This is a genomic window from Amycolatopsis sp. NBC_01286, assembly GCF_035982555.1.
Taxonomy (GTDB): Bacteria; Actinomycetota; Actinomycetes; order Mycobacteriales; family Pseudonocardiaceae; genus Amycolatopsis.
The window spans coordinates 173,015-229,556 of record NZ_CP108428.1; the positions used below are offsets into that span (position 1 = coordinate 173,015).

General features: G+C 71.8%; 54 protein-coding genes (2 of these 54 cut by a window edge). 18 read left to right on the forward strand and 36 right to left on the reverse strand.

The window, feature by feature from the left end; translation table 11 throughout:
* Nucleotides 1-2,719: the 5' portion of a Pls/PosA family non-ribosomal peptide synthetase gene (locus tag OG570_RS00775; RefSeq protein ID WP_326955213.1), read on the reverse strand. 1,184 nt of this gene lie to the left of the window's left edge; the window shows 2,719 of its 3,903 coding nt (coding positions 1-2,719); its start codon is at nt 2,717-2,719; its stop codon lies off the left edge, out of view.
* A gap of 427 nt (nt 2,720-3,146) precedes the next feature.
* On the opposite strand from OG570_RS00775, the gene OG570_RS00780 reads away from it, so the two are divergent.
* Nucleotides 3,147-5,315, forward strand: coding sequence for a hypothetical protein (locus tag OG570_RS00780; RefSeq protein ID WP_326955214.1), 2,169 nt, complete (start codon nt 3,147-3,149; stop codon nt 5,313-5,315).
* A gap of 98 nt (nt 5,316-5,413) precedes the next feature.
* On the forward strand, nt 5,414-6,628 hold the full coding sequence (locus OG570_RS00785) for a GNAT family N-acetyltransferase (protein WP_326955215.1): 1,215 nt from the start codon (nt 5,414-5,416) through the stop codon (nt 6,626-6,628).
* Nucleotides 6,629-6,922: 294 nt separating this feature from the next.
* Here OG570_RS00785 and OG570_RS00790 read toward each other — a convergent pair whose 3' ends face one another.
* Both OG570_RS00790 and rlmN read right to left on the reverse strand, forming a co-directional pair.
* Complete coding sequence (locus OG570_RS00790) at nt 6,923-7,198, reverse strand: hypothetical protein (protein WP_247062405.1); 276 nt, start codon at nt 7,196-7,198, stop codon at nt 6,923-6,925.
* Between the two features lie 37 nt (nt 7,199-7,235).
* Nucleotides 7,236-8,342: a 23S rRNA (adenine(2503)-C(2))-methyltransferase RlmN gene (gene rlmN / locus OG570_RS00795; protein ID WP_247062403.1), complete on the reverse strand. Its 1,107-nt coding sequence runs from the start codon at nt 8,340-8,342 to the stop codon at nt 7,236-7,238.
* Between the two features lie 10 nt (nt 8,343-8,352).
* Here rlmN and OG570_RS00800 point away from each other — a divergent pair, with 10 nt between their 5' ends.
* Entirely contained in the window at nt 8,353-9,657 is a 1,305-nt protein-coding gene (locus OG570_RS00800; protein WP_326955216.1) for a glycosyltransferase, read from the forward strand.
* A gap of 107 nt (nt 9,658-9,764) precedes the next feature.
* Complete coding sequence (locus OG570_RS00805; protein ID WP_326955217.1) at nt 9,765-10,373, forward strand: hypothetical protein; 609 nt, start codon at nt 9,765-9,767, stop codon at nt 10,371-10,373.
* Here OG570_RS00805 and OG570_RS00810 read toward each other — a convergent pair.
* Both OG570_RS00810 and OG570_RS00815 read right to left on the reverse strand, forming a co-directional pair.
* Entirely contained in the window at nt 10,370-12,679 is a 2,310-nt protein-coding gene (locus tag OG570_RS00810; protein WP_326955218.1) for a transketolase-like TK C-terminal-containing protein, read from the reverse strand. The two genes, OG570_RS00805 and OG570_RS00810, sit on opposite strands and share 4 nt — an antisense overlap.
* A gap of 105 nt (nt 12,680-12,784) precedes the next feature.
* Nucleotides 12,785-13,270: an Lrp/AsnC family transcriptional regulator gene (locus tag OG570_RS00815; protein ID WP_326947186.1), complete on the reverse strand. Its 486-nt coding sequence runs from the start codon at nt 13,268-13,270 to the stop codon at nt 12,785-12,787.
* Between the two features lie 111 nt (nt 13,271-13,381).
* On the opposite strand from OG570_RS00815, the gene OG570_RS00820 reads away from it, so the two are divergent.
* Nucleotides 13,382-14,026 carry a PadR family transcriptional regulator gene (locus OG570_RS00820; RefSeq protein WP_326947185.1) on the forward strand — a complete coding sequence of 215 codons (645 nt, stop codon included), beginning with the start codon at nt 13,382-13,384 and terminating at the stop codon, nt 14,024-14,026.
* Here the strand turns inward: OG570_RS00820 and OG570_RS00825 are convergent.
* Nucleotides 13,963-14,775 carry a class I SAM-dependent methyltransferase gene (locus tag OG570_RS00825; protein WP_326955219.1) on the reverse strand — a complete coding sequence of 271 codons (813 nt, stop codon included), beginning with the start codon at nt 14,773-14,775 and terminating at the stop codon, nt 13,963-13,965. The two genes, OG570_RS00820 and OG570_RS00825, sit on opposite strands and share 64 nt — an antisense overlap.
* Before the next feature lie 110 nt (nt 14,776-14,885).
* On the opposite strand from OG570_RS00825, the gene OG570_RS00830 reads away from it, so the two are divergent.
* Nucleotides 14,886-15,731: a VOC family protein gene (locus tag OG570_RS00830; protein ID WP_326947183.1), complete on the forward strand. Its 846-nt coding sequence runs from the start codon at nt 14,886-14,888 to the stop codon at nt 15,729-15,731.
* Here OG570_RS00830 and OG570_RS00835 read toward each other — a convergent pair.
* On the reverse strand, nt 15,719-17,044 hold the full coding sequence (locus tag OG570_RS00835) for an MFS transporter (RefSeq protein ID WP_326955220.1): 1,326 nt from the start codon (nt 17,042-17,044) through the stop codon (nt 15,719-15,721). The genes OG570_RS00830 and OG570_RS00835 overlap by 13 nt on opposite strands.
* Nucleotides 17,045-17,138: 94 nt before the next feature.
* On the opposite strand from OG570_RS00835, the gene OG570_RS00840 reads away from it, so the two are divergent.
* A complete protein-coding gene (locus tag OG570_RS00840) occupies nt 17,139-18,104 on the forward strand; it encodes a LysR family transcriptional regulator (protein WP_326955221.1) in 966 nt (321 codons plus the stop codon).
* On the opposite strand, the gene OG570_RS00845 is transcribed toward OG570_RS00840, so the two are convergent.
* From OG570_RS00845 to rpsB, 5 genes are all read right to left on the reverse strand, one after another.
* The gene (locus OG570_RS00845; RefSeq protein ID WP_326959820.1) at nt 18,054-18,893 is read right to left on the reverse strand and encodes a phosphatidate cytidylyltransferase; all 840 of its coding nucleotides are present in this window, start codon (nt 18,891-18,893) and stop codon (nt 18,054-18,056) included. The two genes, OG570_RS00840 and OG570_RS00845, sit on opposite strands and share 51 nt — an antisense overlap.
* Nucleotides 18,894-19,222: 329 nt before the next feature.
* Nucleotides 19,223-19,780 (reverse strand): ribosome recycling factor, encoded by a 558-nt coding sequence (frr, locus tag OG570_RS00850; protein ID WP_247062391.1) that lies wholly within the window; start codon nt 19,778-19,780, stop codon nt 19,223-19,225.
* Between the two features lie 50 nt (nt 19,781-19,830).
* Nucleotides 19,831-20,574: a UMP kinase gene (pyrH, locus tag OG570_RS00855; protein ID WP_247062389.1), complete on the reverse strand. Its 744-nt coding sequence runs from the start codon at nt 20,572-20,574 to the stop codon at nt 19,831-19,833.
* 118 nt (nt 20,575-20,692) lie between these two features.
* Nucleotides 20,693-21,508 carry a translation elongation factor Ts gene (gene tsf, locus OG570_RS00860; RefSeq protein WP_326947180.1) on the reverse strand — a complete coding sequence of 272 codons (816 nt, stop codon included), beginning with the start codon at nt 21,506-21,508 and terminating at the stop codon, nt 20,693-20,695.
* Between the two features lie 100 nt (nt 21,509-21,608).
* Entirely contained in the window at nt 21,609-22,499 is an 891-nt protein-coding gene (gene rpsB, locus OG570_RS00865; protein WP_326947179.1) for a 30S ribosomal protein S2, read from the reverse strand.
* A gap of 950 nt (nt 22,500-23,449) precedes the next feature.
* Here rpsB and OG570_RS00870 point away from each other — a divergent pair.
* Nucleotides 23,450-23,899 (forward strand): M23 family metallopeptidase, encoded by a 450-nt coding sequence (locus tag OG570_RS00870; RefSeq protein WP_326959822.1) that lies wholly within the window; start codon nt 23,450-23,452, stop codon nt 23,897-23,899.
* Here the strand turns inward: OG570_RS00870 and OG570_RS00875 are convergent, their stop codons facing one another.
* From OG570_RS00875 to ffh, 17 genes are all read right to left on the reverse strand, one after another.
* Nucleotides 23,900-24,748 carry a FliA/WhiG family RNA polymerase sigma factor gene (locus OG570_RS00875; RefSeq protein WP_247062382.1) on the reverse strand — a complete coding sequence of 283 codons (849 nt, stop codon included), beginning with the start codon at nt 24,746-24,748 and terminating at the stop codon, nt 23,900-23,902.
* Nucleotides 24,749-24,857: 109 nt separating this feature from the next.
* A complete protein-coding gene (locus OG570_RS00880) occupies nt 24,858-25,832 on the reverse strand; it encodes a tyrosine recombinase XerC (RefSeq protein WP_326955222.1) in 975 nt (324 codons plus the stop codon).
* A 103-nt stretch (nt 25,833-25,935) separates the two neighbouring features.
* A complete protein-coding gene (gene dprA, locus OG570_RS00885; protein WP_326955223.1) occupies nt 25,936-27,168 on the reverse strand; it encodes a DNA-processing protein DprA in 1,233 nt (410 codons plus the stop codon).
* On the reverse strand, nt 27,165-28,676 hold the full coding sequence (locus tag OG570_RS00890; RefSeq protein ID WP_326955224.1) for a YifB family Mg chelatase-like AAA ATPase: 1,512 nt from the start codon (nt 28,674-28,676) through the stop codon (nt 27,165-27,167). Before OG570_RS00890 ends, dprA begins: the two co-directional genes overlap by 4 nt.
* Nucleotides 28,676-29,053, reverse strand: coding sequence for a YraN family protein (locus OG570_RS00895; protein WP_326955225.1), 378 nt, complete (start codon nt 29,051-29,053; stop codon nt 28,676-28,678). The genes OG570_RS00890 and OG570_RS00895 overlap by 1 nt, the downstream gene beginning before the upstream one ends.
* Nucleotides 29,054-29,338: 285 nt before the next feature.
* The gene (locus OG570_RS00900; protein ID WP_003096226.1) at nt 29,339-29,662 is read right to left on the reverse strand and encodes a DUF2469 domain-containing protein; all 324 of its coding nucleotides are present in this window, start codon (nt 29,660-29,662) and stop codon (nt 29,339-29,341) included.
* Entirely contained in the window at nt 29,659-30,501 is an 843-nt protein-coding gene (locus OG570_RS00905; RefSeq protein ID WP_247064058.1) for a ribonuclease HII, read from the reverse strand. The genes OG570_RS00900 and OG570_RS00905 overlap by 4 nt, the downstream gene beginning before the upstream one ends.
* 90 nt (nt 30,502-30,591) lie before the next feature.
* On the reverse strand, nt 30,592-31,530 hold the full coding sequence (gene lepB / locus OG570_RS00910; RefSeq protein ID WP_326947173.1) for a signal peptidase I: 939 nt from the start codon (nt 31,528-31,530) through the stop codon (nt 30,592-30,594).
* A gap of 31 nt (nt 31,531-31,561) precedes the next feature.
* Complete coding sequence (rplS, locus tag OG570_RS00915) at nt 31,562-31,924, reverse strand: 50S ribosomal protein L19 (RefSeq protein ID WP_247062376.1); 363 nt, start codon at nt 31,922-31,924, stop codon at nt 31,562-31,564.
* 176 nt (nt 31,925-32,100) lie between these two features.
* Complete coding sequence (trmD, locus tag OG570_RS00920; RefSeq protein WP_247062375.1) at nt 32,101-32,856, reverse strand: tRNA (guanosine(37)-N1)-methyltransferase TrmD; 756 nt, start codon at nt 32,854-32,856, stop codon at nt 32,101-32,103.
* A 1-nt stretch (nt 32,857) separates the two neighbouring features.
* Nucleotides 32,858-33,370, reverse strand: a complete 513-nt coding sequence (gene rimM / locus OG570_RS00925) for a ribosome maturation factor RimM (protein WP_247062374.1) — start codon at nt 33,368-33,370, stop codon at nt 32,858-32,860.
* A gap of 22 nt (nt 33,371-33,392) precedes the next feature.
* Nucleotides 33,393-33,632: an RNA-binding protein gene (locus OG570_RS00930; protein WP_003103110.1), complete on the reverse strand. Its 240-nt coding sequence runs from the start codon at nt 33,630-33,632 to the stop codon at nt 33,393-33,395.
* On the reverse strand, nt 33,629-34,072 hold the full coding sequence (gene rpsP, locus OG570_RS00935) for a 30S ribosomal protein S16 (protein ID WP_247062372.1): 444 nt from the start codon (nt 34,070-34,072) through the stop codon (nt 33,629-33,631). Before rpsP ends, OG570_RS00930 begins: the two co-directional genes overlap by 4 nt.
* Before the next feature lie 184 nt (nt 34,073-34,256).
* Complete coding sequence (locus tag OG570_RS00940) at nt 34,257-35,072, reverse strand: CPBP family intramembrane glutamic endopeptidase (RefSeq protein ID WP_326955226.1); 816 nt, start codon at nt 35,070-35,072, stop codon at nt 34,257-34,259.
* A 100-nt stretch (nt 35,073-35,172) separates the two neighbouring features.
* On the reverse strand, nt 35,173-35,898 hold the full coding sequence (locus OG570_RS00945) for a CPBP family intramembrane glutamic endopeptidase (protein WP_326947170.1): 726 nt from the start codon (nt 35,896-35,898) through the stop codon (nt 35,173-35,175).
* Between the two features lie 46 nt (nt 35,899-35,944).
* Nucleotides 35,945-37,021, reverse strand: coding sequence for an amidohydrolase family protein (locus OG570_RS00950; protein ID WP_326955227.1), 1,077 nt, complete (start codon nt 37,019-37,021; stop codon nt 35,945-35,947).
* Entirely contained in the window at nt 37,018-38,565 is a 1,548-nt protein-coding gene (ffh, locus tag OG570_RS00955; RefSeq protein WP_326947168.1) for a signal recognition particle protein, read from the reverse strand. The genes OG570_RS00950 and ffh overlap by 4 nt, the downstream gene beginning before the upstream one ends.
* A 217-nt stretch (nt 38,566-38,782) precedes the next feature.
* Here ffh and OG570_RS00960 point away from each other — a divergent pair, with 217 nt between their 5' ends.
* Both OG570_RS00960 and OG570_RS00965 read left to right on the forward strand, forming a co-directional pair.
* The gene (locus OG570_RS00960; RefSeq protein WP_326955228.1) at nt 38,783-40,573 is read left to right on the forward strand and encodes an ABC transporter ATP-binding protein; all 1,791 of its coding nucleotides are present in this window, start codon (nt 38,783-38,785) and stop codon (nt 40,571-40,573) included.
* Nucleotides 40,574-40,583: 10 nt separating this feature from the next.
* Entirely contained in the window at nt 40,584-41,048 is a 465-nt protein-coding gene (locus OG570_RS00965; RefSeq protein WP_326955229.1) for a MarR family winged helix-turn-helix transcriptional regulator, read from the forward strand.
* A 271-nt stretch (nt 41,049-41,319) separates the two neighbouring features.
* Here the strand turns inward: OG570_RS00965 and ku are convergent, their stop codons facing one another.
* Together ku and OG570_RS00975 are read right to left on the reverse strand one after the other, a co-directional pair.
* Complete coding sequence (gene ku / locus OG570_RS00970; protein ID WP_326955230.1) at nt 41,320-42,198, reverse strand: non-homologous end joining protein Ku; 879 nt, start codon at nt 42,196-42,198, stop codon at nt 41,320-41,322.
* A gap of 52 nt (nt 42,199-42,250) precedes the next feature.
* Complete coding sequence (locus OG570_RS00975; protein ID WP_326951816.1) at nt 42,251-42,619, reverse strand: hypothetical protein; 369 nt, start codon at nt 42,617-42,619, stop codon at nt 42,251-42,253.
* A 121-nt stretch (nt 42,620-42,740) separates the two neighbouring features.
* Here OG570_RS00975 and OG570_RS00980 point away from each other — a divergent pair, with 121 nt between their 5' ends.
* The 6 genes from OG570_RS00980 (at nt 42,741) to OG570_RS01005 (ending at nt 48,627) form a co-directional block, all read left to right on the forward strand.
* Nucleotides 42,741-43,328 carry a TetR/AcrR family transcriptional regulator gene (locus OG570_RS00980; RefSeq protein ID WP_326955231.1) on the forward strand — a complete coding sequence of 196 codons (588 nt, stop codon included), beginning with the start codon at nt 42,741-42,743 and terminating at the stop codon, nt 43,326-43,328.
* Nucleotides 43,329-43,350: 22 nt separating this feature from the next.
* Nucleotides 43,351-44,103, forward strand: a complete 753-nt coding sequence (locus OG570_RS00985) for a glucose 1-dehydrogenase (RefSeq protein ID WP_326947163.1) — start codon at nt 43,351-43,353, stop codon at nt 44,101-44,103.
* 542 nt (nt 44,104-44,645) lie between these two features.
* Nucleotides 44,646-45,950, forward strand: coding sequence for a GGDEF domain-containing protein (locus OG570_RS00990; protein ID WP_326947162.1), 1,305 nt, complete (start codon nt 44,646-44,648; stop codon nt 45,948-45,950).
* A 70-nt stretch (nt 45,951-46,020) separates the two neighbouring features.
* Nucleotides 46,021-46,623 (forward strand): TetR/AcrR family transcriptional regulator, encoded by a 603-nt coding sequence (locus OG570_RS00995; RefSeq protein ID WP_326947161.1) that lies wholly within the window; start codon nt 46,021-46,023, stop codon nt 46,621-46,623.
* Nucleotides 46,620-47,291 carry a VC0807 family protein gene (locus OG570_RS01000; protein ID WP_326947160.1) on the forward strand — a complete coding sequence of 224 codons (672 nt, stop codon included), beginning with the start codon at nt 46,620-46,622 and terminating at the stop codon, nt 47,289-47,291. The genes OG570_RS00995 and OG570_RS01000 overlap by 4 nt, the downstream gene beginning before the upstream one ends.
* On the forward strand, nt 47,284-48,627 hold the full coding sequence (locus OG570_RS01005) for an FAD-dependent monooxygenase (RefSeq protein WP_326955232.1): 1,344 nt from the start codon (nt 47,284-47,286) through the stop codon (nt 48,625-48,627). Before OG570_RS01000 ends, OG570_RS01005 begins: the two co-directional genes overlap by 8 nt.
* Before the next feature lie 40 nt (nt 48,628-48,667).
* Here OG570_RS01005 and OG570_RS01010 read toward each other — a convergent pair whose 3' ends face one another.
* The 3 genes from OG570_RS01010 to OG570_RS01020 are packed head-to-tail and all read right to left on the reverse strand — an operon-like array spanning nt 48,668 to nt 52,710.
* Nucleotides 48,668-50,983, reverse strand: a complete 2,316-nt coding sequence (locus OG570_RS01010; RefSeq protein ID WP_247062351.1) for a [protein-PII] uridylyltransferase — start codon at nt 50,981-50,983, stop codon at nt 48,668-48,670.
* 9 nt (nt 50,984-50,992) lie between these two features.
* Nucleotides 50,993-51,331, reverse strand: coding sequence for a P-II family nitrogen regulator (locus OG570_RS01015; protein ID WP_003103060.1), 339 nt, complete (start codon nt 51,329-51,331; stop codon nt 50,993-50,995).
* The gene (locus OG570_RS01020) at nt 51,328-52,710 is read right to left on the reverse strand and encodes an ammonium transporter (protein WP_326947158.1); all 1,383 of its coding nucleotides are present in this window, start codon (nt 52,708-52,710) and stop codon (nt 51,328-51,330) included. The genes OG570_RS01015 and OG570_RS01020 overlap by 4 nt, the downstream gene beginning before the upstream one ends.
* A gap of 172 nt (nt 52,711-52,882) precedes the next feature.
* On the opposite strand from OG570_RS01020, the gene OG570_RS01025 reads away from it, so the two are divergent.
* Complete coding sequence (locus OG570_RS01025) at nt 52,883-53,734, forward strand: putative RNA methyltransferase (RefSeq protein WP_326955233.1); 852 nt, start codon at nt 52,883-52,885, stop codon at nt 53,732-53,734.
* A gap of 584 nt (nt 53,735-54,318) precedes the next feature.
* Nucleotides 54,319-54,945: a (2Fe-2S)-binding protein gene (locus OG570_RS01030; protein WP_326947156.1), complete on the forward strand. Its 627-nt coding sequence runs from the start codon at nt 54,319-54,321 to the stop codon at nt 54,943-54,945.
* 5 nt (nt 54,946-54,950) lie between these two features.
* Here the strand turns inward: OG570_RS01030 and OG570_RS01035 are convergent, their stop codons facing one another.
* Nucleotides 54,951-55,808 carry a sigma-70 family RNA polymerase sigma factor gene (locus tag OG570_RS01035; protein WP_326955234.1) on the reverse strand — a complete coding sequence of 286 codons (858 nt, stop codon included), beginning with the start codon at nt 55,806-55,808 and terminating at the stop codon, nt 54,951-54,953.
* A 134-nt stretch (nt 55,809-55,942) separates the two neighbouring features.
* On the reverse strand, nt 55,943-56,542 hold the 3' portion of the coding sequence (locus OG570_RS01040) for a LysR substrate-binding domain-containing protein (protein ID WP_326959824.1). It continues 327 nt past the right edge of the window; 600 of the gene's 927 nt are visible here — the last part of the coding sequence; its start codon lies beyond the right edge, outside the window — the gene reads right to left on this strand; its stop codon occupies nt 55,943-55,945.

Genomic DNA, 56,542 nt, shown 5'->3' on the forward strand with positions numbered 1-56,542 from the left:
CCGGCGTGGCCGGCAGCACAAGACGGCGTCCGACAGCGACGACCACGCAGACGGTCAGCACGAAGACCGGGCCGGCCAGCAGCGTGGCCACCACGCCGGCGAGCACGCCCCAGCCGAGCAGCGCCCACCACACCAGCGCCACGCTCGGCAGGATCAGGCAGATCGCGCCGACCTCGAGCGCGCCGAGCCCCAGCAGCGTCAGCAGGATCTGGTGGACGCGCCAGCCGCGCGCCACCGGCGTCTCGCCCAGCATGTCCTCGACGGCGGGGGAAAGCGCGTCGACGCGCTCCGGCGGCGAACCCGACCAGCGCTGGCCGTCGGGCACGGACTCGCCGCGCCCGAGCATCGACTGCTCGGCCAGCGCGGCGTCCGCCCCGACCGAGGAACCGGGCTCCAGCACGGCGTTCGCCCCGACGAACGCGCGGTCGCCGACGGTGATCTCGCCGACGGTGACCCAGCCGTCCTCGACCCGCCACGGCCGCAGCACGGCGCCGTAGCCGATCGCCGCGTCGTCCCCGATGTGCACGAGAGAAGGCAGCGAGACCGAGCTGGTGGCGATCACCGCGCGCTTGCCGACGCGCGCGCCGAGCAGCCTCAGATACAGCGGCATCAACCCGGACCCGCTCACCACCGGCAGCGGCCCGACGCTCAGCAGCAGGTCGAGCGTCCACAGCCGCAGGTACGTCGGGCCCCACAGCCGGTAGCGGCCGGGCCGGATGCCCGCGGACAGCGGCCGGACCACCAGCAGCGGCACCAGCCAGCGGACGCCGAGGTAGCTGACCAGGATCGCGACCAGCAGCTGGGCGAGGACCGGGACCGAGACGTCACCGTTGTTCCAGGTGTAGACGTAGGCGACCGGCAGCGTGATCACCAGCAGCAGCAGGTAGATCACCGCGGTCTGCGCCGCACCGGCGGCCGCGATCCGGCGCGCACCGTGGCGCAGCGGCTCGTACCGCGGCTCGCCGGCCGGCGCCGCCGCGGGTTTTCCGATGTGCGCGGCCAGATCCCGGACCTGCGGGTGGGCGTACAGGTCGCGGACGGCGATGCCGGCGCCCGCGTCGTGCTCGCGCAGCCGGGACACGACCGTCGCGGCGAGCAGCGAGTGGCCGCCCAGGTCCGTGAAGAAGTCCGCGGTGACCGAAAGGTCCTCCGGCGCCATGGCGAACGCTTCGGCCCACACCCGCGCGAGCAGCTCCTCGGCGTCGCCCTCCGGCGCGACGACCGGGCCGTCCGTCGTCCGCTTCCGGCCCTCGGGCACGGGCAGCTCACGGCGGTCGACCTTGCCGCTCGGCATCATCGGCAGCTGCGGCAGCGTCACGAAGAAACCCGGCACCATGTAGGCGGGCACCTGCTCGCGCAGGGTTTCCCGCAGCCGCCGGAACAACTCGGTCTCGTCTCCGGCCGAAGCTTCGTCCGAAGTGGACACGACGTAGCCGACCAGCTCGGGCGCGCCGGGCGTCACCTCGACCATCGCCGCGGCGGCCGCGGACACGTGCGCGTCGGCGAGCAGCACGCTCTCGATCTCGCCGAGGTCGACGCGGTGGCCGCGGATCTTGACCTCGGCGTCGGCGCGGCCCAGGTACTCGATTTCCCCGTTGTCCCAGCGCTTTCCGAGATCTCCGGTGCGGTAGACGCGCTCGCCGTCGTGCTGGAAGAACTTGTCCGCGGTCAGCTCCGGGCGCCCGACGTACCCCTTCGCGACGCCGGGGCCGCCGACGCAGATCTCGCCGACCTCGCCGTCCGGCACCGGACGGCGGTCGTCGTCGAGCAGGACCACGGTGTAGGTCGGCACGGGCACGCCGATGGTGACCGGGCGGCCCGGGAGCAGTTCGCACCAGGTGGCGGTGACGGTGGCTTCGGTGGGGCCGTAGGTGTTGAGGATGCGACGCCCGGGTCTCGCCCAGCGGTCGACCAGCTGCCGCGGGCAGGCTTCCCCGCCGACGAGCAGGTTGCGCAGCAACGGCAGCTCGTGCGGGATGGTCGCCAGCAGCGTCGGCACGCAGTAGAGGACGGTGATCCGCCGCTCGGTGAGGAAATCGGCCAGCTCGGCGCCGAGCCGCCGGGAGTCCTCGGGCCCGGCCACGAGCGTCGCCCCGACCGCCCAGGTCGGCCAGATCTCCTCGATCGAGAAGTCGAAGGAGATCGTCATGCCCTGGTAGACGCGGTCGTCCGGGCGCACGTCGTAGAGCTCCGGCACGACGTCGAGGAAGTTGCGGATGCTGCGCTGCGCGACCTCGACGCCCTTCGGCCGGCCGCTGGAGCCGGAGGTGTAGATGATGTAGGCGCTCGGGTCCGGGTCGAGCAGGTCGTCTTCACGCAGGTCCGGCCGGTCGTCGCGGCCGCCGCCGGGCACGTCGGCGAGGTCGAGCACCGGGCAGGCGGCGTCCCCGGTGCGCCCGGCGAGCGTGGCCGTCGTCAGGAGCAGGTCGGCCCGGGAGTCCTCGGTGATGTAGGCGATCCGGTCCGCGGGCGAGGCCGGGTCGATCGGCACGAAGACCCCGCCGGCCTTGCCGATGCCGAGCAGGCAGACGTAGGTGTGCGCGCTGCGTTCCACGAGGATCGCGACCCGGGACCCGCGCCGGACGCCGGAAGCACGCAGGTGGTGCGCGAGCCGGTTGGCCCGCCGGTCCAATTCCGCGTAACTCAGCGACTGGTCGCCGGCTTCGACGGCGATCGCGTCCGGAACGACGTCGGCGGTCCGTTCGAAAACGTGGTGCATCCGCCGGATCGGTTTCCGCACCCGCGTGGGCGTTGTGGTCCCGACCGCGAAATCGGACGTGAAGTCCGTGAACACCACCGAAGATCCTCCAAGTCCTGGTCTCACCCGAAAGGTGTCAACCACCTGGGACATTGGCGACGGACTGCGACATACGGCGCAGCTCGTTCACCCATTGGCATGGCGCCTATGTTTCACGGAGATCAACGGAGTTGGCAACTCACCAACAGTGACATATCCCACAGCACTTCGACCAATCCGCGGCGAAGGGTGTTCATTTCGGCCGGAGTGCGCTATTCGTCCTCGCGGAATTCGCCGCCGACCACCGGCCGTTCGCCCGCCATTCACTTGACGCCTCCCGCTCGCGAAATGGCCGGGGACGTCCCGAAACCCTTTTCACCCGCGTGGGGGAATAGCCGAAGATGGACCCATGGACGTGTCGACGATCATCCGGAAGACGCTGCGTGTGCCGCGGAGCGCCGCACCCGCCGGGGACGGTGCCGTCGTGGCCCGGCAGATGGACGCCGTCCTGGCCACCGCCGGGTACAAGGCCACGCGCGAGCTCCTGGAGCACGTCGCCGGCCTGGAACCGGGGGCGGCGACGGACCTGGCCGTCGACGTCGTCGGCGCCGCCCGCGCGCTGGTCGGCGACCACGTGCGGCACAACGCGTACTTCATCGACTTCCCGCGCGGCGTGCCGGACACCGTCGAGTTCTGGGTGAGCTGCCTGCGCTCGGCCTTCGTCCCGGACAAGAGGCGCAAGGCCACCGACAAGGAGCTGCTCGCGCTCCTCGGCGACGGCCTGGTCGGGCTGCTCGACCTGCCGCGCTACGGCCGCTACCAGCACACCTACGCCGAACTGCTGGCCGCCCACGACGAGCTGATCGCGTCCGTCAAGGACCGCGTCACCCTCCTGCGGCTCGGCGGCAGCCTCGAAGAGGAGACCCACGCGCTGTACCGGACGCTCGCCGAGTCGGCCACGCCGCTGGGCGAGGCGGACCTGGGGCTGCTCGCCGAACTGGCCGACGGCTGCGCCGACGTCGAGCTCACGGCCGTGCCGGTGCGGGAGAACCGGGCCGTGCTCAACGCCGCCCGGCTGGCCGCGGGCCGGCCGCTGGTCGCCGTCGACACCGTGCTCGACGTGCTGCGCACGGCGTGCCAGGCCAGCGGTGGCGACGTCACGCTGGCCGAACCGACGCGGTTCCGCAGCTTCTCCCGCCGTGAACGCCGGGTCCTGCTCGCCGCGCTGGACCACGTCGTCGCCGGCAACGAGGGCAAGCTCGGTGACGTCAACCGTTTCTCGCGCCGCTTCAAGCGCCTCGGCGAGTACCTGCACCCGCACGAGTACCCGCGGTTCCCGGACGCCCGTGACGTGTTCGCGGTCGCCCGCGGCGAGAAGACGGCGCAGTCGACGGCGGGCCGCGCGGAGGCGGCCTTCGCGGCCGACGACGTCGCCGGGGCCGCGGCGATCCTCACGGCCGCGCCGGGCATGCTGCTGCGCTCGCTGGATCGGTTGCTGCGCAACGCTTCCGAGGCCGAGCAGGACGACGTCCTCGACGCGGCGGCGAAGGTCCTCGGCTCGGTGTCCGGGCGCGTGCTGTGCTCGGTGCGCGAGCACCTCGGCAACCGCGCCGAGCCGGACGCCGCCCGGGTGTTCACCACCCGCGGCCGCCGCGCGTGGGTCACCGAGGACACGCGGCCGCCGCTGCCCGACGACGTCGTCGGCCGCGCCTGCGCGCTGATCGACGCCGAGCTGACCACCCGGCTCCCCCGCTACGAGCACTTGGTCGTCGACCCGGCCGTGCTGGACGTCGCGCTGCCGCTGTCGGGAAAGGCGAGCGAAGACGGCTTCGCCGTGCTGCCGCGCGGGTCCCGCAGTCACGTCGACGGAGAGGTGCTGCGGTTCTTCACGCACTGGCGCCAGACCAGCCACAGCACGGACTTCGACCTGTCCGCGCTGCTGCTGGACGCCGACTTCCACTACGCCGGGCACGTCTCGTGGACGAACCTCCGCGACGGCGGCGCGGTGTACTCGGGCGACGTGACCGACGCGCGGGACGGGGCGAGCGAGTTCATCGACATCCCGCGGGACTCGGTCTCCGCCGCGTACGTCGTGCCGCAGGTCAACATCTACTCCGGCGAAGGCTTCGACGAGGTCGCGGAGTCGATGTTCGGCTGGATGACGCGCGACCGAAAGCAGGCCGGGGCGCCGTTCGAGGCCCGTACCGTGCGGACCCGCTCGGACATGCGCGGCGGCGGCCGCGTCGCACTCCCGATCGTCTTCGCCCGCTGCCACGACGGATCGTGGACCGCGACGTGGCTGCACCTGTACCTGACCGGCTCGCCGAACTTCAACCGCGTCGAGGCCAACCAGGCCGGTACGGCTGGGCTGGTGCGCGGCATGCTGCGGCGCCGGTACCTGACGGTCGCGCACCTGGTCGGCCTGATGCGCGCGGCGGGCACGAAGGTCACCGAGTGGGAGCCCGGCGTCGAACTCGACGGGCCGGTCACGTTCCTCGGCGTGCACCAGCCCGACGGCCTGCCGGACGCGGCCGAGGTGATCACCCTCGACCGGCTAAACCGGTTGGTCCCGGACTGAGCTGACCGCTAGCCTGGTCGCGCGAGGCCATGAGAGGACTTCCTTCTACTCCTTGTAATGGTTCTTAGTCCCCTCCCTCTCCTCGTAAAGGTAGTTCGATGGCCGAGATCCGTTCCACGACCGACGAGGATCTCGACGTCTTCCTCGAGACGCTCCACGCGGCGTTCGCGCGTTTCCGCGAGACCCCGGCCGAAGGCACCGGGTTCTGGTGGTCGGCGCTCGAAATGGACCGCGGCCTGCTCGCCGTCACGGCGGACGGGCGGCCGGTCGGCACCGCCGCCGCGCACTCCTTCGAACTCACGCTGCCCGGCGGCACCCTCACCCCGGTCGCGGGCGTGACCGCCGTCGGCGTCGTCCCCACGCACCGGCGTCAGGGCGTGCTCACCGCGATGATGCGGCACCAGCTCGCCGAGGTGCGGGCCCGCGGGGAGTTCCTCTCGGTGCTGCTGTCCTCCGAAGCCGTGATCTACCGCCGGTTCGGTTACGGCCCGGCGACCTACACGGGCCGGCTGACGGTGCCGCGCCACCGGGCCGTCTTCGCCGTCCCCCGGGCGGGCGAACCGGCCGCGACCGGCTCGATCGAGCTGCGGCAGCGTGCCGAGTGCGGCGATCTCCTGGAGGAGATCTACGACCGCTACCGCCGCACCCAGCCGGGCGCGCTGTCCCGGCCGCACCACTGGTGGACGTCCGGCGCAGGGCAACCCCCGGTTTCCCTGGCACAGCGCCACATCGCCGTCCACCGCGACGCGGACGGCGTCCCGGACGGGTACGCCGCCTACTCACTCAGCGAACCCACGACGTTGACGGCGGACGAGATCATCACGTCCGACGACGCCGTGTTCACAACCCTGGCCCGGTTCCTGCTCAGCCACGACCTGGTCACCAAGGTGGTGCTCAAGCAGGTCCCGCCCGGACACCCGCTGCGCTGGCAGCTGACGGACTTCCGCGCCGCCGAGGCGAGCGACGAGGGCGACTGGCTCTGGGTGCGGCTACTGGACATCCCGCGCGCGCTAACCGCCCGAGGCTGGTCCACGGACGGCGAACTGGTCCTCGACGTCACCGACCCGTTCCGCACCGAGCAGGGCCGCTACCTGCTGAGCGTCAGGGACGGAACGGCAACGTGCACCCGGACGGACCGGGAGCCGGACCTGTCCCTGGACGTGAGCGACCTGGGCTCGATCTACCTGGGCGGCACGGCCCCGAGCACGCTGGTACGAGCCGGCCACATCCGAGCACACAACCCATCCGCGGCGACCCTGGCGGACAACCTCTTCCGAGGTGAGCGCGACCCGCACTGCCTGCAGTGGTTCTGACCGTCCACTATGGACAATCGCAGCGTCACAACCGGGCTCCGGCACGAAACGCGCGCACTTCGTCCATAGTGGTCCGCCACTCCGAAAGCCCTATCGAGTAGCTGGGCCAGCAAACCGGAAGCTGACTGCTTCCGGTTTCGTCACCGACGACACCAGGCACGTTCAACGCGCCCAGCCGCCTCGACGAGTGAGCTGAAGTCCATCGGGAACGTCTCGGCGAAGTCCCCCACCACGATGCGGCCGATGCCTTCCCGGCCATCGGACAGAATGCTCAGCACCCCAGCAGCGCCGGGATCAGCGTGCGGGCAGCCAGGGCGCCAGCAACGCCTCGAGGTCCGCGTCCGACAGGGCGCGCGGGCCGCCGTGGAACTCGTGCCAGCGCGACGCGTCCCGTGCCGCGTGGAACTCGACCTCGAACGCGCGCATCAGCACGTACATGAAGCTCATCGAACTGAACTGCTCGCCCAGCAGGGTCCGGGCCGTGCGGGCGACCTCGGTCGCGCTGCGACCGGTGACGTCGGTGAGCATGAGCTCCTCGGCGGCCGGGTCGAACAGGCTCGGGGCAGACATCACAACAAACTCTCCATCACAGAAACAGAACCGGAACTCAGCCTTCGGCCGCGAGCTGCCCGCAAGCAGCCGCGATCTCCTGGCCGCGCGTGTCACGCACCGTGCAGGCTACGCCGCCGGCATTCACCAGCCGCACGAACTCCCGCTCCACCGGCTTCGGCGACGCGTCCCACTTCGAACCTGGCGTCGGGTTCAGCGGAATCACGTTCACGTGCACCAGCTGGCCCAGGTGCTTGCGCAGCCGCTTGGCCAGCAGCTCCGCCCGCCACGGCTGGTCGTTGATGTCCCGGATCAACGCGTACTCAATGGACACCCGACGACCCGACGTGTCCGCGTAGTACCGAGCCGCGGTGAGCACCTCGTCCACCGACCACCGCTCGTTCACCGGCACGAGCGTGTCCCGCAGCTCGTCGTCCGGCGTGTGCAACGACACCGCCAGCCGCACCTGCATCTTCTCGTCCGCCAGCTTCCGGATCGCCGGCGCCAGACCCACCGTCGACACCGTCACCGAACGCTGACCGATCCCCAAACCACCCGGCGCCGGGTCCGTGATCCGCCGGACCGCGGCCACCACACGCTTGTAGTTGGCGAGGGGCTCGCCCATCCCCATGAAGACGATGTTCGACAGCCGCCCGGGACCGCCCGGCATCTTCCCGTCGCGCATGACCGCCGCCGCCGAGCGGACCTGGTCCACGATCTCCGCCGTCGACAGGTTGCGGTCGAGGCCGCCCTGGCCGGTCGCGCAGAAGGGGCACGCCATGCCGCAGCCGGCCTGGCTCGAGATGCACAGCGTGGCGCGGTCCGGGTAGCGCATCAGGACGCTCTCCAGCAGCGTGCCGTCGTGCGCTCGCCAGAGCGTCTTGCGGGTCGCGCCGTCGTCGGCCGACAGCGCGCGGACCTCCGTCAGCAGCGTCGGCATCAGCTCCTCGACCAAACGAGAGCGCGACGCCGCCGGGATGTCCGTCATCTCCGCCGGGTCGACCGTCAGGCGCGAGAAGTAGTGGTTCGACAGCTGCTTCGCGCGGAACGGCTTCTCCCCCAGCTCGGCCACCGCGGCGGCACGGTCGGCCACCGAAAGGTCGGCGAGGTGGCGCGGCGGCAGGCCGCGCTTGGGGGCGTCGAAGACGAGCGGAAGGGCAGTCATAACTCCCCCAGTGTCCCACGCGGCATCCGGCGCCACCCAGGCCACCCGGACGGCTGTTCCCCAGGTCACGGCGGAGCGGAAACCGGCTGCGGTGACCGGCGGGTTCTGCCAGGCTCGCCGGGTGAAGATCCTGTTCGCGACCGCCCCCGGCTACGGGCTGACGCTGCCGCTCATCCCCCTGGTCTGGGCCGCGCGGGCCGCCGGGCACGAGGTCCTGCTCGCGACGTCCGCCGAGATGGTCGACGCCGGCGCGCGGGCCGGGCTGCCCGCCTTCGACGTCTTCCCGCAGCGCGACGTCTGGGACGACCTGATGGGCACGGTCGCGGGAAAGCCCGAGGACGAATTCCCCGAGGAGTACCGGCTGGCGAGGCGGGCGGGCAACCCCTTCGGGTTGTTCACCGTGACCATGACCGAAGGCACGATCGAGGCCGGCCGGCTGTTCGGCGCCGACCTCGTCGTCCACACCTCCGACCACGCCGCCGGGATGCTCGCGGCCGTGGCCCTCGGCGTGCCCGCGCTCGAGGTCGGCAACCGGATCTCGTGGTCGGTGCGTGACGCGGACTGGCGGGCGGAGCACCACGTCTTCGGCGAGGACGAGGTCAGCGACCTGATGCGGGCCAAGCTCGGGATCGGCGACGCGAAACCGGCCGTGCTCGCCAGGGTCGACCCGCGCGCGCCCAGCATGGGCGGGCTGGCCGCCGGCGCGGAGCACCCCGACGAGCGCGACGGCGTCCCGTGGTGGGCGATGCGGTTCGTGCCCTTCAACGGCGGCGCCGTCGTCCCGGACTGGGCGTTGCGCCGCCCGGACCGCCCGCGGATCGCCGTCACGCTCGGCACGGTGGTGCCGGTGATGTCCGGCGTCAGCAGCCTGGCCGTCGTCCTGGAGGGGCTCGGTCCCTTGGACGTCGAGGTCGTGCTGGCCGCCGGGACCGCGGACCTGACGGAGCTGGGCGAGCTGCCGCCGAACGTCCGCTCGGTCGGCTACCTCGCGCTGTCGGCGTTCCTGCCGTCCTGCTCGGCGATCGTGCACCACGGCGGGTCGGGCACCACGGCCGCGCCGTTGTCCTACGGCGTCCCGCAGCTCGTGCTGCCGTCCTTCGCGGACAACCCGCTCTCGGCGCAGCGCGTCGCCGACCGCGGCGTCGGCCTCAGCCACGACCCGGCCACCGTGGACGCCGCCACCGTGCGGGCGCTGGTCGAGCGGTTGCTCACCGAAGACGGGTTCCGGACGGCGGCCCGGGAGGTCGCCGCGGAGATGGCGACGCAGCCCAGTCCGGCCGACGTCCTCGCCAGGGCGGTCGCCGCACTGGGCTGACCCGGGTGGGTGAACACACCTGAACGCACCGCCCTAATCTGACCGGGATTCACAGCGAACCGGACGGGCCGTTCGTGAGTCCAAGGGCGGACGAAAGAGGTGAGCCCGTGCGGAGCCGTTCCTTCCGGCGCAGCGTCCTGGCCGTTTCGGTAGTGCTGAGCGCCGCCGCCTGCACGACGTCGACGGACGGCCGGCCCCAGCCGGTGCCGACCGTGACCGCGGCCCCCGCGGGTGACCGGATCGACGTCGGGACCATGCACGTCACGCTGCCGGCGGGCGCGAAGTACACCGCGCACAGCCAGGACGGCCTGCTCGACGGCTGCATCACCGAAGGCACCGTCGTCTGCGAAGCGCGGCTCCTGGACCTGCGCGAAGCCACGTCGGACCCCAACGCGCCCATCAACCTGCCGAGCGCGAAGCGGCCCTTCGGCTGGTACACCGGCACCGACGTGCCGACGTGCATCACCGCCGCGTCGCCGCCCGGGGAGGCCGCGACGGCCACCGGCAGCACCCTCGTCGAGTCCGGGTTCAAGCCGGTCGGGACCAAGAACGCCGAGTACGGCCGCTGGCAGGTCAGCTGCGAGGACGCCACGCAGAACAACGAGGTCCGCATGTGGTGGCTGCCGACGAGCAAGATCCTCGTCGTCGAGTACGGCGCCTTCGCCGGCTGGGACGCCAAGATGGACACCCTGCTGACGGGCGCCACTTTCTCTTAGCCCACGACGTCCAGCGCCGCGCGGATGATCGCGTCGGTGTCGATGCCGTGGTAGCGGTAGACCTCCTCCAGCGACCCGGACTGGCCGAAGCCGGTGACGCCCAGCGTCGCCGCCGGCACGCGGTTGATCCCGGCGAGGAACGCCAGCGTGTGCGGGTGCCCGTCGAGGACCGTGACCAGCGGGCACGCCCGGGACGCCGGGAAGACCTGGTCGAGGATCCAGCTCTCGCCGCTCCCCTGCCCGGCCCGCGCGCGCGTCGCCTCGAACAGCAGGCCCGGGCTCGTCACGCAGACGACGTCCGCCTCGACGCCGACCTGCGCGAGCCGCTCGGCCGCCGCCAGGGTGTCGGGCACCAGCGCGCCCATCGCCGCGAGCGTGACCACCGGCGCGGACGCCCGGCGCAGCAGGTACGCGCCCGCCACGACCTGGCGGCGACGGCGTTCGCGCGCGGCCGGGTCGGCCGGGACGCCGGCCAGGGTCTGGTCGACCGGCCGGGTCGAGAGCCGGAAGTAGGACGACGTGCCGCCCGGCTTGCCCAGCCGGCCCAGCGCGGCCAGCAGCGTCCACTCGGTGTCGATCGCGAACGCCGGTTCGTAGCTGACGCAGCCGGGCTGCTCGATGCCGATCGACGGCGTGGTGATCGACTGGTGCGCGCCGCCTTCGGGAGCGAGCGTGACGCCCGACGGTGTGCCGATGAGGATCGACTGGCCGCCCGCGTAGATGCCGAACGACCACGGCTCCAGCGCGCGTTCGACGAACGGGTCGTACATCACGCCGATCGGCAGCAGCGGCTCGCCCCAACGGCTCCAGGTGGCGCCCAGCTCGCCGAGCAGGCCGACCAGGTTCGTCTCGGCGATGCCCAGCTCGACGTGCTGGCCGGTGGGCTTCTCGCGCCAGTGCATGATCGTCTCGGGGTCGTCGTCGAACCAGTCGCGGCGCTCGATCGCCGACCAGACGCCGACCTTGTTGACCCAGCCGCCGAGGTTGGTCGTCGAGCTGACGTCCGGGCTGACCGTCACCACGCGCTTCGCCGCTTCGGGCGCTTCGCGCGTCAGGTCGAGCAGGACGCGGCCCAGCGCCGCCTGCGTCGTCGCGGTCCCGGACGGCGTGCGCCCGATGTCGACCGGCAGGTCCACCGAAGGCACGGCAGGGACGTCCGGCCGGCGAAGGCGCGAAGCGACGTCGGCGCACAACGCGGCTTCGGACGTCCCGTCCGCGAAGCCCTGCCACGGCGTTGAAAGATCCGTGCCCAGCGAAGCGGCGAGCTCTTCCATCTGCCCGACGGTCAGCAGCGACGAGTGGTTCTGCGGGTGCCCCTGCGTCGGCAGGCCGCGGCCCTTGACGGTGTAGGCGAAGATCACCGTCGGCCGGCTGTCCGAAATGGACGTGAAGACCTCGTCGAGCGAGCCGAGGTCGTGCCCGCCCAGGTTGCGGATCGCGGCCAGCAGCGTCTCGTCGTCGAGCGAGGCCACCAGCGCGGCCAGCGCGTCGTTGCCCGCGGGCAGCCGGTCGCGCAGCTGAGCGGCGTCGCAACGCAGCAGCCGCTGGTACTCCGGGTTCGGCATCGCGTCGATCCGCGCGCGCAGCTCGGCACCGCCGGGCCGGGTGAACAGCTCTTCCAGCAGCCGGCCGTACTTGAGCGTCAGGACCTGCCAGCCGGCCGCGTCGAACATGCCCTGCAGCCGCCCGGCCGCGATGTTCGGCACCACGCGGTCCAGCGACTGGCGGTTGAGGTCGACGATCCAGACGATCTCGCCCAGCTCGGCCACCGCCGGGTCGAGGATCGCCTCCCAGATCGCGCCCTCGTCCAGCTCGGCGTCGCCGACCAGCGAGTACTGCCGGCCGGTGCCCGCGTCACGCCCGCGCGTCGTCAGGTAGCGGCGGGCCAGCGCGCCCCAGATCGGCGCGGTGGCGCCGATGCCGACCGAGCCGGTCGAGTAGTCCACCGGGTCGGGGTCCTTGGCGCGGCTCGGGTAGCTCTGCAGCCCGCCGAACTCGCGCAACGTCGGCAGCCAGGCCTCGTCCAGCTCGCCGAGCAGGTAGTTGATCGCGTGGAGCACGGGTGACGCGTGCGGCTTCACCGAGACGCGGTCTTCGGGACGCAGGTGCCGGAACCACAGCGACGTCATGATCGAGACCAGCGACGCGCAGGACGCCTGGTGCCCGCCGACCTTCAGCCCGGACGGGTTGGGCCGCACCCGGTTGGCCTGGTGCACGATCGCGGTGGCGAGCCACAGCACCCGCCGTTCGATCGCGGCGAGCTCGTCGGAGCCGGTCGCCGGAGCGGTCGGGGAGGTCTGGGTCATCGTCGACACCTTTCGTGCAGGAAGCGTCACCAGGACAGCACTGGTGGACGCATCGCACAACCGATGCCGCGCGAGCTGCGCAGAATGCACTGCCCCGAGGGGGACTCACGCCTCCGGCTGGGCAGAATGCACGCGCTCCAGCAGCGGCTTCAGCCGGTACGGGACGAGCTCCCGCATGACGAGCGAGATGTTCGTCCGCTCGACACCCGGCGAGGCCAGGATGTGCCCGGCGATGCGGTAGAGGTCGTCCGCGTCGACGGCGACGACCTGCACCATCAGGTCGCTCGCCCCGGTCAGCCCGCAGACCTCGGTCACCTCGGGGATGCCGGAGAGGGCGTCGGCGATCTCGGCGAGGCGCCGCTGGTCGACCTGCGCGTTGACGAACGCACGCAGCGGGTAGCCCAGCCGCGCCGGGTCGATGCGGCGCTCGAACGACTCGAGCACGCCGCGCTGCTCCAGCCGGGCGAGCCGGGCCTGCACCGTGTTGCGGGACAGGCCGAGGCGCTCGGCCAGCGCGACCGCCGTCGAGCGCGGGTCCGCGCCCAGGGCCAGCAGGAGCCGCGCGTCGATGTCGTCGATGGTGTCGGGCACGCCGCCGATCTTCGCAGGCCGTCGTGAGCGGTGTCACGACGAGGCGGTTGCCATTCGACTGTTTCCGATATATCGTGAACGTGTCGCAATAGTTCGAGAAAGGAACACGACATGCGTAGGCAACGACACCCCTTCACCCAGGAACACCCCTTCGCCCGTGAACGCGGGCGCACTCCCTTCGGCGGTCTTGGTGGCTTCGGCGACTTCCCCCCGGGCTTCGGTCCCGGTGGCGGACGCGGCCGGGGTCACGGTCCGGGCCGGCGAGGCCACGGCGGCCGTCGCAGCCGGCGCGGTGACGTCCGCGCCGCGATCCTGGCGCTGCTCGCCGAGCAGCCCCGGCACGGCTACGAGATCATCCGCGAAATCGGCGAACGCTCCGGCGGCTTCTGGCGGCCGAGCCCCGGCTCGGTCTACCCGACGCTGCAGCTGCTGGCCGACGAAGGCCTGGTCGTCAGCAAGGACGAGCACGGCAAGAAGCTGTTCGAGCTGACCGACGACGGCCGGACCGCCGCGGAGCAGCAGGACAGCACCCCGCCGTGGGAGCAGATCGCGCAGGACGTCGACCCGTCCGAGATCGGGCTGGCCAAGGCGGGCAAGAACCTGGCCGCCGCCGTCGTGCAGATCATGCGCGCGGGTTCCGAGAGCCAGCAGGCCCGCGCGGCCGAGGTGCTCAACGACGCCCGGCGCTCGCTCTACGGCATCCTCGGCGAGGACGAGGACGAATCCTCGGCTCCGTCCGAAGAGACCGCGGAGTGACCAGGCAGGACGAGGCCGGTGGGCTTGACCCGCGTGTGAACGCGGTAGCCCACCGGCAGCGTCAGGTCGGTCTCGCGATTCCCGTTACGCTGCAAGGACTTCGTGATCGCCTGTTCGGCGATCGGTTTGCTGAACTCGATCTTCAGCACGGCTTCGAGGTCCGCGGCGGTCGCGAAACGCCACTCGGTGACGACCCGGCGGCACGCGAACCCGGCGCGGGCGAAGAACCGTTCGACCGCGACCGGGTCGTAACGCGGTAGGTCGGCACGCATCCAGCCGCCGTAGGGCTCGCTGGTCGCGTCGAGGTCGACGATCAGCAGCACCCCACCCGGCCGCAGCACCCGCTCGGCCTCCGCCAGCCCGGGCTCGCACCCGGGCCCGAAGAAGTACGCGGTGCGCGCGTGCACGACGTCGACGCTCGCGCTGCGGACCGGCAGCCGCTGGGCCCGGCCCAGCCGGACATCCACGTTCGCCAGCTCCCGCACGCGCCCCAGCGCGTCCCGCACCAGCGGCTCGTGCGGCTCGATCCCCAGCACCGACCGCGCGTCGCGCGCGAACCGCGGCAGGTGATAGCCGTCACCGCAGCCGACGTCCAGCACGTCCCGGCCGGCCCAGTCGTACTCCTCCCGCAGCACGCGCCAGATCTCGCCGCCGCTGTCCTGCGCCCGGTTCTCCAGCTCGTAATCGGCCTGGTAGTACCAGATGTTCGGACTCGGCACGACCTCCGCGCGCCGGGACGACCACCGCACCGCTGCTCCTTCCGGGGCCCGCTCCGCCGGCAGTGATTCTTCCGGCGCGGATTCTTGCCGGAAACCTTACGGATCACGCTTAGAATTCGGTGGTCTCGGGAGGAGCACTCATGACGATCGGCCCGCCCAGTACCCCGTCCCCGGTTCCGGCCGGAATCCCGTGCTGGATCGAGCTCGCCTGCCGGGAGCAGGCCGTCGTGGAGAGATTCTACGGCGACCTCTTCGGCTGGATGTACGCCACTCAACGCGATCCCGCGACGTCCGACGGACGTTATGCGATCGCGACGCTGAACGAGCTCCCGGTCGGCGGGCTCTACCGCGCCGCCCAGGGCGCGCCGCTGGGCTGGATGCCGCACATCTCCGTGCCGCACACGGCGAGTGCGGCCGAATGGGTGGAGCACCTCGGCGGCCGGCTGACGCTCGGCCCGATGCCGATCCCGCAGCGGGGAACGATCCTGCACGCCTACGACGCGTGCGGCGCGCCGGTGGTGTTCTGGGAGGTCCCGCCGGACTGGGAGTTCGTCACCGGGATCCCCAACACCTTCAGCGGCGCCGACCTCAACACCCACGACGGCGTCGCGGCGGATCACTTCTACACCAAGCTGTTCAACTACTCGAGCCACCAGATCGGCGACGGCGAATCGCTCGACTACGCCGAATGGCTCATCGAGCACCAGCCGGTGCTGTACCGCTACGTGATGGGCTCGGAGTACAGCCTCGACACCCCGCCGCACTGGCTCGTGTACTTCGACATCGACCCGGCGCGCGGCGTGGACGCCGTCGCGGGCGAGTCGCTCATGCACGGCGGCACCGTCGTGATCCAGCCGTACGACACCCCGTTCGGCCGGATGGCGATCCTCGCCGACCCGGAAGGCGCGGTGTTCGCCGTGATCGACCACTCGCGCATCGCCGAAGGCTGGGGGCGCGCCGAGGTCGACGACCCCTACGACGACTGACGCCCGAGCAGCGCCAGCACCACCACCAGCGCGTAGCCGCCCGCCACCAGCCACATCCCGGTGGCGGGCAGCAACGCGCCGACGAGCGCGACCCCGATCGCGCCCCCGGTCTGACGGGACGCGTTGAGCACCCCGGCGGCCAGCCCGGCCTTGTCCGGCAAGGAGTTCATCGCCAGCGACGTCATCGCGGGCATCGCCAGCGAGCAGCAGCCGAAGACCACCGAGACCAGCACGAACGCCACGATGGCCCGGTCCGCGGGCAGCAGCGCGAAGCCGGCCGAACCGGCGAACCCGGCCAGCGCGCCCGCGATCATCGGGACGCGCGCGCCGAAGCGTCCGGTGAGGCGGCCGCTGAAGAACGCGTTGAGCCCCACCGCCATCGTCAGCGGCACCAGTGCGAGACCGGCCGCGAGCGCCCCCAGTGACCAGGCGCGTTGCAGGTACAGCGCGAGCGAGAACAGGGTGCCGTAGAGGCAGAAGTTGAACAGGCCGCCGATGCCGGTCGCCACCGCGAAGTTCCGGATCCGCAGGACCCCCAGCGGTAGCACGGGATCCGGCACCCGCCGTTCGACGGTCACGAACACCGCGCCGGCCGCCACTCCCCCGGCCAGCAACGTGAGGGTCAGCGGGGCGAGCCAACCGGCGTGGCCCGACTCGATGAACCCTGCGACGAGGCAGGCGAGTGACGCCGTGCCGGTCAGCTGCCCGGCCAGGTCCAGGCGGGTCGACGCGTGCCGCGGCGGTTCGGCGACCGCGCGGCGCGTCAGGACGATCGCGACGATCCCGACCGGCACGTTCACCGCGAACACCAGCCGCCAGTCGGCCAGGCCCACGGCCAGCCCGCCGAGCACCGGCCCGGCGGCGAGGCCGGCCCCGCTCATCCCGCCCCACACGCCGAGCGCGCGGGCCCGCTCCCGCGGGTCCGGGAACTGGTGCACGATCAGCGCCAGCGACGACGGCAGCAGCGCGGCGGCGCCCGCGCCCTGCACCGCCCGCGCGGCGATGAGCCAGGCGGCCGAGCCCGCGAGCGCGCAGGCGATGCTCGCGAGCACGAACACCGCGACCCCGACCTCGAAGACGCGGCGCGAACCCCACCGGTCGCCGGCGGCGCCCCAGGTGAGCAGGAACGCGGCGAGCGTCACGGTGTAGGCGTCGACCACCCACTGCAGCGCGGCGGTCGACGGCTCGCCGAAGTCGGCGCCGATCGCCGGGAGCGCGAGGTTCACGATGGTCGCGTCGAGGGTGATCATCAGGAAGCCCAGGCAGACGGCGGTGAGCGCGAGCTTGGCCGGGGCGCGGGTTTCGGCGGGCATGCCCCGAGTCAAACCCCTGGACGCTTCGGTGGTCCACGAACCATCGCCTACGTCTGGTAGGCGGAACCTCCCACCGCAGGTCTACCGTGCCGTCATGGAACTACGGCAGCTCCGGTACTTCCTGGCGGTCGCGGAGGAACTGCACTTCGGACGGGCGGCCGAGCGGCTGCACATCGCGAGCCCGTCGCTGTCACAGCAGATCAAGAAGCTCGAACGGGACCTGGGCGCGGCGCTGTTCGTCCGCGACCGGCGGCACGTCGAGCTGACCCGGGCCGGGGCCGCGCTGGTCGGCGACGCGCGGCAGATCCTGGAGCTGGCCGACGCGGCCGCGCGCCGGGTCCGCGGCACCGCGCGGACGAAGCTGCGCCTCGGGCACGTGAGCTGGCTGCCGGCCGAGCTGACGCGGCTGCTCGGCGACGTCGTCCGGCTCGACGAGTGGGTGCTGCCGTCGCACACCCAGGTCGTCCGGGTCGCCGAAGGCACCCTGGATCTCGCGCTGGCCTGGGTGGACACCGGGCGGCTGTCTTCCCTCGGCCTCGCGGCGCACCTGGTGCGGATCGAGACGCTGCCGGCGATCGTGCCCGGCGATCAGCCTGCGGCCCGGTTGGCCACGGTGCCCGCGCCGTCGGTGTCGGTGCTGGTCGACTCGGACCAGTCGTCGTGGCCGGCGTGGAACGAGTTCGCGCTGGACTACGCGGCGGCGAGCGGCGCCCGGGTCGTCCACATCGACGACGGCGGCGTCACCGGGCAGGCGTTCTTCGACCACGTGACGCGGCTGCGGGTACCGGTGCTGCAGTCACCGAAGCGGCACACGGCGCCGTTCCCGCCGAGCCTGGTGCGGCGCCCGATCGGCGCCCCGGGCCCGGGCTGGACGTGGTCCCTGGTGCACCGGCAAGACGACGACCGGCCGGAAGTCGCGCAGGTCGTCGAGCGGGTACTGGGCCTGCGGGCGACGATGCGCTGGGACGAGCCGGGCGCCTGGTTACCGGCGACCGACCCGCACCGCGCGTCAGCCCAGCGGCACGAACGCCGAGAGCAGCAGCCAGGACACCACGGCTGAGGGCAGCAGCGAGTCGAGGCGGTCCATGATCCCGCCGTGCCCGGGCAGCAGCGTGCCCATGTCCTTGACGCCCAGGTCGCGCTTGATCAGCGACTCGACGAGGTCGCCGAGGGTAGCGGTGAGCACGATCGCGACGCCGAAGATCACGCCCTGCCAGACGTGGCCGTCGAGCAGCAGGCTGAGCGTCAGTGCTCCGGCCACGACGCCACCGACCACCGAACCCGCGAAGCCTTCCCAGGTCTTCTTCGGGCTGATGCTGGGCGCCATCGGGTGCTTCCCGCCGAGAACGCCGGCGATGTACCCACCGGTGTCCGAGGCGACAACGCCGATCAGGAAGGTGAGAACGCGCCCGACGCCGTCCGAAGGTGGCACGAGCATCGCCGCGAACGCGCCGAACAGCGGCAGGTAGGCCGCGGCGAACGCCGACGCGCTGATGTCGCGCAGGTAGCCCTTCGCGCCGCCGGGCAGCCGCCAGAGCAGGCAGGCGAGCACGGTGAGGACGAACGCCGTCAGCGCGCCTTCCCGGCCGAACGGCCAGGCCAGCCAGATCATCGCCTGCCCGCCGACCAGCACCGGAATCACGGCGATCCGGGTGTCGGCCACGCGGCGCAGCACGCCGGCGAACTCGAAGGTGCCGACCGCGATGGCGACCGCGATGATCCCGATGAAGATGAAGCGCACGGTGAGCAGGGAAACGATGATCGCGGCCCCGAGCAGCAATCCGACACCGATGGCCGCGGGCAGATTACGCCCGGCCTTGGAGCCCTTCTTGGCTTCAGGCGCCACCACCGGCGGAGTCTCGGCTGCCCCAGCCTCGGCAGCACCGCCCGGCTGCGCCACTGTCGACGCAGTCGCTTCAGCCGACGCGGCGGTCTCGACAGCGCCAACCTCGGCAGTGCCGCCCGGCTGCGTCGAAGCCGGCGCAGCAGCGCCGTTCGTCCGAGCGGAACCCGGCGCGACGGCCTCTGTCGGCTGAGCCGAAGCCTCCCCAGCAGCGCCGTTCAGCCGGGCCGATGCCGGCTCGCCGGATGTGGCCGGTTCCGGTGTCCCGGGACCGGCCGCCGGTTCTTCGCCGGTGGCGTCCACCCGGTCTTCGCGTTCCTCGCTCACCTGTGCCATCAGACCTCGAGCAGCTCGGCTTCCTTGTGCTTGACCAGCTCGTCGACCTTGTGCGAGTACGTGTCGGTGAGGTTCTGCAGTTCCTTCTCCGCGCGCACGACCTCGTCTTCGCCCGCTTCGCCGTCCTTGCCGATGCGGTCGAGCTCTTCCTTGGCCTTGCGGCGGATGCTGCGGATGGTCACCCGCGCGTCCTCGCCCTTGCCCTTGGCGACCTTCACCATCTCCTTGCGCCGCTCCTCGGTGAGCTGCGGGATGACGATGCGGATGACCTGGCCGTCGTTGCTCGGGTTGACCCCGAGGTCGGACTCGCGGATGGCCTTCTCGATGGCGTTGAGCTGGGTCTGGTCGTAGGGCTTGATCAGCGCCATCCGGGCTTCCGGCACGTTCACGCTGGCCAGCTGGTTCAGCGGGGTCGGCGCACCGTAGTACTCGACCACGATGCGCGAGAACATCGACGAGGTGGCCCGGCCGGTGCGCACCGACGTCAGGTCGTCCTTCGCGACGGACACCGCTTTTTCCATCTTCTCCTCGGCATCGAGGAGGGTCTCGTCGATCACGGCTACTCCCGTTGTTGTGATGGTGTGGCGCCTGGCTGATCCCAGCAGGTCTAGGCAGGTACCCCGTCGGCGGGGGTACAGACCAGGGTCCCGATTCTTTCACCACTCACCGCGCGGGCGATGTTCCCCTCGGTGAGCAGGTTGAACACGATGATCGGCATGTTGTTGTCCATGCAGAGGCTGAACGCCGTCGCGTCGGCGACCTTGAGGTCCCGCTCCAGCACCTCGCGGTGGGTGATCTCGCGGAACATCTCGGCGGTCGGGTCGCTCTTCGGGTCCGCGGTGTAGACGCCGTCGACGGCCTTCGCCATCAGCACGGCCTCGCAGCCCAGCTCGAGCGCCCGCTGCGCGGCCGCGGTGTCCGTGGAGAAGTACGGCATGCCGACCCCGGCGCCGAAGATCACGACGCGGCCCTTCTCCAGGTGCCGCTCGGCGCGGCGCGGGATGTACGGCTCGGCGACCTGACCCATCGTGATCGCGGTCTGCACCCGGGTGGGCAGGCCCTCCTTCTCCAGGAAGTCCTGCAGCGCCAGGCAGTTCATCACGGTGCCCAGCATCGCCATGTAGTCGGCGCGGTCGCGGTCCATGCCACGCTGCGACAGCTCGGCGCCGCGGAAGTAGTTGCCACCGCCGATCACGACGGCGACCTGGACGCCGGTGCGGGCGACGTCGGCGATCTGCTGCGCGACCGAGTGGACGACATCCGGATCGACGCCGATCGAACCACCGCCGAACATCTCGCCGCCCAGCTTCAGCAGCACCCGGCGGTAGCCACCTTCGACCCGGTCACCCATCTATGTCGCCTCCTAGGCGCTTCGACCCTCGAAAAATCTTCTTCTGGACCCGGCAGTGCCCCGTCCCCGATGGACGGAGACGGGGCACTGGGGGTGAAACCTACGCCCGGACCTGGCCTCAGGCCTGGCCGACCTCGAAACGGGCGAACTTCGTGATCGTCACGCCCGCCGCGTCGAGCAGGGCCTTGACGGTCTTCTTGTTGTCCTTGACCGACGGCTGCTCGAGCAGCACGTTGTCCTTGTAGTACGCGTTGACCTTGCCTTCGACGATCTTCGTCATCGCCTGCTCCGGCTTGCCCTCTTCACGGGCGGTCTTCTCCGCGATGGAGCGCTCGTTCTCGACGATCTCGGCGGGCACCTCGTCGCGGGTCAGGTACTTCGCGCGCAGCGCGGCGACCTGCATGGCGGCGGCGCGGGCGGCCTCGGTGTCGTCACCGGTGAACTCGACGAGCACGCCGACGGCCGGCGGCAGGTCCGAGCCGCGGCGGTGCAGGTAGCTCGTGGTCTGGCCCTCGAAGGACACGACGCGGCGCAGCTCGAGCTTCTCGCCGATGCGGGCGGACAGCTCCTGCACGACCTCGTTGACCGTCTTGCCGTCCAGCTCGGCGCCCTTGAGGGCGTCCACGTCGCTGGTCTTGACGGTCTTCGCGACCTCGACGATCTTCGCGGCGAGCGCCTGGAACTCGGCGTTCTTCGCGACGAAGTCGGTCTCGGAGTCGAGCTCGATCAGGACGCCGCCGGCGCCGGCGACGAGGCCTTCGGCGGTGGCGCGCTCGGCGCGCTTGCCGACGTCCTTGGCGCCCTTGATGCGGAGGAACTCGACGGCCTTGTCGAAGTCGCCGTCGTTCTCCTCCATCGCCTTCTTGCAGTCCATGAAGCCGGCGCCGGTCATCTCGCGCAGGCGCTTCACGTCAGCGGCGGTGTAGTTCGCCATTCTGCTAAATCCGTCCTTTTCAGGTACGTGAAATCCTTGGGGGGAGCGACATCCGTGCGGCCGGGCCGGGATCCGGCCCGGCCGCACGGACAGCGGTGGATCAGGAGGAGGCGGTCGCCTGCTCGGCCTCGGCGGGGGCCTCGGCCGGCGTCTCGACCGGAGCGTCGACGGCCGCGGCCGCCTCGGTCGCGTCGGCGGCGGCGGTCTCGGAGCCGGCGAGCAGCTCCTTCTCCCACTCGGCCAGCGGCTCGTCGGTGGCGACACCCGGCTCCGGCTTGGAGTCGGCCGAAGCACCGTTGCGGCTGGAGCGCTGCATGAGACCGGCGGCAGCGGCCTCGGCGACGACCTTGGTCAGCAGCGCGGCCGACCGGATGGCGTCGTCGTTGCCCGGGATCGGGTAGTCGACCTCGTCCGGGTCGCAGTTGGTGTCCAGGATCGCGACGACCGGGATGTTCAGCTTGCGAGCCTCGCCGACGGCGATGTGCTCCTTCTTGGTGTCGACGATCCACACGATGCTCGGCACCTTGGCCATGTCGCGGATACCGCCGAGGGTCTTCTCGAGCTTGTCCTTCTCGCGGGTCAGCGTCAGGATCTCGCGCTTGGTGAGACCCTCGAAGCCGCCGGTCTGCTCCCGCGACTCGAGCTCCTTCAGGCGGAGAAGACGCTTGTGCACGGTCTGGAAGTTGGTCAGCATGCCGCCGAGCCAGCGCTGGTTCACGTAGGGCATGCCCACGCGCGAGGCTTCGGCCGCGATGGCTTCCTGAGCCTGCTTCTTCGTGCCGACGAACATGATCGTGCCGCCGTGCGCGACGGTTTCCTTGATGAACTCGTACGCACGGTCGATGTAGGTCAGCGTCTGCTGCAGGTCGATGATGTAGATGCCGTTGCGCTCGGTGAAGATGTAGCGCTTCATCTTCGGGTTCCACCGACGGGTCTGGTGCCCGAAGTGGACGCCGCTGTCGAGCAGCTGCTTCATGGTGACGACGGCCATTGCCGGAATCGACCTCTTCTGTGTCGTGCGCGCCGGAGCCCTTGAGGACCCTGCCGCGCTACTCGGTTTTGTCGCTCGCGGCCGGGAGGCCGCTCGCCCTGGTGCCCGTGCCGGTGTCCGGACCCTGAGGCGAAGGACCACAGGGACCGCCGAACACCGTGCGACTCGCCCCGGCAGGTGATCCAATGCCGGGGGAACGCGCACGTGCACGCGAAGTCAGTCCGCTCACACGGACCGCGGAAAAGATTCTACCCCCTGCCACCAGCCCCTCCCCCACCGGCGGCCACCGCCGGGCCGGGTTGTCCACAACGGGGTGAGTTGTCCACAGATCCGGGCATCGGACCCCAAGTGGTTCGCAGGTGCCGCAGGCTGGACGGGTGGAGTCGATCAAGGGGTTCAGAGGTGGGGTACCGGGTCGTGGCGCGGGGCTGATTGCCCTGGTCACGGCCGCTTTCGCGGGCGCTGTGGTGCTGGCGGCTTGGGCGTTCGGCCCGCCCGTCGCCGGGCCAGTGGCGGCCAGGGCACCCTCGGCAGACGCCGCGGCGCTCACCAGAGCGAGCGGCTCCGGCATCTCGGACGCTGCGGCGCCCGCAGCGGGTGTGCTCGGCCTCCGCCCCGCAGACGCTGCGGCGCTTGCGGCGGGCAGCCCCGGCCTCACAGATGCTGCGGCGCTCGCAGCGGCGACCCGCTTTCAGGTCGCGGACGCTGCGGCACTCGCAGGCCCCACCGGACCCGGCTTCGCGAACGCCACGGAGATTGCAGGGGCGACCAACTCTGCCTTCTCAGGCGCCGCAGGATCGGCAGGACTGGCGCGCACTGCATCGGTCCTCGCGGATCGGGATCGCATCCGGGCATGGTCCCCGGGCGCAGCGTCGTCCTGGGCTGCCGTGCGCGAGCTACCCGATCCGATTGTCCCGCCGTCACCCGGATTCGGGTGGGGCCTCCCCGCGGTGGCTGATGCGTGGGCTGTGCCTCAGCCGCGGCTTTCCTGGCCTCTGTCACCCGATCCGGTGGTTGCCAAGTACTTCGACGCGCCGGAAACGCCTTACGGGCCCGGGCATCGCGGGGTCGACCTGGCCGCGGTGCCCGGGCAGGACGTTCTGGCGGCCGATGCGGGGGTGGTCGTGTTCGCCGGGCTTGTGGCCGGGCGGCCGGTGATCTCCGTGGACCACGATGGCGGGCTGCGCACCACCTATGAGCCCGTCGCGCCGAAGGTGGCCGCCGGTGAGCAGGTGTTTCGCGGGCAGGTGCTCGGCACCGTTCTCGCCGGGCATCCCGGCTGCGCGGTCGCCGCGTGTCTGCACTGGGGGGTGCGCCGGGGTGAGGAGTACGTCGATCCGCTGTCCCTGACCGGTGAGGTGGGCGCGTACCGGCTCAAGCCGTGGGGCGGTGGTCCGTGATCAGCTGCCGGTCTGCTCGACCAGCTTGGCGCGCAGCCGCATGACGGCGCGGGTGTGCAGCTGGCTGACCCGCGACTCGGTGACGCCGAGGACCTTGCCGATCTCGGCGAGGGTCAGGCTCTCGAAGTAGTAGAGGCTGACCACGATCTTGTCGCGCTCGGACAGCTGCCCGATCGCCTGCGCGAGCTGGCGGCGGTTGTCCTGGTCGACCAGGACCGCGACCGGGTCCACCGCGTCGTCGTCGGGGATGGTGTCAACCAGGGACCCGCTGTCCTTGCCCGCGGCCACCAGGTCCTCCAGCGCGACGACGCTGGTGAGCTGCAGCTGGCCGTAGAAGTCGCGCAGGTCGTCGAGACCGATGCCGAGCTCGACGGCCAGCTCCGCGTCGGTCGGGGTGCGGTGCAGGCGGGCGCCCAGGCGCTCCATCGCGCGCTCGGCTTCCTTCGCCTTGCTCCGGACCGCGCGCGGGACCCAGTCCTGCGAGCGGAGGTCGTCGAGGATCGCGCCACGGATGCGCTGCATCGCGTAGGTCTCGAAGCGCAGGCCGCGTTCGGGGTCGAACTTCTCGATCGCGTCGACGAGCCCGAAGATGCCGGACTGCACGAGGTCACCGACGTCGACGTGGGTGGGCAAACCGGTGCCGACCCGGCCGGCGACGTACTTGACCAGCGGGGCGTAGTGCAGCACGAGCCGATCGCGCGACGCCTGGTCCGGGCTGTCGGCGAACTGCTGCCACAGCGCCGCGATACCGGCGTCGACGTCGTAGGCGGCCCGAGATTCCGCGGGCACGGCGGCGGCACCGCGAGTGTTCACTCCGGTGGCGTCGGTGACGTGCGGTCCTGCGGTCATTGCACCGTCGTTCTCGGCATGCGGCTCAGTGTCGTCTCCGTGCTCGTGCGAATGCGCGTGCGCCGCCAGGCCCGCTGGTGACGACCCCGGCGAGGCTCCCCGGGGCACTTCACGCCCTGGGATGCGCTCGGTCATGGATCGCTTTCAACCGGTCGACGGTCACATGAGTGTAGAGCTGCGTCGTGGCAAGCGTAGCGTGACCAAGCAGTTCCTGAACGCTCCTGAGATCGGCGCCCCCTTCCAGCAGATGTGTCGCCGCCGAATGGCGCAGGCCGTGCGGGCCCATGTCCTGTGCTCCGGGCACCGCCGTGACGGCGTCGTGGACCACGCGGCGCACCGCCCGCGGGTCGAGGCGTTTCCCCCGGACACCGAGGAAGAGCGCGGGCTCGACGCTCCCACCGGCGCTTTCGCCGAGGATCTTCGGACGCCCCTCCTCGATCCAGTCGCCCAGCGCCCCGGCCGCGGGGACGCCGAACGGGACCACCCGCTCCTTGCTGCCCTTGCCGAGCACGGTCACGACACGCCGGGAGAAGTCCGCGCCGCCGAGGTCCAAGCCGCACAACTCGGACACCCGGATGCCCGTGGCGTAGAGCAGCTCGACGATCGCGCGATCACGCAGGGCGATCGGATCACGTTCCGCCGCGCCGGCCGCCGACGCCCGCATGACCTCCCCCGCCTGAGCGGCCCGCAGCACCCCCGGCAGGGTGCGGTGCGCCCGCGGGGCGGCCAGCCGGCCCCCGGGGTCGGTGGCGAGCACCTCGGTGCGGTGCGCCCAGGCGGTGAACGTCCGGGCCGAGGCCGCCCGCCGGGCGAGCGTCGTGCGGCTGGCCCCGCCGGTCTGCTGCGCCGCGAGCCACGCCCGCAGTCGGGCGAGGTCCACATCCGCGAGCCCGCCCCCGGCCTCGGCGACGAAGCCCAGGAGCGACACCGCGTCACCGACGTACGCGCGGACGGTGTGCGCGGAAAGGCCTCGCTCGAGCCCGAGGTGCCGCTCGTAACCGGTGATCACGGCCCGGACCGGCTCGGGGAGGGTGTCCCGGAGCCCGCGCAGGTCCGGCCGGCGGGATCGAGGTGGCGGCGGCATGGATGTCACGCTGCGCGAACATCCGCCGCCGGTCAAGGATCGCCACGCGGGCCCACCGGTCCGGCCGAACATATTCGACGATTTCGCCGGGAATCCGTGGTCTTCACGCGCTTTCCTTCCGCCGTCGCCAGCCCGCCTCGCCGCGGACGGCGAATCCGTCGATCTCCAGCTCCGGCAGCAGGGCCCGCACGGTCCGCAGCGGAACCCCGGACTCGGCCGCGATCTCGGCGTCGGACCGGTCCGCGCGCACGGCCAGCGCCTCGTACGCCCGCAGCGCGTCGGGGCCCAGCCGGTCGGTGCGCCGTTTCGGCCGGGCCGCGGTGCCGGCTTCCACGACGCCGAAGAGGCCCACGGTCTCGAGGACCTCGTCGACCGTCGAGACCAGCGTGGCCCGGGCGTCCCGGATCAGCTCGTGGCAGCCGACCGACATGGCCGACGTGATCGGCCCGGGCACGGCCATCACCACCTTGCCCAGCACGCCGGCGGTGCTCGCGGTGTTGCGCGCGCCGCTGCGCCGCCCGGCCTCGACCACCACGGTGCCTTCGGTGAGGGCCGCGATGAGCCGGTTGCGGACCAGGAACCGGTGCCGCGCCGGCGGGGTGCCGGGCGGGTACTCGCTGACCACCGCGCCACCGCTGCCGGCGATGCGGGTGAGCAGCGCGACGTGCCCCGCGGGATAGCCCGCGTCGATGGCGCACCCCAGCACCGCGACGGTGACCCCCGCCGCGGCGAGCGCGGCGCGGTGGGCCACGCCGTCGATGCCGTAGGCCGCCCCGGAAAAGACCGGCACGCCTCGGGTGGCGAGCCCGAGGGAAATATCGGTGGCGTGCTGGTTGCCGTAGTCGGTCGAGGCCCGGGCGCCGACCACCGCCACGGCGCGATCGGCCGCGGTGCCGAGCGGGATGTCGCCGGCGACCCAGAGCGCCAGTGGTGGCACAGCTTCCGTGACCCCGCGCTGGGCGGCGAGGTCGAGGGAGAGGAGTGGCCAGGCCGGCCATTCGTCGTCCTCGGGCACGACCAGCCGGGCCCCGACAGCCGCGGCCCGTTCGAAGTCCTGGCCGACGAGGTTGTACGCCCGCCGGGCCTCGGTCGCCTTCAGCACGTCGGGCGGGCAGTCACCACGCCACACGCGAGCGGCGGCCTCCACGGGCCCGTGCTGGGCCACGAAGGCGACGAGCGCGGGGGCCGGTGGCTCGGCGACCCGCAGCAGGTAGGCGCGGGCCCGGTGCAGTTCGTCGGCGCGCTCTCCGACGGTGGGTGCGGAGCCGGCCGGTTCGGAGCCGGGCTCGGACTCACCGGGCAGGCATCCGGCGGGCGGACATTCGGGAGTGCTCATGCCGCGACCCGCTCTCGGAAGGCCAGCGCCGAGCCGACCTGTTCGGGACCCGGGCGGGGTTCGGCGTCCAGGTCGGCCAGGGTCCAGGCGATGCGCAGGCAGCGGTCCGCTCCCCGGCCGCTCAGGATTCCCCGGTCCATGGCCCGGTCCAGGAGGACCGTCGACGACGGCGGGAGGGCGAACTCGCGCCGCAGGGCCGGGCCGGGGACCTCCGAGTTCGCGCGCCAGCCGTAGTCCTGCCAGCGGTGGGCCGCGCGGGCGCGGGCTTCCAGCACCCGGGCGCGGACCGTCTCCGAGGACTCCGCCGTGTCCGTGTCGTGGACGCTGATCGCGCTCAGCGGACGCAGACGGACCCGGAGGTCCACCCGATCCAGCAACGGGCCCGACAAGCGGCCGAGGTAACGGCGGCGGGCCATCGGGGAACAAACGCAGTCCACGTCCTTCGGCGGGGCGCACGCGCACGGGTTCGACGCCAGCACGAGCTGGAACCGCGCCGGGTAGGTGATCGAGCCCTTGACGCGGGCGATGCGGACTTCGCCCTCCTCCAGGATCGTCCGCAGGGATTCCAGGCGCTGGCTGCCGAACTCGCAGACCTCGTCGAGGAACAGGACTCCGCGGTGGGCGCGGCTGATCGCGCCGGGGGACGCGAGGCCGCTGCCGCCGCCGATCAGGGCCGGCACCGAGATCGAGTGGTGCGGGGCGACGAACGGCGGGACCGTGACCAGTGGCGACGACTTCGACAGCGAACCGTCGACCGAGTGCACCGCCGTGACTTCCAGGGACTCCTCGGACGACAACGGCGGGAGCAGGCCGGGCAGCCGCTTCGCGAGCATCGTCTTGCCCACGCCCGGCGGCCCGGTGAGCAGCAGGTGGTGCCCACCCGCCGCGGCCACCTCCAGGGCCCAGCGCGCCTCCGGCTGGCCGACGACGTCGGCGAGGTCCGGGACCTGCGGTGGCACGACCGGGGCGGGCGGTTCCGGGGCGACCAGGCCGGCTTCGCCCTTCAGCCAGCCCACCAGGTCACGCAGGTGGGTCGCACCCGCCACCTCGATGCCGTCGACCAACGCCGCCTCGACGAGGGAATCCGCCGGGACGACGGCTCGCTCGTAGCCGGCCGCGCGCGCCGCGAGCAGGCCCGGGAGGACACCGCGGACCGAGCGGACCCGGCCGTCCAAGGCGAGTTCGCCGAGCAGGACCGTGCCGAGCAAGCGCGTCGCCGGGACGGCACCCGTCGCCGCGAGCACGGCCACCGCGATGCCGAGGTCGTAGGCCGAGCCGACCTTGGGCAGGTTCGCCGGGGACAGGCCGAGTGTCACCTTGCCGTCGGGCCAGGGCTGCCCGGAGTTGCGCACGGCGGAGCGGACGCGGTCCTTCGCCTCGCGCAGACCGGCGTCCGGCAGCCCGACGAGGGTGACGCGGCTCAGGCCGCCGCCGAGGTCGGCTTCGATCTCGATGACGCGGCCGTCGATGCCCAGCAGGGCGACCGACCAGGACTTGGCGATCGGCATCAGAACGCCGCCTCGATGTGCTGCAGCCGCGGGCAGGCGCCGGCTTCGGCGAGGATCGTGACGACGTCGTACCGGATGGGGCACCAGCCGATGCGGAACTCGCGCAGCCAGCGTTGCGCCGCGCGGCGGACCCGGCCGGCCTTCTCCTCGGTGACGGTCTCCGACGGCAGGCCGAACTCGGTTCCGGACCGGGTTTTGACCTCGCAGAAGACGACCCGGGTGCGGTCGGTGAGGACGAGGTCGAGCTCGCCCTCGCGGCAGCGCCAGTTGCGGGCGAGCAGGACCAGGCCGCGGTCCTGCAGGTGCCGCGCGGCCACGTCCTCGCCCCAGGTGCCGAAGTCGCGGCGGTGTCTCGCGAGCTGGTCGGTGCCCGTCATCGTGTTTCGTCCCCTCGCCGCGCCGCGGCGGTCACCGGGGCGGTCCCGGTGATCACGGTGCGTGCGTGAACGACGTTGCCAGGGCGCGTGGCGGGGAGACCAGACCCGGATCGCCGGGTTGTGGACAACCGGGGGGATGTGGACAACTGCCCGCCCAGAGCCGGCGTGGGACCGGAAATGTCGGTGCGGCGTGCTAGGGGCACGGACCCCGGCAAGGGGCCCGGAGACGACAAAACCGGCGAAACCGCGCCTGGTAGCGCGGTTTCGCCGGTGTGACGGGGAAGCTCAGCCCGAGAACGGGCCGTCTTCGGGAAGCCGGAGGTCCGGCTTGTCCAGCTCCTCGACGTTGACGTCCTTGAAGGTGATCACCCGCACGTGCTTGACGAACCGGGCGGGGCGGTACATGTCCCAGACCCACGCGTCGGACATGCGGACCTCGAAGTACACCTCGCCACCGCCGTCGCGGACCTGGACGTCCACCGCGTTGGCCAGGTAGAACCGCCGCTCGGTCTCCACCACGTACGAGAACTGGCCGACGATGTCGCGGTACTCGCGGTACAGCGAGAGCTCCATCTCGGTCTCGTACTTCTCGAGATCCTCTGCGCTCATGAAATCCGCGCCCCTCCTCGGGATCGTGCTCCTGCTCCGCCGGCGGAGCGTTCATTGTGACCTACGCCGGCGCTCGGGGCATGCAACGGCAGGCTGAGTTGTGGGTCCAAAGCTTCGTCGAGGACGGCGGCCAGGCTCGCACCGGCGTCCTTCTCCATGGCTTTCTCCAGTGCCGCGTAGGTCAGGACGACCGGGCGCTCGGGCCGCATGCCGTGCGCGATCGCCGCCGTGGCGACGTTCGTGTACGACCAGCGGTGGACGTCGCTGGGCCCGTGTTCGCGCAGCGCCGACAGGTGGTCTGCCGTGCTGTATCCCTTGTGCACGTCGAAACCGTAGTGCGGCAGGTCGTCGTGGTGACCGGCCATGATGCGGTCCCGGGTCACCTTCGCCAGCACCGACGCGGCCGCGATGGCGGCCACCGTCCGGTCGCCCTTGATCACCGCGGCGTTCGGGGCGGTGAGGCCCGGGACGCGGAACCCGTCGGTGAGGATGTAGCCCGGGGCCACGCGCAACGCCGCCGCGGCGCGGCGCATGCCTTCGAGGTTCATCACCCGGATGCCGTAGAGGTCGACCTCGGCGGTCGGGACGACGATCACCGAGTAGTCGACGGCCCGGGCGAGGACCAGGTCGTAGACCCGGTCACGCGCCTTGGCCGTCATCAGCTTGGAGTCCGTCAGCTCGGTGAGCCTCGCCGCGTCGCCTTGTTTGAGCACGCAGGCCGCGATCACGAGCGGGCCCGCGCACGCGCCGGCCCCGGCTTCGTCCACACCGGCGACCGGGCCGAGGCCGCGGCGGTCGAGTGCGCCCTGCAGACCCCAGAAGAGGTCGCCGCGCACCACGGCTCGCGGCGGCCGGATCGGCTCGGCCGCGGTGAGGGGAACGGGAAGTGTCAAGGCTGCATCACCCGTCTGCCGGCACGGTCCGGGTGGCTAGCTTTTCCGCCCGGCCGTCCGGCGCAGTCCGGACTTGAGCTTGCGCCCGAGGAACAGCGCCGGCCAGGCCGCCGCGATCCCGGCTCCGAGCGGGAGCCCGCTCTGCCACTCCGGCGCGCCGAGCGCCACCGGCTGAGCCGATTCCTGCGGGTTGTGGTCGGTGATCCCGCCCCACCGGCCCGGCGGCAGGACGATGATCCGCGCCTTGCCGATGATGTTGTCCACCGGGACCGCACCGTTCACGCCGCCGCCGCCCTGGAACCGCGAGTCGTCGGAGTTGTTGCGGTTGTCGCCCATCACCCAGACCATCCCCGCGGGAACCTTGACCGGTTCGAAGGGCTTCTCGTTCGGGTTGGACGGGTCTTCCCAGTAGACGTACGGCTCGTCGAGCGCCTTGCCGTCCACGATCACGCGGCCCTGCGGGTCGCAGCACTGGACGGTCTGGCCGCCGACCGCGATCACCCGCTTGACGAAGTCGCGCTCGTCCGGCGGGGCGAACCCGACCAGCGAGCCGAGGCCGCGGAGCCCGCGGACCACGATGTTGCTCGACTCCTGCGGCGGGATCTCGTTGTTGATCCACGCCTGCGGGCCCTTGAACACGACCACGTCACCCGGGCCGGGCTCGGTGAAGTCGTAAGTGACCCGGTCGACGAGGATCCGGTCACCGGTGCATCCGGGGCACCCGTGGAGGGTGGCCTCCATCGATCCCGACGGGATCATGAAGACCTTCGCCAGGAATGTCTGGATCAGGATCGTGAGCACCAAGGCGATCACGAGCAGGATCGGCAGTTCCTTCCAGAACGACCGTTTCTTGGCGGGCTTGGCTCGCCTGCGGCGGGCGCCCCCGCGCTCCTCGGAGCGAGACAGCCGGGGCTGGTTCTCCTCGGAGCGATCGGGGTCATCCTCAGGAGCGTTCTGGGACACGGGTTCGGCCACGTCGTCAGGCTACCGGTAACCGGGTTGTGACTCAGTTAGCCGTCTCGCGGTTCTCGCGACGCTCCTTGATCTTGGCCTTCTTGCCGCGCAGGTCGCGCAGGTAGTACAGCTTCGCGCGCCGCACGTCGCCGCGCTTGTGGACCTCGACCTCGGCCACGTTCGGCGAGTGCACCGGGAAGGTGCGCTCCACGCCGACACCGAAGGAGACCTTGCGAACGGTGAAGGTCTCCCGGATGCCGCCGCCCTGACGGCGGATCACGACGCCCTGGAAGACCTGGTTGCGCTCGCGGTTGCCCTCGATGACGCGGACGTGCACCTTGAGCGTGTCGCCCGGGCGGAAGGCCGGGATGTCGGAACGCAGTGACTGCTTGTCCAGCGCGTCCAGGGTGTTCATCGGTGGTCCGTCCTCGTCTTCGTATGGCTTGCGTACACATCCCGAAAGGCGCACCGCGCGCAACGATGCTGCTGCGGGCGACCCAAGGGGGCTGATGGCGGGCTCGTGAACGAGGAAGTCCACTCACGCCAACCTGTCAAGTATTACAGACCGGGGTTCCGGCGGGAGAACCGCCCCTAAGCCCGCTCGGGGTCGGCGGCGCTCAAGCCCTCCAGGACCCCGCGATCGTGCTTGTCCAGACTGCCTTCCGGCAGCGCGGCCAGGAGGTCGGGGCGGCGGCGGGCGGTGCGATCCAGGGCCTGGTCACGGCGCCAGCGGTCGATCAGGGCGTGGTTCCCGGACCGCAACACCTCGGGCACCGGCAGCTCCCGCCACACCTCGGGCCGCGTGTAGCTGGGCCCTTCGAGCAGGCCGTCGGAGAAGGAGTCCTCGGCGGCCGAGCGGGCGTTGCCGAGCACGCCGGGCAGCAGCCGGACGACGGCCTCGACCATGACGAGCACCGCCGCCTCGCCGCCGACCAGGACGTAGTCGCCGATCGACACCTCGTCGACCGGCATCCGGCGGGCGGCGTCGTCGACGACGCGCTGGTCGATGCCCTCGTAGCGGCCGCACGCGAAGACCAGGTGCTTCTCCTCGGCGTACGCGTGCGCGAGCTCCTGCGTGAAGGGGCGCCCGGCCGGCGTCGGCACGACCAGCCGGGTCTCCGGACGGCAGACGTCGTCCAGCGCCGGGCCCCAGATCTGCGGCTTCATGACCATGCCGGGACCGCCGCCGTACGGCGCGTCGTCGACCGCGCGGTGGACGTCGTGGGTCCATTCGCGCAGGTCGTGCACGCCGACTTCGATGAGCCCGCGGTCGATGGCCCGGCCCAGCAGCGCGGCGCGCAGCGGGTCGAGGTATTCGGGGAAAATGGTGACGACGTCGATCCGCATCTCAGGCGTCCAGCAGCCCTTCCGGCGGGTCGAGCACGACCCGGCCGCCGGCGACGTCCACGGTGGGGACGATCGCCCGCACGAAGGGCACCAGCACCTCGCGGCCCTCGACGTCGAGCTCCAGCAGCTCGCCCGCGGGCGAGTGGACGACCTCGACGACCTTGCCGAGGACGGTGCCGTCGAGCAGCTCGGCCCGCAGACCGGCCAGCTCGTGGTCGTAGAACTCGTCGGGGTCGGTGGTCGGCGGCAGCGCGTCGGTGTCGACGAGCAGCAGCGCGCCCCGCAGCGTCTCGGCGACGTCGCGGGTCAGGACCTCCTCGAAACGCACCAGCAGCCGCCCGCTGTGTTCGCGGGCGGCTGCGATGGTGAGTTCCCTTTTGCTGCCGTCACGCAGCTTCGTCGTGACGGCCGCACCGACCTTGAACCGCTCTTCCGGCGAATCCGTGCGCACGTCGACCGCGAGTTCCCCGCGGATTCCGTGCGCCTTGGCGATGCGGCCTGCTACGACGTCCATCTGACCGTTCTCTGTGCCTGGATCAGCGGTCGGTGTCGACGACGTCCACGCGGACGCCGCGGCCACCGATGCCGCCCATGACGGTGCGCAAGGCGGTCGCGGTGCGTCCGCCCCGGCCGATCACCTTGCCGAGGTCGTCGGGGTGCACGTGCACCTCGAGCGTGCGGCCACGGCGTGTGGTCAGCAGCTCGACCCGGACCTCGTCCGGGTTGTCGACGATCCCGCGCACCAGGTGCTCGAGGGAATCAGCCAGAAAGCTCACTCGGCCTTCTCACCCTCGGTGGCTTCGGCCTTCTCGGCCTCGGCCTTCTTGGGGGCCGACTTCTTCTTCGGCGTGGTGGCCTCGGTGGTGGGCTCTTCGCCCGCCGCGGCCAGGGCCGCGTTGAACAGGTCCTGCTTGGACGGCTTCGGCTCGGCCACCTTCAGGGTGCCCTCGGCGCCCGGCAGGCCCTTGAACTTCTGCCAGTCACCGGTGATCTCGAGGAGACGCTGGACCGGCTCGGTCGGCAGCGCGCCGACACCCAGCCAGTACTGGGCGCGCTCGGAGACGACCTCGATGAGGCTCGGCTCCTCCTTCGGGTGGTACTTGCCGATCGTCTCGATGGCCTTGCCATCCCGGCGGGTGCGCGCGTCGGCGACGATGATGCGGTAGTACGGCGCACGGATCTTGCCGAGGCGCTGCAGCTTGATCTTGACGGCCACGGGTGTGGGTACTCCTCAAATCTCTCTGGTGCTGGGGTGGGCGCACGCGGTCCGAGTGGGGACACGGACGCGGGCACCCGAAGGTCACAGCTTTCGCGCGGTGAGAGGGTCCGGCGGAAGCAGGCAGTGCACCATTCTGCCAGATGGGGTCGGAGGCCCCTGAAAGCGGCCTGGGAAAACGGCCTCAGAAAGAGGCCACGCCGAGCGCGCCGAGCAGGATGGTGAGCGCCGGGAGGAAGTTGTTCACCTGATGCGCGACGATGCTCGCGGGCAGCCGCCCGGTGACGAGCCGCGCCAGTCCGATCGGCACCGCGATGACCAGCAGCAACGTGGTCCGCAACGGCTCCAGGTGACTGGCCGCGAACACCGCCGTGCACAGCAGGAACGCGGCGAAGCGGCCCCAGCGTTCACTGCGCCACTGCAGCCGCTCGGCGGCGCCCCAGAGCAGGCCGCGGTAGATGATCTCCTCGCAGATCGGGCCGAGCAGCCAGAGGTAGACGAACATCACGACGGCCGCCGACACGGACATCCGCCGGTCCTCGACCAGCGAGCTGATCGCGGACGTCGCGTTGGCGTCGCCGACCAGCTGCGTCCAGAGGTACGCGGCGACGGTCGTGAAGACGAGGCCGATGCAGCCGTACTTGAACCCGACCCGCACGTCGGACCAGCGCCACTGCAGCCGCAGGTCGGTGAAGGGCCCGTTGCCGCGCACGTAGGTGACCAGCACGGCGACGCCGGCCGCGATCATCGTCGGCAGCATGGTGCCCAGCAGCACGACGCGGATCGGCAGCGGGCCGGGCCCGGTGTCGCCGACCAGCACGGACACGAACGCGGCCGAGGCGAGCAGGACGACCTCGACGAGCAGGAACGCCCCGAACCCCCAGCGGTGAGTGGGCGCGGGCTCCAGGAACGCCGCGGCGGCGGGCTCCGGGGGTACCGGCGGGTCTTCGGGGGGCGGTAGCGCGTCCGGAAGGGGTTCCCGAGGCTGGGAAGTGGTCACGCCTGCCCTCCGCGGTCGCTCGGCTCCTCCCCCGAGCCTAGCGGCCGGAAAGTGATCGCACAGTATCCGTCCAGCTACTGTCCACGATCTTCGCAAGCGCTCAGTGCGCGACGAACAGCAGCACGGCGGGCGGCAGGTTGTTGGCGGCATGCGCGATCACGCCGGCGCTCACCCGGCCGGACAGGTGCCGGGCCAGCCCGATCGCGATGCCCTGCCCGAAGAGCGCGATCGTGCGGGTGGGCTCCCCGTGCAGCTGGGCGAACACGAGCGCGGTGAGCACGAGCACCGCCCACGCCGGGATCCGGTGGAACGACAGCGCCTTCCAGAGCGTGCCGCGGACCAGCAGCTCCTCCGTGAGTGGGGCGCCGATGATGACGATCACCGCGGCCAGCACGAGCCAGACCGTGTCGCCGTCGAAGGTGTCGGCGAGGTCGGTGAGCGGGCTGTCGGAGACGTCGTCGGCGCCGTAGACCGCGATCAGCACCAGGTTGAGCAGGTAGCCGACGACCAGCGCGAGCGCGCCGCAGGCGAGGCCGATCCGGACGTCGCGCCAGGTCGGCGTGAGCCCGAAGTCGGCGCGCAGCCCCTGACCCCAGAGCCAGGAGCCGACGGCCGGGCCGAGGCCGAGCAGCAGGTTGGGCACGAACGCCAGCAGCAGGAGCGGGCCGATGTCACGCAGCTCGAGCGGGTCGAACCCGCCGACGTTGCGGTTGACCCCGGCGGCGATGGCGAGGTTGATCAGGTAGTAGCCGGCGATCCCGGCGAAGAACGCCACGAAACACCAGTGCGCCCCCAGTACGCGCCGTGCGCCGTCGTCGTCCGTCACGCGCCCAACGCTAAAGTGCCGGTCCCGCAAGGAAAACAGCGGGGGTCTACCCGTAGACGACACCGCCGAGCACGATCTGCGCCGGATGCCGCAGGACGCCGAGGTCGTCACGCGGGTCGCTCGCGTAGACGAGCAGGTCGGCGGGCGCGCCGTCGGTGATGCCGGGGTGGCCGAGCCAGTCGCGGGCGGCCCAGGACGCGCTCGCGAGGGCCTGCTCGCGGGTCATGCCCGCGCGGTGCAGTGCCTCGATCTCGTCGACGAGCCTGCCGTGCTCGACCAGACCGCCGGCGTCGCTCCCGGCGAAGACGCGTACGCCCGCTTCGATCGCCGTGGCGACCATCTCGCCGACACCGGCGTGCAGCGCGCGCATGTGAGCCGCGTACGCCGGGTACCGGCCCGCCTTGTCCGCGATGCCCGGGAAGTTCTCGATGTTGATCAGGGTCGGCACCAGCGCGACGTCATTTCGAGCCAGCTCCGTGAGCTGGTCGGCGCTCAGGCCGGTGCCGTGTTCGAGGCAGTCGATGCCGGCCGCGATCAGGCCGGGCAACGCGGCTTCGCCGAACACGTGCGCGGTGACGCGGGCGCCGTGGTCGTGCGCGACCCGCACGGCGTCGGCCAGGACGTCGTCCGGCCACAGCGGCGCGAGGTCGCCGACGCCGCGGTCGATCCAGTCCCCCACCAGCTTGACCCAGCCGTCGCCGTCCTTCGCCTGCTCGGCGACGGCGGCGGGCAGCTGGGCCGGGTCGTCCAGCTCGATGCCGAGACCCGGGATGTAGCGCTTGGTCAGGGCGAGGTGCTGCCCGGCGCGGATGATCGTCGGCAAGTCGGCCCGGCGCTGCAGCGGCCGGACGTCGATCGGGAGGCCGCAGTCGCGGATCAGCAGCGTGCCCGCGTCGCGGTCGGTGCGGGCCTGCTCGGCCGCCTCGTCGAGCGAGACAGGCCCGCCGATGCCGATGCCGGGGTGGCAGTGCGCGTCGACCAGCCCGGGCACCAGGAAGACGTCACGGCCCAGGGTCTCGGCGCCGGGGACCGGCTCGAGCGAGATCCGGCCGCCGGTGATCCAGAGCTCCCCGGACTCGCCGCCGGGCAGGATCACCCCGGCGGCGTGGAGCGCGGTGCTCACTTGTCCTTGGGGTTCTTCGGCAGCTTGAACTTCGTCGGGTCGAAGCCGGGGGCGTCGTTCAGGCCGCCGAGCTTGGACAGGTCGGGCATGCCACCCGGCATGCCGCCACCGCCACCCGGGGGCAGCATCGGCATGCCGCCACCGGGGAAGCCGCCGCGGACCTTGGGCTGCGTCGGGCCGCGGCCCTTCTTGCCCTTCTTGCCCTTGCGCGTCTTGGAGCCGCCGCCCCCGCCGCCGAAGCCGAACCGGCCGGCCATCTGGGCCATCATCTTGCGGGCCTCGAAGAACCGGTTGACCAGGTCGTTGACCTCGCGCACGGTGACGCCGGAGCCGTTGGCGATGCGCAGCCGGCGCGAGCCGTTGATCATCTTCGGGTCGTCACGCTCGGCCGGGGTCATGCCGCGGATGATCGCCTGCAGCTTGTCCAGGTGCTTGTCGTCGACCTGGGCCAGCTGGTCCTTCATCTGGCCGGCGCCGGGCAGCATGCCCAGCAGGTTGCCGATCGGGCCCATCTTGCGGACGGCGAGCATCTGCTCGAGGAAGTCCTCCAGCGTCAGCTGGCCGCTGGACAGCTTCGCCGCGGCCTTCTCGGCCTGGTCCTGGTCGAAGGCCTGCTCGGCGTGCTCGATCAGGGTCAGCACGTCGCCCATGCCGAGGATCCGCGACGCCATCCGGTCCGGGTGGAAGGTGTCGAAGTCCTCGAGCTTCTCGCCGTTGGAGGCGAAGAGGATCGGCTGACCGGTGACCTCGCGGACCGACAGCGCGGCACCACCGCGGGCGTCACCGTCGAGCTTGGTGAGCACGACGCCGGAGAAGCCGACGCCGTCGCGGAACGCCTCGGCCGTGGTCACGGCGTCCTGGCCGATCATCGCGTCGACGACGAACAGGGTCTCGTCCGGCTTGACGGCGTCGCGGATGTCCGCGGCCTGCTTCATCAGCTCTTCGTCGACACCGAGGCGGCCCGCGGTGTCGACGACGACGACGTCGTACTGCGCGTGCTTCGCCTCGGCGATGGCGCGGCGGGCGACGTCGACCGGGTCGCCGACGCCGTTGCCGGGCTCGGGCGCGAAGGTCGTGACGCCGGCGCGCTCGCCGACCACCTGCAGCTGCGTGACGGCGTTGGGGCGCTGGAGGTCGCAGGCGACCAGCAGCGGCGCGTGGCCCTGCTTCTTCAGCCACAGCGCGAGCTTGCCGGCCAGCGTCGTCTTACCGGCGCCCTGGAGGCCGGCGAGCATGATCACCGTCGGCGGGGTCTTCGCCAGGTTGAGCCGGCGGGTCTCGCCGCCGAGGATCCCGACGAGCTCCTCGTTGACGATCTTGACGACCTGCTGCGCGGGGTTGAGCGCCTGGGAGACCTCGGCGCCCTTCGCCCGTTCCTTGATCCGCGCGATGAAGGTCTTGACCACGCCGAGGGCGACGTCAGCCTCCAGCAGCGCGATGCGGATCTCGCGCGCGGTGGCGTCGATGTCGGCGTCGGACAGCCGGCCCTTGCGCGTGAGCGTCTGAAGGGCGGCGGTGAGCCGATCGGACAGGGTGTCGAACACGGGTGTGCACGCTCCAGCTGGGTCGAGAGTGGCGCGCCGGACCAGGCCGGCCTCTCCAGAGTAGTCGCTGCGGCTTCCCGGCCTCACGGGTACGCGAAAGTCGCCCACGCGATTAGTACACCTACATGTACTACTGTGCGCGCGAGCTCACCTCAAAGTTGGCTTTAAGTTGCGAAATTCACTGGTGAGCCGAGCAGGATTCGGTAAACATGTGCGTATGACTTCCGCGACCAGAGCCCGGCCGTCGCTCGCCGAACCGACGTCCGACACCGACGAACCGGTCCCGCTCCGGCGGATCGCCGGCCTGTTCCGCCCGCACCGCGGGCCCCTCGCCGCGCTGTTCGCGCTGATCGTCCTGCAGGCCGGGCTCGGCGTCGTCTCGCCGTTCCTGCTGCGCGAGATCCTCGACGACGCCCTCCCCCACCGCGACACGCTGCTGATCAGCGTCCTGGCGGCCGGGATGATCGCCTGCGCGGTCGGCAGCGCGTCGCTCGGCGTCGCGACCACCGGGCTGTCCAACACGATCGGCCAGCACGTGATGAACGAGCTGCGCGTGTCGGTCTACGGCCACCTGCAGCGGATGTCGCTCGGCTTCTTCACCCGGACGAAGAGCGGCGAAGTGCTCTCGCGGGTCTTCAACGACATCGGCGGCGTCGACAACGTCATCACCACGACCGCCGGGTCGATGGTGCAGAACGCCACCACGACGATCGCCATCACAGTGGCGCTGATCCTGCTCGACTGGCAGCTCGCGCTGCTGTCGCTGATCGTCGTCCCGCTGTTCCTCCTGTTCACGCTGCGGCTGGGCAAGAAGCGGCGGACGCTGGCCCGCGGCCGGACCCGGCGGATGGCGCGGCTGACGACGATGGTCGAGGAGTCCCTGTCGGTCACCGGCGTGCTGCTCGCCAAGACGATGGGCAACGAGCGGGTCATGCGGGAGCGCTTCGGCGCGGAGTCACGGGAGATCGCGTCGCTGGAGCGCGCCGCCGCGCTGGCCGGGCGCTGGCAGATCGCGTCGCGGGCGATGAGCCTGACGGTGATCCCGGCCCTGGTCTACTGGATCGCCGGGCTGGCGCTCGCGAACGGCGCGTCGCCGATTTCGCTCGGCACCGTCGTGGCGTTCACCAGCATGCTCAACCGGCTGGTCGCGCCGGCCAGCGCGATGCAGACGATCGGGCAGAACGTGGCGACGTCGAAGGCGCTGTTCGGCCGGATCTTCGAGGTGCTCGACCTGCGCGTGGAGATCAGCGACAAGCCCGGCGCCGGCACCCTGGAGGTGCGGCGCGGCGACGTCTCGATGCGCGGTGTCGCGTTCCGGTACGACGAAGACGGTCCGCTCACGCTCGCGGACATCGACCTCGACGTCCCGGCGGGGACGACCACGGCGCTCGTCGGGTCGACCGGCTCGGGCAAGACGACGCTCGCCTACCTGGTCGCGCGGCTGTACGAGGTGAGCGCCGGGTCCGTGGAGATCGACGGCACCGACGTCCGCGACGTCACCCTGGCCTCGCTCGCCGCGGGCGTCGGGATGGTGTCGCAGGAGACCTACCTGTTCCACGACACCGTGCGGGAGAACCTGCGCTTCGCCAAGCCGGGCGCGACCGACGAGGAGATCGAGGCGGCCGCGAAGGCCGCGCACATCCACGACACACTCGCCGGGCTGCCCGACGGGTACGACACGGTCGTCGGCCAGCGCGGCTACCGCTTCTCCGGCGGCGAGAAGCAGCGGATGGCGATCGCGCGGATCCTGCTGCGCAACCCGCCGGTGCTCGTCCTCGACGAGGCGACCAGCGCCCTCGACACCCGCACCGAGCGCTCGGTGCAGGCCGAGCTGGACCGCCTCGCCGCGGGCCGCACGACGCTGACGATCGCGCATCGGCTGTCCACTGTGGAGCACGCGGACCAGATCGTGGTGCTCCACGAAGGGCGGATCGTGGAACGCGGGACGCACGAAGAGCTGCTGGCGCTCGACGGGCGTTATGCCCGGCTGGTGCGCGGAACCGCCTAATGTGAGGCCCATGCACCCCGATTCCGACGTCACCTCGCGGGTCAGCGCGGATCCCGAGCTGGCCGACCTGGCGGGGCGGGTGCGCGAGGGCGTCGGGCGGCTGAACTGGCGGATGCGCTCCGAGCGCGACCCGAACGGCCCGGGCCCGGCGGTGCTGGCGGTGCTGAGCCGGCTCTACCGGGCGGGCACGCACACACCGTCGGAGCTGGCCGCTGCGGAACGGCTGCAGCCGCAGTCGCTGACCCGCATCCTGGCCGGGCTGACCGAGCGCGAGCTGGTGACACGCACGCCGGACCCCGACGACGGCCGCCGGTCGCTGATCCGCATCACCCCGGACGGGCTGGCGGTGCTGCGGGAGTACAGCATCCAGCGGGAACGCTGGCTGGCCACGGCTTTGGAGTCGACGTTGTCGCCGACCGAGCGGCAGCTGCTGAAGCTCGCGTCGGAGCTGCTGATGCGGGTGGCGGACGCCTGAAGGCTGCCGCGGAGACCCTCGCTCCTCCGCGGCAGCCTTCAGAACTCCCCCTCGTGCGCACCGCCTCCCCGCGATGCGCCGCGGGTTCCGGGAACGGACCGCTCCTCCGTCGGCCCGCCCCGGAACCCCGGTGTCTGGACGGCACACCTCCCCAGGGGCCGTCCCGACCCCCTCACCAGCGGTTCCGGCATCCGCTGGCAGGACGAAGTCTGCCGCGCCCCGGCGGCCACCAGCAGTGGGAGAACCCTCAATTACCCGTGGGTAGTACTACTCAGGACGTCTTCGTGCGTCCCGGGCTGCGCGACGCGGCCCGCTTCGCCGTCGTACGCGCCTTCGCCGCTCTCGCCGCGGCGGCCTTGGCCTTCGTGACGGCCGCGTTGCGCGCGTCCTCGGCTTCGGCCGCGCTCTCCTGCAGCGCCGCCAGCAGCCGTGTGACGCCCTCGGACTGCTCGGCCGCCGTCGGCTGGACGACTTCGGCGCCCTCGATCTTCGCCCGGATCAACGCGTCGAGGGCCTCGCGGTAACGGTCGGGATAGCGGCCGGGGTCGAACTCGCCGGTCAGCTCCTCGACGAGGGTCACCGCGCGGCGCAGCTCGCCGGGCCGGATGTCGACGTCGGCGTGCCGGAACGGGAAGTCCGGCGTGCGAACCTCGTCCGGCCACAGCATCGTCTCCAGGACGAGCACCTGATCGCGCACCCGCAGCGCGCCGAGCACCTCACGCCGGCGCAGCGCGACGGTGACCAGCGCGATCCGGCCGGACTGCTGCAGGGCCTCGCTGAACAGCACGTACGGCTTCGTCCCGGCCGGCTCGGGTTCGAGGAAGTAGCTCTTCACGAACCAGATCGGGTCGACGTCGGCCGACGGCGCGAAGCCGCGGATGTCGATCGTGCGGCCGGGCATCGGGAGCGACGCGAGCTCGTAGTCCGACAGCAGGACGACGTCGCCGCCGGGGACCGGGTAGCCGCGGACCATCTCCTCGGGCGGCACCTCTTCGCCGTCGACCTCGCAGACCCGCTTCACCCGGACGCGGCCGCCGTCGGCGCCGTGCACCTGGTGCAGCGGGATCTCGTGCTCCTCGGTCGCGCTGTACGCCTTCACCGGAATGGCGTAACTGCCGAACCCGATCGTGCCCGTCCACACAGCGCGCATACGAGTCACCTCCGCAGCTCCAGGCTAGGCGGGCGGGCTTGCGCGACGACAGCTACAAACGGGTGTCGGGCGCGACGGATTCGCTCACGCATTCGAACGACGGCGTGACCTCGTCGAGCGCCTCGGCCGCGCAGCGGGCCGCGATGGCCGCCTCGCGCAGCACCTCGGTGACCACCTCGACGTCCAGCGGCGGAGCGGCGGCGAGGGCGTCCGTGCCGGCCTCGACGCGGCGAGCGAGCCCGGCGAGCGCGTGGGAGATGGCCTCCTGGCCGGCGACCAGCTGGGCGACGACGTCGATGAGCTCGGTCGTGGTGGCGCCCGGGCCGCCGCCGCGCAGGCCCGCGGCGAGCTCCTCGGCGCACGAGCGCAAGTGGGTGGCGACGACCGTCGGCGGCAGCGTCAGCCGCGGCGAGTCCTGCATCACGCACCCCCTCAGGCCGGTCAGAGCAGCCATAGTGCCACCGCACCCGGCGTCACCGGACACGACACACCGCCGCTCGCATATTTGACCGATCGTTCTCGATGCGGCTAGAGTTTTGATCATGTCCCGGGTCAAGGAGTTCGACGTCGACGAGGCGTGTGACGCCGCGCTCGCGCTCTTCCGGCGTCAAGGCTACGAAGCGACGTCGGTCAGCGACCTCGTCGCACACCTCGGCGTCGCGAAGGCGAGCCTGTACGCGACCTTCGGCACGAAGCACGACCTGTACGTCGCCACCCTGAAGCGCTACGCGGAGCGGACGGACGCCCAGGTCGTGGCGAGCTTGTCGCGGCCGGGCTCCGGAGTGGCCGCGGTGCGCGGACTGCTGGAGGGCTACGTCGCCGACATCGCGGGCGACGCCGGACCCATCGGCTGCTTCGTGGTCAACGCGGCCATCGAGCTGCTCCCCCGCGATCCGGCGGTCGCGCGGCTGGTGGAACGCAGCTGGGACACCCTCGAAGTCGCGCTCACCATGACGCTGGAACGCGCGAAGGCGCAGGACGAGCTGCCCGAGGGCAGCGACCCGGCGACTCTCGCCCGGTTCCTGCTCACCGTCCTCCAGGGCCTGCGGGTCCTGGGCAAGGGCGCGGACGCGGCGGGCCGGCTGGACGCGGCCGTCTCGCAGGCGATGCGCGTCCTCGTTCGAGACTGATCAGACCAGAAAGAAGGCAAGCATGGGGGCACGGTTCGCGGGCAAGATCGTCCTGGTGACGGGCGGCAGCTCGGGCATCGGCCGGGCGACGGCGAAGGCGTTCGCCGCGGAAGGCGCGACGGTGGTCGTCGCCGGACGCGACGAGCGGCGGCTCGCCTCGGCGGTGCAGGAGATCGGCGGCTCGGCGAGCGCCGTCGTCGCGGACGTCACCGACTCCGCGGACGTCGCGCGCATGGTCGAGACGGTCGTGGAGCGGCACGGCGGCCTGGACGTCGCGTTCAACAACGCGGGCATCCTCGGCGAGCCGGCGCCCGCCGGGGACCTGCGCGAGGACGTCTTCGACGCCGTGATCGGCACCAACCTCACCGGCACCTGGCTGTGCATGAAGCACGAGATCGCGCACATGCGGGCGCACGGCGGCGGCGCCATCGTCAACATGGCGTCGAACATCGGCGCGCACGGCCGGATCCCGGGCATGGCCGCCTACGCGGCGTCGAAGGCCGCGGTGAGCGTGCTGACCCGCACAGCGGCGCGCGATCACGTCCGCGACGGCGTGCGCATCAACGCCGTCAGCCCGGGTCCGACCGACACCGAGATGTCGTTGCGGCCCGGCGAGACGGACGCCGACCGCGCCGCGCGGCTCGAGACCGCGATTCCGCTGGGCCGGGTGGGTGCCACCGCCGAAGTGGCCGCAGCGGTGCTGTGGCTGGCTTCGGCCGAGGCGGGGTTCACGGTCGGCCACGACCTGGTGGTCGACGGCGGCGCGACCGCCTGAGCGGCCCCACCCGGGCCCGCGTCGCTTCAGGATTCACGGTTGCGCATGGTGACGATCCCCTTTCGTGCCAGGACGGACGGTGGACGGACGGGTTCAGGACTCGCGGTTGCGCACAGCGGCTCTCCTCTCGCGCGGGGCGGACGACTGGCTCGGCTTCAGGACTCGCGGTTACGCACAGCAGCTCTCCCTTCGAGCGCGGTGACGGACGAAAGCGGGGGTTCAGGACTCGCGGTTACGCACGACGGCTCTCCTCTCGCGCGGGGCGGACGGCGGACCCGGCATCAGGACTCGCGGTTACGCACAGCGGCACTCCTTCCTGCGCGATGACGGACGGGAGCGGGGTTCAGGACTCGCGATTGCGCACGACGGCTCTCCTCTCGCGCGGCACGGACTGCGGGCGGAGGGTCAGGATTCGCGGTTGCGCATGACGGCGGCCTCCCTTCACTGGTCCGATCGTGTGGCACCCATCGATCGCGGCCGCCCGGTGTGATGGGGTGGACGCTGATCGTCGGATCACCCACGGGAGTTGCACCGCCTTGAGTATGGACGGCGCCCATCCGGCCCAGCCCCGCGCGGGCCGTGATCGTGGCGTGCTCCATCCGGGTCAATGGACCCTCTGGCGGCAACGCGGGTCGCTGATCCGCTACGTCTTCCTGGTCGAGTCGGTGGCCCTCGTCGCCACCGTCTGGACCGCCGTGAGCGTGCCCGTGCGGCTCTGGGACCTGATCGTCTTCGCGGTCCTGGGCGTCCTCGGCGTGCTGCAGGCGGAGCTGGGCCGGCAGATCGAGCGCGTCCGGCGGCTGGTGTCGGACACCCCGCACATCAACCTGACGTCGGTCTGGACGTTCGCCGGGGTCCTGCTCCTGCCGCCCGCGCTCGTCGCCGCCCTGGTCGTCGTCCTCTACGTGCACCTGGCGACGCGCAGCCTCACGCGGATGAAGCGCGTCCCGCCGTTCCGGACCGCGCTGAACGCGACGCTGGTCGTCATCACCTGCTACTCGGCCGAGTTCGCGCTGAACCGGCTCGGTGTCCCCGACATGTACGCGGCGCTGACGTCGGGCTGGCGCGGCGTCACGGCGATCACGCTGGCCGCCGTGACGTACTTCCTGTTCGCGGCGATCACGATCGTCCCGGCGCTGACGATCACCAAGCGCTCGGTGAAGGCGTTCTTCGGCGGCCTCGGCGACAACCTCCTCGAGGTCGCGACGCTCTGCCTCGGCCTGCTCACGGCGTTGACGCTGGCGACATTGCCCGCGCTGGCCATCGCGATCGTGCCGCCGCTGCTGGTGCTGCACCGCGCGGTGCTGATCAAGCAGCTCGAGATCGCGGCGACCACCGACGAGAAGACGGGCCTGTTCAACACGACCGGCTGGCACCTGCTCGCGTCGCGCGAGCTGGCCCGGGCGCAGCGGAGCACGCAGAGCAGCTTCGGCGTGCTGATGATCGACCTGGACCACTTCAAGCTGATCAACGACGCGCACGGGCACCTCGCGGGCGACGCGGTGCTGCGGTCGATCGCGACGACGATCAAGAACGCCGTCCGCGACTACGACTCGGTCGGCCGTTTCGGCGGCGAGGAGTTCGTCGTCCTGCTCCCGGACATCGGCCCGGCGGCGGTGCTCGCGGTGGCCGAGCGCATCCGCGCGGCGATCGCGGCCCTCGAGGTCGAGTACGAGGACGGCACCCACGTCCGCGTCATCGACGCCCTGTCGGCGTCGATCGGCGTGGCGACCTACCCCGACGGCGGCACGGCCGTCGAGCGCCTGCTGCAGGCCGCGGACAAGGCCCTCTACCGAGCCAAGGACGCGGGCCGCAACAAAGTCGTCGACGGCACCGCGACCGCCTGACCCACTCCCCTCTTTCCCGGCCCTGACCAGGTGACTTGTCAAATTTGCTCGGCTGAGCTAAATTTTGCTCATGCGAGCAAGAACGTTCACCGAATCCGGCCGGCGGGCCCAGATCGTGCAAGCGGCGATCGAAGTGATCGCCGCGGAAGGCTTCGCCAAGGCGTCGTTCAGCCGGATCGCGAAGCACGCGGGTCTGTCGAGCACCGGCATGATCAGCTACCACTTCGCGGGCAAGGACGACCTGCTCACGGTGTGCGTCGCCGAGATCGAACGGGTCACCGGGGCGTTCATGCAGCCGCGCATCGACGCCGCCGTCGGGCACGTCGCGCAGCTGCGCGCCTTCGTCGAAGCCAACGTCGCGCTCGTCGGGGAGCACCCCGACGCGATCCGGGCGCTGATCGACCTGGTGAAGAACGCCGGCTCGCAGAGTGACGCCGTCAACGGGCGGCTCGCGTTGTTCGAAGAGCACTTCCGCACCGGACAGGCGGCCGGCGCCTTCGGCCGCTTCGACCCGCGCACCGCGGCACTGGCGCTCACCAGCGGCCTCGACGCCGTCGTCGCCACCGCCGCCGCCGCAGTGCCCGAACCATCCGAGCTCGCGCGCATCGGCCGCGATCTCGCCGACCTCTACGTGCGGGCGACCGCACCCGAGTCCACTGGGGAATCCGCATGATGATCGAGGAAAAGACCGCCAGGCCCGAGCCCGACGCCGGCCTGCGGCGGGTGATCCGCGCCAACGTGCTGACCGTCGTGTTCGAGGTGATCGTGCCGATGGCGCTGTTCTACGGCCTGCGCGCAGCGGGCGTCAGCCAGTGGTGGGCGCTGATGGCCGGCGTCCTGGTGGCCGCGCCGTACGTGCTGTGGACCATCGTGCGCAACCGCAAGATCGACCTCGTCGCCCTGGTGACGCTGAGCGTCCTGGTGCTCTCGGTCGTGCTCGGCCTGCTGTCCGACGACCCGCGCACCCTCGCCATCCGGGAAGGCTGGACCGCCGCGCTGGGTGGCGTGTTCGGCGCGTGGATGCTGGTCACGGTGTTCATCGGCCGGCCGGCGCAGCTGACGCTGGGCCGCACGATCGCCGAGGTCAAGCGCGGTGCCGAGGGCGCGAACGCGTGGGCGGCCCGCTGGGACACCGACGCCCGGTTCCGGCGCGGCATGCGGATCAACACGGCCGCCTGGGGCGGCGTGCTGCTGATCAGCGCGATCGCGCACGTCGTGCTCGTCTACACGCTGCCGATCGACCTGATCTCGCTGGTCACCAACGTGCAGTGGTTCGCCATGCTGGCCGCGCTGCTCGTCTGGCACGTCTGGTACCTCAAGAAGGAGAACCTCGATGCCTGACGTCCTCGTGGCGGGGGCCGGCCCGACCGGCCTGCTGGCCGCGTTCGAGCTGGAACGCGCCGGGCTCGACGTGCTGGTCCTGGACCGCGACGCCCGGCCCACCACGCAGTCGAAGGCGCTCGGCCTGCAGCCCCGGTCCGTCGAGGTGCTGGCGGACCGCGGCCTGCTCGCCGCGATCGAGCCGTACACCGAGGCCCGGCTGCCCGGCGGGCACTTCTCGGGCATCCACATCGACTACACCGACCTGCCGACGCCCTTCCCGTACCAGCTCGGCGTCGAGCAGGTGCACGTCGCGGCGGCGATCGAGGCGCGGCTGCGCACGCCGGTGCTGCGCGATGCGGCCGTCACCGCCGTGACGCAGGACGACGACGGCGTCACGGTCACCGCGGGCGGGCGGGAGCACCGGGCCGGCTGGCTGGTGGCGGCCGACGGCGGCCACAGCACGGTCCGGACGCTGCTGGGGGCGGCGTTCCCCGGTCGTTCGGCGCGGATCTCGCTGGTCGTCGCCGACCTCACGCTCACCCGCAAGCCGGCCGGGTTCGCGGACGAATGGCGGCTGCCGACGAAGTCCGCTGGGTTCCTGCTGCCGCTGTCCGGCGGCCGCCACCGCGTGGTCGTCGTCGGTGAGGAGCAGCAGCGGCTCGGCCGCGACGAGCCCGTCACGGCCGGCGAGCTGCAGCGGGCGCTGAGCGCCCTGCACGGGCCGGGGTTCGAGGTGGGCGAAGTGCTCTGGGCGTCCCGGTTCGGCGACGCGTCCCGGCAGCTGGAGCGCTACCGCCACGGCCGGGTGCTGTTCGCGGGCGACGCCGCGCACATCCACCTGCCGGTGGGCGGCCAGGGACTCAACCTGGGCCTGCAGGACGCGGTGAACCTCGGCTGGAAACTGGCCGCGCACGTCCGTGGCCACGCTCCGGCCGGCCTGCTCGACAGCTACCACGACGAGCGTCACCCGGTCGCCGCCCGTGTGCTGGTCAGCACCCGCGCGCAGGCGGTGCTCGGGGTGCCCGATCTCGACGCGGTGGCCGTCCGGGAGATCGTCACGGGGCTGATCGCCGTCCCCGAGGCCCGTCGCGCGGTCGCGGCGGAGATTTCGGGCATCGGCGTGACGTACCCGGGGATTTCCGGTCGTACGACGGGGATCCCGGTCGCCGAGGACGGTCGCGCCGTGCTGATCGGCGCGGAACTGCCGCCGGGGTGGGCGGACCGCGTCGAGACTCGTCCCGGCGCCGAGCCGCGGCTCGTCCGGCCCGATGGTTACGTGGTCTGGGACGGCGGACCGGGCTTGGAAGACGCGCTGAGCACGTGGTTCGGCGAGCCCGCGATCGCGCTGGTGTGACTTGCCTGAGCCGAGTGACGGCTCGGCTCAGGCAAACCGCTCAGGACGCCGCGGCCAGCACCGCCTGCTCGACCTCGCGGCGCCAGCCCGGCTCGATGCGGCCGCTGCGGGGCGTCACCGCGAACGAGTCGACCACCGCGCCGCCCAGCGTCGCCACCTTGGCCCAGCGGACCTCCGCGTCGCAGCGGCGCAACGCCCCCGCCACGCGGAACAGCAGGCCGATCCGGTCGGCCGCCCGAAGTTCGAGGACCACCGTGTCCGGGCCGCTCGTCTCGTCGTCGAACCACAGCACCTTCGGCGCGACCGACGCCGCGTCGGGTGAGCCGTAGTCGCGTTCCTTCGCCGCCAGCCGCTGCGTCAGCGGCAGGGTGCCGGCGACCGCGCGGGCGAACTGCTCGCGCAGCAGCGTCACCTCCGGCAACGAGCCGAACTTCGGTGACGCCGTGAACAACCCGGCGCGCCCGCCGTCGTGGCCACGCAGGATCGCCGAGTGCACCTCCATCGAGTTCAGCGCCAGCACACCGGCCGCCGGAGCCAGCAGCTCCGCGCGGGCCGGCACGGCCAGCAGTACCGTGACGACCTTGCCGTGCGTGCTGATCCGGACCTCGCCGTTGCCCGAGGCCACGGCCTGAGCGACGAGCTCGCGCTGTTCGGAGTCCATCGGCTCGGGGGCGGTGAACCCCTTGCCACGCAGCACTTCCTCACACCCGGTGACCAACTCGGCGTGCAGCCGGGCCTTCCAGTCCGTCCAGACGCCGGGGCCGGTGGCCAGCGAGTCGGCCTGGGTGAGCGCGTGCAGCAGTTCGACCAGGACGATGTCGCTGTCCAGGGTCTTCACCACCCGCGCCACCGTCGCCGGCTCGCTGATGTCGCGCCGCGTCGCGGTGTGCGGCAGCAGCAGGTGGTGACGGACCATCGCCGACACCGTCGCCGCGTCCGCCGCGTCCAGCCCGAGCCGGGCCGCGACCTGGGCGGAGATCTTGGCGCCCAGCTCCGAGTGGTCGGCGTCGCGGCCCTTGCCGATGTCGTGCAGCAGCGCGCCGATCAGCAGCAGGTCCGGCCGCGGCACCGTGGTCGTCAGCTTGGCCGCCTCGACGCAGGTGCGCACGAGGTGCCGGTCGACCGTCCACTGGTGCACCGGCGAGCGCGGCGGCAGATCGCGGACCGCGCCCCACTCGGGGAACAGCCGTGACCACAGCCCGGTGCGGTCGAGCGACTCGACCGCGTCGACCAGGCCCTCCCCCGCGCCCAGCAGCTCCACCAGGGCGTTCAACGCCTCGGCGGGCCACGGCGCGCGCAGCTCGGGGGCCGACTCGGCCAGGGCTTTCAGGGTGCCGAGCGCGATCGGCTTGCCGGTGCGCGCCGACGCCGCGGCGACCCGCAGCAGCAGCGCCGGGTCCTTCGCCGGGACGGCGTCGCGGGCGAGCGCGACCTCGTTCCCGTGCAGCACCACGCCTTCGGCGAGCGGCGTGCGGGACGGCCGCCGCCCGAACCGCGCCTTCGGCGGGTCCACAGTGGACCGCAGGGCGACGTCGAGCGCGTACGCGATCGTGCGGCCGGCGCCGGACAGCTTGCGCGCCAAGGTGAAGCGGTCGCCGAAGCCGAGCTCGGAGGCGACCAGGTCGGCCTCCGGCGCGGACAGGACGTCCCGCTCGCGCCGGATCTCGCGCCGCAGCTCGGTCCGGACGTCGAGCAGGAGTCCCTTGGCTTCCAGGAGCTCCTCGCCCGGACGGGCGGTGAGCTGCGCCGCGGCCAGCGCTTCCAGCACGGCGAAGTCCCGCAGCCCACCCCGCCCGTGCTTGAGATCGGGCTCGGCGGACTGCGCGATCTCGCCGCTGCGGGTCCAGCGCTGCCGCACCGACGCCGTCAGATCGGGGATCTGCTTGCGCGCGGTGCGGCGCCACTGGTCCCGTGCCGCCGTGACCAGGCGGCCGGACAGCTCGGCGTCCCCGGCGAGGTGCCGGGCGTCGAGCAGGCCCATCGCCGTCCGAAGGTCCTCCGAAGCGACCTTCAGTGCTTCGCCGGGTGTGCGGACCGAGTGGTCCAGCCCGACTTTCGCGTCCCACAAGGGATACCAGAGCGCGTCCGCGATCTCGCCGACCTTGCTGTTGCCGTTGTGCACCAGCAGCAGGTCGAGATCGGAGAACGGCACCAGCTCCCGGCGGCCGAGCCCGCCCACGGCGACCAGCGCGACCCGCGGTTCCGCGGTGTCGACGCCGGCCGCCGAGGCACCCCTGCTCAGCCAGAACTCATAGAGGTCGACCAGGGCCGCCCGCAAAGCGGACGCCCCCAGCCTCCCGTGCCTGCCCTCGAGCAACCGCTCGGTGGCCTGGACCAGTTCGCCCCCGTCGGCCATCCCGGACGCCTATAGCGCGTCCGTGCCGCGCTCGCCGGTCCGTACCCGGATGACGGTCTCGACCGGCGTCACCCACACCTTGCCGTCACCGATCTTGCCGGTGTGCGCGGCCGTGGTGATGGCGTCGAGCACCTTCTCCACGTTGGTGTCGTCGGTGACGACCTCGATCTTCAGCTTGGCCACGAAGTCCACCGAGTACTCGGCGCCGCGGTAGACCTCGGTGTGGCCCTTCTGGCGGCCGTACCCCTGGACCTCGCTGACCGTCATGCCCAGCACGCCCAGCTGCTCCAGCGCGGAGCGGACATCGTCCAGCGTGAACGGCTTCACAATCGCCGTGATGAGCTTCATGCCTTGCTCTCCTCGAGTTTCGCGGCCGACGTGGTCTTGACCGGAATGGTGGACGGAGCGCCACCGCCGGACAACCCGGTGAAGTCGTACGCGCTCTCCGCGTGCTGGGCCTCGTCGATGCCGCCGACCTCGTCCTCCACGCTGACGCGGAAGCCGCCCGCCTTCTTGATCGCGAACCCGATGATGAAGGTCAGCACGAAGGAGTACACCAGCACCGCACCCGCGGCCGCCGCCTGGCGCCCCAGCTGGGTGAAGCCACCGCCGTAGAACAGGCCGTCGGCGCCGAGCGAGTTCACGCTGGTGGTGCCGAAGAAGCCGATCAGCAGGGTGCCGACGATGCCGCCGACCAGGTGGACGCCCACGACGTCGAGCGAGTCGTCGAAGCCGAACCGGTACTTGAGCGAGACGGCCAGCGCGCAGACCGCACCGGCGATGAGGCCGATCGCGATGGCCCCGATCGGGCTCACGAAACCACACGCCGGGGTGACGGCGACCAGACCGGCGACCGCGCCGGACGCGGCGCCGAGGGTGGTCGGCTTGCCGAACTTGAGCTGCTCGACCACCAGCCAGCCGAGGACGGCGGCGGCGGTGGCGACGGTGGTGTTGGTGAAGGCGACCGCGGCGAGGTCGTTGGCGGCCAGCGCCGAACCCGCGTTGAAGCCGTACCAGCCGAACCACAGCAAGCTCGCGCCCAGCAGGACGAACGGCACGTTGTGCGGCCGGCCGGTGTCCTTCGGCCAGCCCTTGCGCTTGCCGAGCACGATCGCCAGGGCCAGACCCGCGGCACCGGCGTTGATGTGGACCGCGGTACCACCGGCGAAGTCGAGTGCCTTGAGGTTGTTGGCGATCCAGCCGCCGACGGCGTCCGCGCCGATGAAGCCGTTGAACGAGAACACCCAGTGCGCGACCGGGAAGTACACGACCGTCACCCAGATGACGACGAACAGCGTCCAGCCCCAGAACTTCGCGCGATCCGCGATGGCGCCGGAGATCAGCGCCGGCGTGATGATCGCGAACATCAGCTGGAACATCACGAATGCGAGCACCGGCAGCGCGTCCGAGCCCGGCCACGCGACCTCCGGCGAGGTGCTCGTGGCGGCCGTCACGAAGCCGGCGAGCTTGCCGACGGTGTCGCCGAGCCCGGCGAGGTCGAAGTTACCGACGAAGCCGCCGAAGGCGTCGTTGGAGAACGACATCGAGAAGCCGTACAGGGCCCACAACACCCCCACCACGGCCAGCGCGATGAAGTTCATCATCAGCATGTTCAAGACGCTCTTCGCGCGGACCATGCCGCCGTAGAAGAAGGCCAATCCCGGTGTCATGAGCATGACCAGCGCGGCGCTGGCCAGTACCCATGCGGTGTCTCCTGCGTTCAGCACATCGTCCTCCCGTGCCCTGGGTTATGCGAAGGGAGTTTTGGCGCGCGGTGTTTCACGGGGCGGCTCGTCAGGTTTCACCCGCGTGAACTGTCCACGCCACGTTGTTACGTCCAGGTTTCCCGGGACCCGTGCTGAAGTGTCCGGTTGTGAAACCTCGTGGTCGAATATCCCCATGACCCCAGCCGACGGCGGGAATGACCCACTGCCACCCCAGGTCGTGGAAGCGTTGCGATGTTCGGTGTGCGGCGACCCGATCGGGCTAGCAGAACGCACGCTGCGTTGCGGCAACCGCCACTCTTTCGATCTAGCGCGACAGGGTTACGTGAACTTGTTGCACGCGCGAATCCCGGCCGGAACGGCGGACACCGCGCCGATGGTCACGGCCCGCGCGGACTTCCTCGCGTCGGGCGCGTACCGCGCGCTGGCCGACGAGCTGGCGAGGGTGTGCGCGGAGACCGACGGCCTGGTGATCGACGCCGGCGCGGGCACGGGCTACTACCTGGCCCACGTCCTCTCCGCGGCCCCGGCGGCGACCGGGCTGGCCCTGGACGTCTCGGCGGCAGCCCTCCGCCGCGCGGCGCGAGCCCACCCCCGCCTGGGCGCGGCGGTCTGGAACCTGTGGGAGCCGTGGCCGGTGGGCGACGAGGTGGCGACAGTTCTGCTGAACGTCTTCGCCCCACGCAACGGCCCGGAGTTCCACCGGGTCCTGCGCCCGGGCGGCCTGCTGACGGTCGCCTCCCCGACCCCGGACCACCTACGCGAGCTGGGCGACCTGGTCCTGACGGTCGACGACCGCAAGGAGGAACGCCTGGACGGCACCCTGGGCGAGTACTTCACCCGCACGGCCCGCACGGCGGTGCACAGCAAGGTGGAGCTGACACCGGAGCGCATCCGTCAGGCGGTGGAGATGGGCCCGGCAGGCCACCACCTGGACCGCGACGGCCGTAGAGAGCGTCTGGCGGCAGTGAGTGAGCCACAGGAGGTCACGGTGTCGTTCTCGGTCTCCACGTATCGGCGCCTGTGATGTGACCAGCGCGACGCCCTCGGCGGACCGGCCGCGCACGGGCCGCCGCGGTCATCCCGGGCGGCCAGTGCCGTCGTCGCGGCCGCCCGCCCCTCCGCACCCGCAACGTCGCCGACGCCCGGTCCGGCCCCTTCCACCGCGACGTCGCCGATGCGCCCTCGTCGGCGGCCCGACCTCCGCGCACCGCAGCCTCACCAGCACGCCCGTCGGTGACCCGACCTCCCTCGCACCGCAAGCCCGTCGGCGCGCCCGGTCAACGACCTGACCTCCGCGCACCGCGACTTGCCGGCGCGCTCAGCCAGGCCCAGGCGAGGCCACCCCCGATCGAGATGGCCCATCTCCGCTCGGCGATGCCCCGGTCGCCCCCGCCGAGGTGAACTCGTCTCCCGCTCTCCCGTCCGCCGCGACTTCCCGTCCGCTCGCGCCGCGTAACCGGCCTCGCCCACACCGCGTCTCCCGCCTGCCTGCACCGCGTCTTCCACCAGCCCGGCACCGCGCCTCCCCGCCAGCCCGCACCTCGTCTCCCTGCCCGCCCGAACCGCGCGTACTCCGCGCGCACCTGGCGCGTCTGGAAGGGTGGAGGCGTGAAGCCCGACTGGACCGCCCCCGCGACCCTGCTCGCGGACCCGGAGTGGGTACGGGCCCGCATCGGCGGTGCGGCGAAGCTCTACGGCTGCGCGCGGCCGGAGGTCCTCGGCACGATCTGGTGGTACTCCCTCTCCTCGATCCTCGTGGCGCCCGCGCTCGAAGGCCTGGTCGCGGGCACCCTCGTCGATCCGGCGCTGGCGGCCACGGAGCTGGACCTCGTCGCCGACGGCCGGTTCCTCAGCGCCCGGTCCACCCGCCCGCTCTCCGGCGGACTGCCCGAACTCGGCGCGGCGTTCGCCAAGACGCTCGGCACCGCGATCGCGACGATCGCCGCCGTCACCGGGGCCCGCGAACGCGCGCTGGGCGCGATCGCCACCGACTCGATCGGCAACCGGCTGCTGTGGACGCCGGAGCCGGAGCGCGCGATGGCCCTGGCCGAGCCGCTGGTAGCGGCGATCGACCTCGACCTGCCGAAGCCGCGCTTCGTCCGCGTCGGCCGCACACCCGCCGTCCGGCGCGCGTCGTGCTGCCTGATCTACGAAGTCGGCAACCCGAAGTGCGTGAGCTGCCCGCGTCAGACGCCGTCGGAGCGCGAAGCACGCCTTCGCGCCGCCCTGGGCTGACCGGTTCAGTCGAGGACGGCGACCTCCAGTCCGCGCAGCCGCTCCGGGTCCGCGATGACGTCGATGCCGGTGATCCGGTCGTCGTCGATCGTGAAGGACAGGACGACCGACAGCCGCCCGTCGCGCACCATGAGCAGACCGGGAACGCCGTCGACGAGGGCCAGCTCACTGGCGCGGGCCCGCGCGGAGGCCAGCAGTGCGCCGTCGCGGACGCTGGCGACCCCGCGCAGCACGACGGGCGCCGGGCTCGGTCCGACGAAGCGGTCGGCGTGCAGGACGACGTCCGGGTCGAGCAGCGACAGCAATGCCTCGAAGTCGCCGCCGCGCGCAGCGGCCAAGAACGCCTCGACGACCTTGCGGCGGCGAGGCACGTCCGCATCCGCCGCGGCACCGCCCTTGACCCGTCGACGGGCACGGCTCGCGAGCTGCCGCGTCGCGGCCGGGGTCTTGTCGATCATCGGGGCGATGTCGTCGAACGGCACGGCGAACATGTCGTGCAGCACGAAAGCGACCCGCTCGGCCGGCCCGAGCGAGTCGAGCACCACCAGCAACGCCAACCCGACCGAGTCGGCCAGTTCGGCTTCCTGTTGGGGATCGCGGACGTCCGCGTCCGGCTCGGGCCGCAGTTCCAGAGGCTCCTCGCGGTGGTTGCGCCGGGTGCGAAGCATGGAGAGACACACTCGAGCGACGACAGTGGTCAGCCACGCGCCGAGGTTCTCGACGTCACCGGTGTCGGTGCGGTCGAACCGCAGCCAAGCTTCCTGGACGGCGTCGTCGGCCTCACTCGCCGAGCCGAGCATCCGGTAGGCGACCGCCCGCAGCCGGGGCCGCTCGTGTTCGAACCGCTCGGTCAGTGCATCCACCGTGTCCCGTTCCTTCCGCGCCGGAGTCGTAGCAGTAGATCCCGCAGCAACGACCGATGTGACACGAACGCGGCGGCGCCCGGCGTGATCTCGGTCATCGGCACCGCAGTCGCTACTCCTCGGTCATCGGCACCTCAGTCATCGGCGCGGTCCGGCACCCCGGTGGCCACCCGGCGCAGCGCCTCCGCCAGCAGCGCGGCCGGTTCGGAGAGCGGCCCCGGCAGCCGGGCCAGCACCACGCGCCGCCGTTCCGACGGCCCGCCCCGCACCGTCACCACCCGCACCCCCGGCGGCACGGCCTCGACGAGCGAAGCCGGCAACGTCGTCAGGCCGCAACCGGCGGCGACCAGGTTGAGCTTGGCGAGCCAGTCACGCGCGGTGTGCGCGATCTCGGGACGCTCGTCGAGCCCGGGCCACACGCCCATCAGCGTGTCCTCCCCCGACGGGCCCGCGATCCACCGCTGTCCACGGAGGTCGGCGACGTCGACCACGTCCGCGCCGGCCAGCGGGTGCCCTGCGGGCACGGCGAGGCAAAGAGTGCGTTCGGCGAGGGTTTTGAGCCGCAGCGCCGGAGTTTCGGAGTCCGGCGGCCGGAACGGCGGCACCGAGCCCAGCACGGCCAGGTCCACTGTGCCCGCGCGCAACGCCCGCACCAGGACCGGCGTCGTGCCCTCCCGGGTGGTAACGCGCACCGCGGGGTGGGTGCGCCGCAGTTCCGCGACGGCCCGCGGGAC

Excerpts from the sequence above, each read along its gene's own strand:
- OG570_RS00780 (WP_326955214.1), top strand. The coding sequence starts at position 3,147 with ATGGACGTGTCGACGATCATCCGGAAGACGCTGCGTGTGCCGCGGAGC.
- OG570_RS00785 (WP_326955215.1), top strand. The coding sequence starts at position 5,414 with ATGGCCGAGATCCGTTCCACGACCGACGAGGATCTCGACGTCTTCCTC.
- OG570_RS00790 (WP_247062405.1), bottom strand. The coding sequence starts at position 7,198 with ATGTCTGCCCCGAGCCTGTTCGACCCGGCCGCCGAGGAGCTCATGCTC.
- rlmN (WP_247062403.1), bottom strand. The coding sequence starts at position 8,342 with ATGACTGCCCTTCCGCTCGTCTTCGACGCCCCCAAGCGCGGCCTGCCG.
- OG570_RS00810 (WP_326955218.1), bottom strand. The coding sequence starts at position 12,679 with ATGACCCAGACCTCCCCGACCGCTCCGGCGACCGGCTCCGACGAGCTC.
- OG570_RS00820 (WP_326947185.1), top strand. The coding sequence starts at position 13,382 with ATGCGTAGGCAACGACACCCCTTCACCCAGGAACACCCCTTCGCCCGT.
- OG570_RS00830 (WP_326947183.1), top strand. The coding sequence starts at position 14,886 with ATGACGATCGGCCCGCCCAGTACCCCGTCCCCGGTTCCGGCCGGAATC.
- OG570_RS00835 (WP_326955220.1), bottom strand. The coding sequence starts at position 17,044 with ATGCCCGCCGAAACCCGCGCCCCGGCCAAGCTCGCGCTCACCGCCGTC.
- OG570_RS00840 (WP_326955221.1), top strand. The coding sequence starts at position 17,139 with ATGGAACTACGGCAGCTCCGGTACTTCCTGGCGGTCGCGGAGGAACTG.
- pyrH (WP_247062389.1), bottom strand. The coding sequence starts at position 20,574 with ATGGGTGACCGGGTCGAAGGTGGCTACCGCCGGGTGCTGCTGAAGCTG.
- tsf (WP_326947180.1), bottom strand. The coding sequence starts at position 21,508 with ATGGCGAACTACACCGCCGCTGACGTGAAGCGCCTGCGCGAGATGACC.
- rpsB (WP_326947179.1), bottom strand. The coding sequence starts at position 22,499 with ATGGCCGTCGTCACCATGAAGCAGCTGCTCGACAGCGGCGTCCACTTC.
- OG570_RS00875 (WP_247062382.1), bottom strand. The coding sequence starts at position 24,748 with ATGACCGCAGGACCGCACGTCACCGACGCCACCGGAGTGAACACTCGC.
- OG570_RS00880 (WP_326955222.1), bottom strand. The coding sequence starts at position 25,832 with ATGCCGCCGCCACCTCGATCCCGCCGGCCGGACCTGCGCGGGCTCCGG.
- dprA (WP_326955223.1), bottom strand. The coding sequence starts at position 27,168 with ATGAGCACTCCCGAATGTCCGCCCGCCGGATGCCTGCCCGGTGAGTCC.
- OG570_RS00890 (WP_326955224.1), bottom strand. The coding sequence starts at position 28,676 with ATGCCGATCGCCAAGTCCTGGTCGGTCGCCCTGCTGGGCATCGACGGC.
- OG570_RS00895 (WP_326955225.1), bottom strand. The coding sequence starts at position 29,053 with ATGACGGGCACCGACCAGCTCGCGAGACACCGCCGCGACTTCGGCACC.
- OG570_RS00900 (WP_003096226.1), bottom strand. The coding sequence starts at position 29,662 with ATGAGCGCAGAGGATCTCGAGAAGTACGAGACCGAGATGGAGCTCTCG.
- rplS (WP_247062376.1), bottom strand. The coding sequence starts at position 31,924 with ATGAACACCCTGGACGCGCTGGACAAGCAGTCACTGCGTTCCGACATC.
- trmD (WP_247062375.1), bottom strand. The coding sequence starts at position 32,856 with ATGCGGATCGACGTCGTCACCATTTTCCCCGAATACCTCGACCCGCTG.
- rimM (WP_247062374.1), bottom strand. The coding sequence starts at position 33,370 with ATGGACGTCGTAGCAGGCCGCATCGCCAAGGCGCACGGAATCCGCGGG.
- OG570_RS00960 (WP_326955228.1), top strand. The coding sequence starts at position 38,783 with ATGACTTCCGCGACCAGAGCCCGGCCGTCGCTCGCCGAACCGACGTCC.
- OG570_RS00965 (WP_326955229.1), top strand. The coding sequence starts at position 40,584 with ATGCACCCCGATTCCGACGTCACCTCGCGGGTCAGCGCGGATCCCGAG.
- ku (WP_326955230.1), bottom strand. The coding sequence starts at position 42,198 with ATGCGCGCTGTGTGGACGGGCACGATCGGGTTCGGCAGTTACGCCATT.
- OG570_RS00975 (WP_326951816.1), bottom strand. The coding sequence starts at position 42,619 with ATGCAGGACTCGCCGCGGCTGACGCTGCCGCCGACGGTCGTCGCCACC.
- OG570_RS00980 (WP_326955231.1), top strand. The coding sequence starts at position 42,741 with ATGTCCCGGGTCAAGGAGTTCGACGTCGACGAGGCGTGTGACGCCGCG.
- OG570_RS00985 (WP_326947163.1), top strand. The coding sequence starts at position 43,351 with ATGGGGGCACGGTTCGCGGGCAAGATCGTCCTGGTGACGGGCGGCAGC.
- OG570_RS00990 (WP_326947162.1), top strand. The coding sequence starts at position 44,646 with ATGGACGGCGCCCATCCGGCCCAGCCCCGCGCGGGCCGTGATCGTGGC.
- OG570_RS00995 (WP_326947161.1), top strand. The coding sequence starts at position 46,021 with ATGCGAGCAAGAACGTTCACCGAATCCGGCCGGCGGGCCCAGATCGTG.
- OG570_RS01000 (WP_326947160.1), top strand. The coding sequence starts at position 46,620 with ATGATGATCGAGGAAAAGACCGCCAGGCCCGAGCCCGACGCCGGCCTG.
- OG570_RS01005 (WP_326955232.1), top strand. The coding sequence starts at position 47,284 with ATGCCTGACGTCCTCGTGGCGGGGGCCGGCCCGACCGGCCTGCTGGCC.
- OG570_RS01010 (WP_247062351.1), bottom strand. The coding sequence starts at position 50,983 with ATGGCCGACGGGGGCGAACTGGTCCAGGCCACCGAGCGGTTGCTCGAG.
- OG570_RS01015 (WP_003103060.1), bottom strand. The coding sequence starts at position 51,331 with ATGAAGCTCATCACGGCGATTGTGAAGCCGTTCACGCTGGACGATGTC.
- OG570_RS01025 (WP_326955233.1), top strand. The coding sequence starts at position 52,883 with ATGACCCCAGCCGACGGCGGGAATGACCCACTGCCACCCCAGGTCGTG.